Annotated in this window: 53 protein-coding genes and 2 pseudogenes (2 of these 55 cut by a window edge); 13 read left to right on the top strand and 42 right to left on the bottom strand. The window is 72.1% G+C overall.

Features of this window, described 5'->3' with window-relative positions; all coding sequences use genetic code 11:
* The 9 genes in view from nuoI to ADK41_RS02760 are tightly spaced (at most 13 nt apart) and all read right to left on the bottom strand, a layout consistent with a single transcriptional unit that may run on beyond the window.
* Positions 1 to 287 carry the start of an NADH-quinone oxidoreductase subunit NuoI gene (gene nuoI, locus ADK41_RS02720; protein WP_030823284.1) on the bottom strand. The gene continues 355 nt to the left of window position 1, outside the view, so only the first 287 of its 642 coding nucleotides appear in the window; the start codon lies at positions 285 to 287; the stop codon falls past the left edge of the window.
* The gene (gene nuoH / locus ADK41_RS02725) at positions 280 to 1,644 is read right to left on the bottom strand and encodes an NADH-quinone oxidoreductase subunit NuoH (RefSeq protein WP_030823281.1); all 1,365 of its coding nucleotides are present in this window, start codon (positions 1,642 to 1,644) and stop codon (positions 280 to 282) included. Before nuoH ends, nuoI begins: the two co-directional genes overlap by 8 nt.
* Positions 1,641 to 4,169: an NADH-quinone oxidoreductase subunit G gene (locus ADK41_RS02730; RefSeq protein WP_030823278.1), complete on the bottom strand. Its 2,529-nt coding sequence runs from the start codon at positions 4,167 to 4,169 to the stop codon at positions 1,641 to 1,643. Before ADK41_RS02730 ends, nuoH begins: the two co-directional genes overlap by 4 nt.
* Entirely contained in the window at positions 4,166 to 5,518 is a 1,353-nt protein-coding gene (gene nuoF, locus ADK41_RS02735; RefSeq protein WP_199821792.1) for an NADH-quinone oxidoreductase subunit NuoF, read from the bottom strand. Before nuoF ends, ADK41_RS02730 begins: the two co-directional genes overlap by 4 nt.
* On the bottom strand, positions 5,515 to 6,375 hold the full coding sequence (nuoE, locus tag ADK41_RS02740; RefSeq protein WP_030823273.1) for an NADH-quinone oxidoreductase subunit NuoE: 861 nt from the start codon (positions 6,373 to 6,375) through the stop codon (positions 5,515 to 5,517). The genes nuoF and nuoE overlap by 4 nt, the downstream gene beginning before the upstream one ends.
* Positions 6,372 to 7,703, bottom strand: coding sequence for an NADH-quinone oxidoreductase subunit D (locus ADK41_RS02745; RefSeq protein ID WP_030823269.1), 1,332 nt, complete (start codon positions 7,701 to 7,703; stop codon positions 6,372 to 6,374). The genes nuoE and ADK41_RS02745 overlap by 4 nt, the downstream gene beginning before the upstream one ends.
* Positions 7,700 to 8,452 carry an NADH-quinone oxidoreductase subunit C gene (locus ADK41_RS02750; RefSeq protein ID WP_030823266.1) on the bottom strand — a complete coding sequence of 251 codons (753 nt, stop codon included), beginning with the start codon at positions 8,450 to 8,452 and terminating at the stop codon, positions 7,700 to 7,702. Before ADK41_RS02750 ends, ADK41_RS02745 begins: the two co-directional genes overlap by 4 nt.
* Complete coding sequence (locus ADK41_RS02755; RefSeq protein WP_010041554.1) at positions 8,449 to 9,003, bottom strand: NuoB/complex I 20 kDa subunit family protein; 555 nt, start codon at positions 9,001 to 9,003, stop codon at positions 8,449 to 8,451. Before ADK41_RS02755 ends, ADK41_RS02750 begins: the two co-directional genes overlap by 4 nt.
* A gap of 13 nt (positions 9,004 to 9,016) precedes the next feature.
* The gene (locus tag ADK41_RS02760; RefSeq protein WP_003974383.1) at positions 9,017 to 9,376 is read right to left on the bottom strand and encodes an NADH-quinone oxidoreductase subunit A; all 360 of its coding nucleotides are present in this window, start codon (positions 9,374 to 9,376) and stop codon (positions 9,017 to 9,019) included.
* Between the two features lie 813 nt (positions 9,377 to 10,189).
* Here ADK41_RS02760 and ADK41_RS02765 point away from each other — a divergent pair.
* Positions 10,190 to 11,035, top strand: coding sequence for a C40 family peptidase (locus ADK41_RS02765; RefSeq protein ID WP_030823261.1), 846 nt, complete (start codon positions 10,190 to 10,192; stop codon positions 11,033 to 11,035).
* 270 nt (positions 11,036 to 11,305) lie between these two features.
* On the opposite strand, the gene ADK41_RS02770 is transcribed toward ADK41_RS02765, so the two are convergent.
* A complete protein-coding gene (locus ADK41_RS02770; RefSeq protein WP_030823258.1) occupies positions 11,306 to 12,589 on the bottom strand; it encodes a geranylgeranyl reductase family protein in 1,284 nt (427 codons plus the stop codon).
* A gap of 99 nt (positions 12,590 to 12,688) precedes the next feature.
* Here ADK41_RS02770 and ADK41_RS02775 point away from each other — a divergent pair, with 99 nt between their 5' ends.
* Together ADK41_RS02775 and ADK41_RS02780 are read left to right on the top strand one after the other, a co-directional pair.
* Positions 12,689 to 13,195 carry a GNAT family N-acetyltransferase gene (locus ADK41_RS02775; protein WP_030823255.1) on the top strand — a complete coding sequence of 169 codons (507 nt, stop codon included), beginning with the start codon at positions 12,689 to 12,691 and terminating at the stop codon, positions 13,193 to 13,195.
* Positions 13,196 to 13,349: 154 nt separating this feature from the next.
* Positions 13,350 to 13,664, top strand: coding sequence for a PASTA domain-containing protein (locus ADK41_RS02780; RefSeq protein ID WP_030823243.1), 315 nt, complete (start codon positions 13,350 to 13,352; stop codon positions 13,662 to 13,664).
* Here ADK41_RS02780 and ADK41_RS02785 read toward each other — a convergent pair.
* From ADK41_RS02785 to ADK41_RS02795, 3 genes are all read right to left on the bottom strand, one after another.
* Positions 13,651 to 14,346, bottom strand: a complete 696-nt coding sequence (locus ADK41_RS02785) for a demethylmenaquinone methyltransferase (protein ID WP_030823240.1) — start codon at positions 14,344 to 14,346, stop codon at positions 13,651 to 13,653. The two genes, ADK41_RS02780 and ADK41_RS02785, sit on opposite strands and share 14 nt — an antisense overlap.
* A gap of 64 nt (positions 14,347 to 14,410) precedes the next feature.
* On the bottom strand, positions 14,411 to 16,657 hold the full coding sequence (locus tag ADK41_RS02790) for a bifunctional polysaccharide deacetylase/glycosyltransferase family 2 protein (RefSeq protein ID WP_030823237.1): 2,247 nt from the start codon (positions 16,655 to 16,657) through the stop codon (positions 14,411 to 14,413).
* On the bottom strand, positions 16,654 to 17,025 hold the full coding sequence (locus tag ADK41_RS02795; RefSeq protein ID WP_030823235.1) for a hypothetical protein: 372 nt from the start codon (positions 17,023 to 17,025) through the stop codon (positions 16,654 to 16,656). Before ADK41_RS02795 ends, ADK41_RS02790 begins: the two co-directional genes overlap by 4 nt.
* A 186-nt stretch (positions 17,026 to 17,211) precedes the next feature.
* On the opposite strand from ADK41_RS02795, the gene ADK41_RS02800 reads away from it, so the two are divergent.
* On the top strand, positions 17,212 to 18,237 hold the full coding sequence (locus ADK41_RS02800) for a chitinase (RefSeq protein WP_030823231.1): 1,026 nt from the start codon (positions 17,212 to 17,214) through the stop codon (positions 18,235 to 18,237).
* Positions 18,238 to 18,262: 25 nt separating this feature from the next.
* Here ADK41_RS02800 and ADK41_RS02805 read toward each other — a convergent pair whose 3' ends face one another.
* The 4 genes and pseudogenes from ADK41_RS02805 to ADK41_RS02820 form a co-directional block, all read right to left on the bottom strand.
* Complete coding sequence (locus ADK41_RS02805; RefSeq protein ID WP_030823228.1) at positions 18,263 to 18,862, bottom strand: imidazolonepropionase-like domain-containing protein; 600 nt, start codon at positions 18,860 to 18,862, stop codon at positions 18,263 to 18,265.
* Positions 18,863 to 18,869: 7 nt separating this feature from the next.
* Positions 18,870 to 20,069, bottom strand: coding sequence for a cyclic dehypoxanthinyl futalosine synthase (mqnC, locus tag ADK41_RS02810; RefSeq protein ID WP_030823226.1), 1,200 nt, complete (start codon positions 20,067 to 20,069; stop codon positions 18,870 to 18,872).
* A 69-nt stretch (positions 20,070 to 20,138) separates the two neighbouring features.
* Positions 20,139 to 20,885 (bottom strand): prepilin peptidase, encoded by a 747-nt coding sequence (locus ADK41_RS02815; RefSeq protein ID WP_030823223.1) that lies wholly within the window; start codon positions 20,883 to 20,885, stop codon positions 20,139 to 20,141.
* Positions 20,886 to 21,259: 374 nt separating this feature from the next.
* A pseudogene (locus tag ADK41_RS02820) lies at positions 21,260 to 21,601 on the bottom strand (ATP-binding protein); the annotation flags it as partial.
* 4 nt (positions 21,602 to 21,605) lie between these two features.
* Here ADK41_RS02820 and ADK41_RS42725 point away from each other — a divergent pair.
* Positions 21,606 to 21,731, top strand: a pseudogene (locus tag ADK41_RS42725) (transcriptional regulator); the annotation flags it as partial.
* Between the two features lie 6 nt (positions 21,732 to 21,737).
* Positions 21,738 to 21,947, top strand: coding sequence for a DUF397 domain-containing protein (locus ADK41_RS38655; protein WP_078661865.1), 210 nt, complete (start codon positions 21,738 to 21,740; stop codon positions 21,945 to 21,947).
* Positions 21,948 to 22,001: 54 nt separating this feature from the next.
* Here the strand turns inward: ADK41_RS38655 and ADK41_RS02825 are convergent, their stop codons facing one another.
* The 4 genes from ADK41_RS02825 to ADK41_RS02840 all read right to left on the bottom strand — a co-directional run bounded on the left by ADK41_RS02825 (position 22,002) and on the right by ADK41_RS02840 (position 26,621).
* The gene (locus ADK41_RS02825) at positions 22,002 to 22,229 is read right to left on the bottom strand and encodes a hypothetical protein (protein ID WP_030823217.1); all 228 of its coding nucleotides are present in this window, start codon (positions 22,227 to 22,229) and stop codon (positions 22,002 to 22,004) included.
* 385 nt (positions 22,230 to 22,614) lie between these two features.
* A complete protein-coding gene (locus ADK41_RS02830; protein WP_030823214.1) occupies positions 22,615 to 24,951 on the bottom strand; it encodes a protein kinase domain-containing protein in 2,337 nt (778 codons plus the stop codon).
* A gap of 119 nt (positions 24,952 to 25,070) precedes the next feature.
* Entirely contained in the window at positions 25,071 to 25,631 is a 561-nt protein-coding gene (locus tag ADK41_RS02835; protein WP_030823211.1) for a hypothetical protein, read from the bottom strand.
* Positions 25,632 to 25,772: 141 nt separating this feature from the next.
* Positions 25,773 to 26,621, bottom strand: coding sequence for a menaquinone biosynthetic enzyme MqnA/MqnD family protein (locus ADK41_RS02840; protein ID WP_030823208.1), 849 nt, complete (start codon positions 26,619 to 26,621; stop codon positions 25,773 to 25,775).
* A gap of 309 nt (positions 26,622 to 26,930) precedes the next feature.
* Here ADK41_RS02840 and ADK41_RS02845 point away from each other — a divergent pair, with 309 nt between their 5' ends.
* Both ADK41_RS02845 and ADK41_RS02850 read left to right on the top strand, forming a co-directional pair.
* Positions 26,931 to 27,134, top strand: a complete 204-nt coding sequence (locus ADK41_RS02845) for a cold-shock protein (protein ID WP_003992177.1) — start codon at positions 26,931 to 26,933, stop codon at positions 27,132 to 27,134.
* Between the two features lie 423 nt (positions 27,135 to 27,557).
* The gene (locus ADK41_RS02850; RefSeq protein WP_030823205.1) at positions 27,558 to 28,211 is read left to right on the top strand and encodes a class I SAM-dependent methyltransferase; all 654 of its coding nucleotides are present in this window, start codon (positions 27,558 to 27,560) and stop codon (positions 28,209 to 28,211) included.
* A gap of 1 nt (position 28,212) precedes the next feature.
* Here ADK41_RS02850 and ADK41_RS02855 read toward each other — a convergent pair whose 3' ends face one another.
* Positions 28,213 to 30,132 carry an AMP-dependent synthetase/ligase gene (locus ADK41_RS02855; RefSeq protein ID WP_030823202.1) on the bottom strand — a complete coding sequence of 640 codons (1,920 nt, stop codon included), beginning with the start codon at positions 30,130 to 30,132 and terminating at the stop codon, positions 28,213 to 28,215.
* A 207-nt stretch (positions 30,133 to 30,339) separates the two neighbouring features.
* Positions 30,340 to 31,626 carry an acetyl-CoA C-acetyltransferase gene (locus ADK41_RS02860; RefSeq protein ID WP_030823199.1) on the bottom strand — a complete coding sequence of 429 codons (1,287 nt, stop codon included), beginning with the start codon at positions 31,624 to 31,626 and terminating at the stop codon, positions 30,340 to 30,342.
* Between the two features lie 100 nt (positions 31,627 to 31,726).
* Between ADK41_RS02860 and ADK41_RS02865 the strand changes: the two genes are divergently transcribed.
* Both ADK41_RS02865 and ADK41_RS02870 read left to right on the top strand, forming a co-directional pair.
* Positions 31,727 to 33,031, top strand: a complete 1,305-nt coding sequence (locus ADK41_RS02865) for a 3-oxoacyl-ACP reductase (protein WP_030823197.1) — start codon at positions 31,727 to 31,729, stop codon at positions 33,029 to 33,031.
* Positions 33,032 to 33,038: 7 nt separating this feature from the next.
* Complete coding sequence (locus ADK41_RS02870) at positions 33,039 to 33,893, top strand: MaoC family dehydratase (RefSeq protein ID WP_030823194.1); 855 nt, start codon at positions 33,039 to 33,041, stop codon at positions 33,891 to 33,893.
* Here the strand turns inward: ADK41_RS02870 and ADK41_RS02875 are convergent.
* The 12 genes from ADK41_RS02875 to ADK41_RS02925 form a co-directional block, all read right to left on the bottom strand.
* Positions 33,863 to 34,564, bottom strand: coding sequence for a TetR/AcrR family transcriptional regulator (locus ADK41_RS02875; protein ID WP_030823191.1), 702 nt, complete (start codon positions 34,562 to 34,564; stop codon positions 33,863 to 33,865). The genes ADK41_RS02870 and ADK41_RS02875 overlap by 31 nt on opposite strands.
* A 24-nt stretch (positions 34,565 to 34,588) precedes the next feature.
* A complete protein-coding gene (locus ADK41_RS02880; protein ID WP_037803773.1) occupies positions 34,589 to 35,914 on the bottom strand; it encodes an SPFH domain-containing protein in 1,326 nt (441 codons plus the stop codon).
* A complete protein-coding gene (locus ADK41_RS02885) occupies positions 35,911 to 37,596 on the bottom strand; it encodes an SPFH domain-containing protein (protein WP_051843060.1) in 1,686 nt (561 codons plus the stop codon). The genes ADK41_RS02880 and ADK41_RS02885 overlap by 4 nt, the downstream gene beginning before the upstream one ends.
* A 185-nt stretch (positions 37,597 to 37,781) precedes the next feature.
* The gene (locus tag ADK41_RS02890; RefSeq protein ID WP_030823182.1) at positions 37,782 to 39,116 is read right to left on the bottom strand and encodes a dicarboxylate/amino acid:cation symporter; all 1,335 of its coding nucleotides are present in this window, start codon (positions 39,114 to 39,116) and stop codon (positions 37,782 to 37,784) included.
* Between the two features lie 63 nt (positions 39,117 to 39,179).
* A complete protein-coding gene (locus ADK41_RS44020) occupies positions 39,180 to 39,281 on the bottom strand; it encodes a putative leader peptide (RefSeq protein WP_311709939.1) in 102 nt (33 codons plus the stop codon).
* A 151-nt stretch (positions 39,282 to 39,432) separates the two neighbouring features.
* A complete protein-coding gene (locus tag ADK41_RS02895) occupies positions 39,433 to 39,738 on the bottom strand; it encodes a DUF4229 domain-containing protein (protein WP_030823179.1) in 306 nt (101 codons plus the stop codon).
* 99 nt (positions 39,739 to 39,837) lie between these two features.
* A complete protein-coding gene (locus ADK41_RS02900; RefSeq protein WP_030823176.1) occupies positions 39,838 to 40,362 on the bottom strand; it encodes a GNAT family N-acetyltransferase in 525 nt (174 codons plus the stop codon).
* A 194-nt stretch (positions 40,363 to 40,556) separates the two neighbouring features.
* Positions 40,557 to 41,720: an aminofutalosine synthase MqnE gene (gene mqnE / locus ADK41_RS02905; protein ID WP_030823173.1), complete on the bottom strand. Its 1,164-nt coding sequence runs from the start codon at positions 41,718 to 41,720 to the stop codon at positions 40,557 to 40,559.
* A 51-nt stretch (positions 41,721 to 41,771) separates the two neighbouring features.
* On the bottom strand, positions 41,772 to 42,230 hold the full coding sequence (locus tag ADK41_RS02910) for an Lrp/AsnC family transcriptional regulator (RefSeq protein ID WP_030823171.1): 459 nt from the start codon (positions 42,228 to 42,230) through the stop codon (positions 41,772 to 41,774).
* A 69-nt stretch (positions 42,231 to 42,299) separates the two neighbouring features.
* Entirely contained in the window at positions 42,300 to 42,947 is a 648-nt protein-coding gene (locus ADK41_RS02915; protein ID WP_030823168.1) for a UbiX family flavin prenyltransferase, read from the bottom strand.
* Positions 42,948 to 43,068: 121 nt separating this feature from the next.
* Positions 43,069 to 43,974, bottom strand: coding sequence for a menaquinone biosynthesis prenyltransferase MqnP (mqnP, locus tag ADK41_RS02920; protein WP_030823165.1), 906 nt, complete (start codon positions 43,972 to 43,974; stop codon positions 43,069 to 43,071).
* On the bottom strand, positions 43,971 to 45,428 hold the full coding sequence (locus ADK41_RS02925; RefSeq protein ID WP_030823162.1) for a menaquinone biosynthesis decarboxylase: 1,458 nt from the start codon (positions 45,426 to 45,428) through the stop codon (positions 43,971 to 43,973). The genes mqnP and ADK41_RS02925 overlap by 4 nt, the downstream gene beginning before the upstream one ends.
* Positions 45,429 to 45,495: 67 nt before the next feature.
* Between ADK41_RS02925 and ADK41_RS02930 the strand changes: the two genes are divergently transcribed.
* Entirely contained in the window at positions 45,496 to 45,825 is a 330-nt protein-coding gene (locus tag ADK41_RS02930) for a PLD nuclease N-terminal domain-containing protein (RefSeq protein WP_030823159.1), read from the top strand.
* A 52-nt stretch (positions 45,826 to 45,877) separates the two neighbouring features.
* On the opposite strand, the gene ADK41_RS02935 is transcribed toward ADK41_RS02930, so the two are convergent.
* On the bottom strand, positions 45,878 to 46,831 hold the full coding sequence (locus ADK41_RS02935; protein WP_051843059.1) for a helix-turn-helix domain-containing protein: 954 nt from the start codon (positions 46,829 to 46,831) through the stop codon (positions 45,878 to 45,880).
* Positions 46,828 to 47,550 (bottom strand): helix-turn-helix domain-containing protein, encoded by a 723-nt coding sequence (locus ADK41_RS02940; protein WP_030823154.1) that lies wholly within the window; start codon positions 47,548 to 47,550, stop codon positions 46,828 to 46,830. The genes ADK41_RS02935 and ADK41_RS02940 overlap by 4 nt, the downstream gene beginning before the upstream one ends.
* 310 nt (positions 47,551 to 47,860) lie before the next feature.
* On the opposite strand from ADK41_RS02940, the gene ADK41_RS02945 reads away from it, so the two are divergent.
* On the top strand, positions 47,861 to 48,355 hold the full coding sequence (locus ADK41_RS02945) for a hypothetical protein (protein ID WP_030823151.1): 495 nt from the start codon (positions 47,861 to 47,863) through the stop codon (positions 48,353 to 48,355).
* 365 nt (positions 48,356 to 48,720) lie between these two features.
* Here ADK41_RS02945 and ADK41_RS02950 read toward each other — a convergent pair whose 3' ends face one another.
* The gene (locus ADK41_RS02950) at positions 48,721 to 50,574 is read right to left on the bottom strand and encodes a protein kinase domain-containing protein (RefSeq protein ID WP_030823149.1); all 1,854 of its coding nucleotides are present in this window, start codon (positions 50,572 to 50,574) and stop codon (positions 48,721 to 48,723) included.
* Positions 50,575 to 50,820: 246 nt separating this feature from the next.
* Positions 50,821 to 51,585, bottom strand: a complete 765-nt coding sequence (locus ADK41_RS02955; RefSeq protein ID WP_030823146.1) for a CDP-alcohol phosphatidyltransferase family protein — start codon at positions 51,583 to 51,585, stop codon at positions 50,821 to 50,823.
* 97 nt (positions 51,586 to 51,682) lie between these two features.
* On the opposite strand from ADK41_RS02955, the gene ADK41_RS02960 reads away from it, so the two are divergent.
* A complete protein-coding gene (locus ADK41_RS02960; RefSeq protein WP_030823144.1) occupies positions 51,683 to 52,141 on the top strand; it encodes a nucleoside deaminase in 459 nt (152 codons plus the stop codon).
* Between the two features lie 62 nt (positions 52,142 to 52,203).
* On the opposite strand, the gene ccsB is transcribed toward ADK41_RS02960, so the two are convergent.
* The 3 genes in view from ccsB to ADK41_RS02975 are tightly spaced (at most 4 nt apart) and all read right to left on the bottom strand, a layout consistent with a single transcriptional unit that may run on beyond the window.
* Positions 52,204 to 53,331, bottom strand: a complete 1,128-nt coding sequence (ccsB, locus tag ADK41_RS02965) for a c-type cytochrome biogenesis protein CcsB (RefSeq protein WP_030823141.1) — start codon at positions 53,329 to 53,331, stop codon at positions 52,204 to 52,206.
* Positions 53,328 to 55,064 carry a cytochrome c biogenesis protein ResB gene (resB, locus tag ADK41_RS02970; RefSeq protein WP_030823138.1) on the bottom strand — a complete coding sequence of 579 codons (1,737 nt, stop codon included), beginning with the start codon at positions 55,062 to 55,064 and terminating at the stop codon, positions 53,328 to 53,330. Before resB ends, ccsB begins: the two co-directional genes overlap by 4 nt.
* 4 nt (positions 55,065 to 55,068) lie before the next feature.
* A protein-coding gene (locus tag ADK41_RS02975; protein WP_030823134.1) for a cytochrome c biogenesis CcdA family protein crosses the window boundary here: on the bottom strand, positions 55,069 to 55,397 show its end. The gene runs 445 nt beyond the window's last position; 329 of the gene's 774 nt are visible here — the last part of the coding sequence; its start codon lies off the right edge, out of view; it ends in the stop codon at positions 55,069 to 55,071.

The following is a 55,397-nucleotide window of genomic DNA, read 5'->3' on the forward strand; positions in this document are numbered from 1 at the left end:
TACCGCTCGCCGGGCGAGTAGCGCTCCTCCTCGGTGTTGTCCGCGCCCTCGACGTAGATCGCGTCGGCGGGACAGGCCCAGGCGCACAGCTCGCAGCCGACGCACTTCTCCAGACCGTCCGGATGGCGGTTGAGCTGGTGCCGTCCGTGGAAACGCGGAGCGGTGGTCTTCTGCTGCTCCGGGTACTGCTCGGTCAGCCGCTTCTTGAACATGGCCTTGAAGGTCACGCCGAAGCCGGCCACGGGGTTCAGGAAACCGGGCTCGGTCCCCTTGGGCTCCTCAGCCATCGGACGCCTCCTTTCCATCCGTGGATCCGTCACTCTGAGTATCGGGGGCACCACTGACGATCAGCTCCCGCTCCCGGCGCGGACGGCGTCGCGGCACCGGCGGCACCTCCTGTCCCGGCAGCGGCGGTACGGGGAATCCGCCCGCCGTGGGGTCGAAGGCGGGCGGGCCCTCGGCGGGCCGGCCGGTCTCCTTCCCCTTGCCGCGGAACAGGTCCGCGACGAAGGACAGCAGCAGGAGGGCGAGGACGGCACCGCCGATGTAGAGGGCGATGTCGGTGAAGTCGTAGTTCTCGTTGCGCAGCGCCCGCACGGTGGCGACGAGCATCAGCCACACCAGGGAGACCGGGATGAGGACCTTCCAGCCGAGCTTCATCAGCTGGTCGTAGCGGACCCGCGGGAGCGTGCCGCGCAGCCACACGAAGCCGAACAGCAGCGAGAGGAGCTTGCCGGTGAACCAGAGCATCGGCCACCAGCCGTGGTTCGCGCCCTCCCAGAACGTGCTGATCGGCCACGGGGCCCGCCAGCCGCCCAGGAAGAGGGTCACGGCGACGGCCGAGACGGTCACCATGTTGATGTACTCGGCGAGCATGAACATCGCGAACTTGATCGACGAGTACTCGGTGTTGAAGCCGCCGACCAGGTCGCCCTCGGACTCCGGCATGTCGAAGGGGGCGCGGTTGGTCTCGCCGACCATCGTCACGATGTAGATGAGGAAGGAGACCGGCAGCAGCAGGATGTACCAGCGGTCGGTCTGCGCCTCGACGATCGTCGACGTCGACATCGACCCCGAGTACAGGAACACGGAGGCGAACGCCGCGCCCATGGCGATCTCGTACGAGATCATCTGCGCGCAGGAGCGCAGGCCGCCGAGGAGCGGGTAGGTGGAGCCGGAGCTCCAGCCCGCCAGGACGATGCCGTAGATGCCGACCGAGGCGACCGCGAGGATGTACAGCATCGCGATCGGCAGGTCGGTCAGCTGCATGGTGGTGCGCTGGCCGAAGATCGAGATCTCGTTGCCGGCCGGTCCGAAGGGGATCACCGCGAACGCCATGAAGGCGGGGATCGCCGCGACGATCGGCGCGAGGACGTAGACGGCCTTGTCCGCGCGTTTGACGACGACGTCTTCCTTGAGCATCAGCTTCACGCCGTCGGCGAGCGACTGGAGCATGCCCCAGGGGCCGTGCCGGTTGGGGCCGATGCGCAGCTGCATCCAGGCGACGACCTTGCGCTCCATGACGATGGAGAGCAGCACGGTCACCATCAGGAAGGCGAAGCAGAAGACCGCCTTGAGGGCGATCAGCCACCAGGGATCGCGGCCGAACATCGAGAGGTCTTCAGCGGCGAGGTACGGGCTCATGCCTCCACCTCCTCGGTGGCCTCGTCGGCGGGGGCCGCCGGGCCGATACGGACGAGTGAGCCGGGCAGTGCCCCGGTGCCGGAGGCGACGCCGCCGCCGACGGAGTTCAGCGGGAGCCACACCACGCGGTCGGGCATCTCGGTGACGGCCAGGGGCAGTGCGACCGTCCCCTCGGTGCCGGTCACCGCGAGCAGGTCGCCGTCCTTGACGCCGGCCTCGGCGGCCGTGGCGGCCGACAGGCGGGCGCGGGCGGCGTGCCGGGTGCCGGCGAGCGCCTCGTCGCCCCGTTGCAGGACGCCCTCGTCGAGCAGCAGCCGGTGCCCGGCGAGCACGGCCTCCCCGGCGGCCGGCCGGGGCAGCGCGCCCGCGGTCTCCAGCGGGTCGGTGGCCCGGGGTCCGTCCCAGGCGCCGAGCCGGTCGAGCTCCGCGCGGATCGTGCGCAGGTCCGGCAGCCCCAGGTGGACGTCCATGGCGTCGGCCAGCATCTGCAGCACGCGCGCGTCGGTGGGCGCGAGCCGCCGGGTCATCTGGTCGGGTTTGAGCGCCGCCTCGAACAGGCGGACCCTGCCCTCCCAGTCGAGGAAGGTGCCGGCCTTCTCGGCGACCGCGGCGACCGGCAGGACCACGTCGGCGAGCGCGGTGACCTCACTGGGCCGCAGCTCCAGCGACACCACGAACCCGGCCTCGGCGAGTGCGGCACGCGCGCGTGCCGGATCGGGCAGGTCGGCGACCTCCACGCCCGCGACCAGCAGCGCCTGGAGCTCACCGCGTGCCGCCGCCTCGACGATCTGTCCGGTGTCGCGGCCGTAGCGGTGGGGCAGCTCGGCCAGCCCCCAGAGGGCGGCGACCTCCGCGCGTGCGCGCGGGTCGGTCGACGGACGGCCGCCGGGCAGCAGCGCCGGCAGCGCGCCCGCCTCCACGGCGCCGCGCTCCCCGGCCCGGCGCGGGATCCACACCAGCCGGGCGCCGGTCGCGGCGGCGAACCGGACGGCCGCGGTCAGGCCGCCCCGTACGGCGGCCAGCCGCTCGCCGACGACGATGACCGCGCCCTCGCCCCGCAGCGCCTCGGCGGCCCTGGCCCCGTCGCCCTCCAGGCCGACGCCGCTCGACAGGGCGTCCAGCCACTCGGTCTCGGTCCCGGGGGCCGCCGGCAACAGTGTGCCGCCGGCCTTCTCGAGCCCGCGCGTGGCGTGCGTGGCCAGGGCGAAGGTCTTCTGCCCGTGCTTGCGCCAGGCCTTGCGCAGCCGCAGGAAGACGCTGGGCGCCTCCTCCTCGGACTCGAAGCCGACCAGCAGGACCGCGGGCGCCTTCTCCAGGGAGGAGTACGTGACGCCCTCCCCGTCGAGGTCACGGCCGCGTCCCGCGACCCGCGCGGCGAGGAAGTCGGCCTCCTCGGCGCTGTGCACGCGCGCGCGGAAGTCGATGTCGTTGGTGGCGAGCGCCACCCGCGCGAACTTGCTGTACGCGTAGGCGTCCTCGACGGTGAGCCGGCCGCCGGTCAGGACACCGGTGCGCCCGCGCGAGGCCAGCAGGCCCTGCGCCGCGATCCGCAGCGCGTCCGGCCAGGACGCCGGCTCCAGCTCGCCCTCCGGGTTGCGCACCAGCGGGGTTTCGAGGCGGCCCGGCAGCTGCGCGTACCGGAACGCGAAGCGTCCCTTGTCGCAGATCCACTCCTCGTTGACCTCGGGGTCGTGGGCGGCGAGCCGCCGCATGACCTTGCCGCGCCGGTGGTCGGTGCGGGTGGCGCAGCCGCCGGAGCAGTGCTCGCACACCGACGGCGACGAGATCAGGTCGAAGGGGCGGGAGCGGAACCGGTACGCCGCCGAGGTGAGCGCGCCGACCGGGCAGATCTGGATGGTGTTGCCGGAGAAGTACGACTCGAAGGGGTCGCCCTCGCCGGTGCCGACCTGCTGGAGCGCGCCCCGCTCGATCAGCTCGATCATCGGGTCGCCCGCGACCTGGTTGGAGAACCGGGTGCAGCGGGCGCACAGCACGCACCGCTCGCGGTCGAGCAGCACCTGGGTGGAGATCGGGACGGGCTTCTCGTAGGTGCGCTTCTTGCCCTCGAAGCGGGACTCGGCGTTGCCGTGCGACATCGCCTGGTTCTGCAGCGGGCACTCGCCGCCCTTGTCGCAGACCGGGCAGTCCAGCGGGTGGTTGATGAGCAGCAGCTCCATCACGCCCTTCTGGGCCTTCTCCGCGACCGGCGAGGAGAGCTGCGTCTTCACCACCATCCCGTCGGTGCAGGTGATGGTGCAGGACGCCATGGGCTTGCGCTGGCCCTCGACCTCGACGATGCACTGGCGGCAGGCGCCCACCGGGTCGAGGAGCGGGTGGTCGCAGAACCGGGGGATCTCGATGCCGAGCTGCTCGGCGGCCCGGATGACCAGGGTGCCCTTGGGCACGCTGATCCCGGCGCCGTCGATGGTCAGCGTCACGAGCTCCTCGGGCGGGACCGCCGCCTCTCCGCCTCCGGAGGAGCGCTCGCCCGCGGCGGAGCCGCTTGTGGACTGCTGAACCGTCATGCGTTCACCTCCGTACGGTGGTCGGCCCAGGCCGTGGACCTGGCCGGGTCGAAGGGGCAGCCCCGGCCCGTGATGTGCTGCTCGTACTCCTCGCGGAAGTACGTGAGCGAGGAGAAGATCGGCGAGGCGGCGCCGTCGCCGAGGGCGCAGAAGGACTTGCCGTTGATGTTGTCGGCGATGTCGTTCAGCTTGTCGAGGTCGGCCATCCGTCCCTTGCCGGCCTCGATGTCCCGCATCAGCTGGACCAGCCAGTACGTCCCCTCGCGGCAGGGCGTGCACTTGCCGCAGGACTCGTGGGCGTAGAACTCGGTCCAGCGGGTGACGGCGCGGACGACGCAGGTCGTCTCGTCGAAGCACTGCAGAGCCTTCGTGCCGAGCATGGAACCGGCGGCGCCCACTCCCTCGTAGTCGAGGGGGACGTCGAGGTGCTCGTCGGTGAACATCGGCGTGGAGGAGCCGCCCGGCGTCCAGAACTTCAGCCGGTGCCCCGGGCGCATCCCGCCGCTCATCTCCAGCAGCTGGCGCAGCGTGATGCCGAGGGGCGCCTCGTACTGTCCGGGGCTCGCGACGTGGCCGCTGAGGGAGTAGAGCGTGAAGCCGGGGGACTTCTCGCTGCCCATCGAGCGGAACCACTCCTTGCCCCGGTTCATGATGGCGGGAACCGACGCGATCGACTCGACGTTGTTCACCACGGTGGGGCAGGCGTACAGGCCCGCGACGGCGGGGAAGGGGGGACGGAGCCTCGGCTGGCCCCGGCGGCCTTCGAGCGAGTCGAGCAGTGCGGTCTCCTCACCGCAGATGTACGCGCCCGCGCCCGCGTGCACGGTGAGTTCGAGGTCGAGTCCGCTGCCCAGGATGTTCTCGCCGAGGAGGCCGGCCGCGTAGGCCTCGCGCACGGCCTCGTGCAGCCGCCGCAGCACGGGGACGACCTCGCCCCGCAGATAGATGAAGGCGTGGGACGACCTGATGGCGTAGCAGGCGATGACGATGCCCTCGATGAGGCTGTGCGGGTTCGCGAAGAGGAGCGGGATGTCCTTGCACGTCCCGGGCTCCGACTCGTCGGCGTTGACCACCAGGTAGTGGGGTTTTCCGTCCCCCTGGGGGATGAACTGCCACTTCATCCCCGTCGGGAAGCCGGCGCCGCCGCGCCCGCGCAGACCGGACTCCTTGACGTACGCGATGACGTCGTCCGGCGACATGGCGAGCGCCTTGCGCAGCCCCTCGTACCCCTCGTGCCTCCGGTAGACGTCCAGCGTCCAGGACGCGTCCTCGTCCCAGAAGGCCGACAGCACGGGTGCGAGCAGCTTCTGTGGGCTCATGTCCTTGAGTTCGGCTGCCAAGGTCATCACTCCCCCTCCTCGGCGACGGGTCCCGACGGGTGGGACCGGTCGGAGGCCGATGTGTCCTGCGGCGCGTCGTGCGAGCTGAGGTGCTCGGTGGGCGACGGCTCGTGCGGCGGGGCGCCCCGGGGCGCCTCGCCGCGCGGGTGCACCACGCGCGCGGGGGCGGCCTCCCCCTTGGCCAGCTTCAGCCCGATCAGCGAGGCGGGTCCCGCGCTGCCGGTGGCCTCGACGGCTCCCTCGCGCGTGTCGGGGAAGCCGGCCAGGATGCGGGCGGTCTCCTTGAAGGTGCACAGGGGCGCCCCGCGGGTGGGCGCGACCGGGCGGCCGGAGCGCAGGTCGTCGACCATGCGCTTGGCGCTCTCGGGGGTCTGGTTGTCGAAGAACTCCCAGTTCACCATCACCACGGGGGCGAAGTCGCAGGCCGCGTTGCACTCGATGTGCTCCAGGGTGACCTTGCCGTCGTCGGTGGTCTGGCCGTTGCCGACGCCCAGGTGTTCCTGGAGCTCCTCGAAGATCGCGTCCCCGCCCATGACGGCGCACAGGGTGTTGGTGCACACCCCGACCTGGTAGTCGCCGCTCGGCCGGCGCCGGTACATGGTGTAGAAGGTGGCGACCGCGGTCACCTCGGCCGTGGTCAGGTCCAGCATCTCCGCGCAGAACCGCATCCCGGTGCGCGTGACGTGGCCCTCCTCCGACTGCACGAGGTGCAGCAGCGGCAGGAGGGCGGACCGGGAGTCCGGGTAGCGGGCGATGACCTCGCGCGCGTCGGCCTCCAGCCGGGCCCGGACGTCGTCCGGGTAGGCGGGCGCGGGCAGTTCGGGCATGCCCAGGCTGACGCCCCGCTCGGAAGAAGAGGTGGTCACCGGTCGACGCCTCCCATCACGGGGTCGATGGACGCGACGGCGACGATGACGTCGGCGACCTGGCCGCCTTCGCACATCGCCGCCATGGCCTGCAGGTTGGTGAAGGACGGGTCGCGGAAGTGGACCCGGTGGGGGCGGGTGCCGCCGTCGGAGACGACGTGCGCCCCGAGCTCGCCCTTGGGCGACTCGACCGCCGCGTACGCCTGTCCCGGCGGGACCCGGAATCCCTCGGTGACCAGCTTGAAGTGGTGGATCAGGGCCTCCATGGAGGTGCCCATGATCTTCTTGATGTGGTCGAGGGAGTTGCCCAGTCCGTCCGGTCCCAGGGCGAGCTGGGCGGGCCAGGCGATCTTCTTGTCGGCGACCATGACCGGTCCCGGCTGGAGCCGGTCCAGGCACTGCTCGACGATGCGCAGCGACTGGCGCATCTCCTCCAGCCGGATCAGGAAGCGGCCGTAGGAGTCGCAGGTGTCGGCGGTCGGGACCTCGAAGTCGTAGGTCTCGTACCCGCAGTACGGCTGCGCCTTGCGCAGGTCGTGCGGCAGGCCCGTGGAGCGCAGGATCGGGCCGGTGGCGCCGAGGGCCATGCAGCCGGCCAGGTCCAGGTAGCCGACGTCCTGCATGCGGGCCTTGAAGATGGGGTTCCCGGTGGCGAGCTTGTCGTACTCCGGGAGGTTCTTCCTCATCGTCTTCACGAACTCGCGGATCCGGTCCACCGCGCCGGGCGGCAGGTCCTGGGCGAGTCCGCCGGGGCGGATGTACGCGTGGTTCATCCGGAGCCCGGTGATGAGCTCGTAGAGGTCGAGGATGAGTTCACGGTCACGGAATCCGTAGATCATGATCGTGGTGGCGCCGAGCTCCATGCCGCCGGTGGCGATGCACACCAGGTGGGAGGAGAGCCGGTTCAGCTCCATCAGGAGCACCCGGATGACGGTGGCCCGGTCCGGGATCTGGTCCTCGATGCCGAGGAGCTTCTCCACCGCGAGGCAGTACGCCGTCTCGTTGAAGAACGACGTCAGGTAGTCCATGCGCGTCACGAACGTGGTGCCCTGGGTCCACGTCCGGTACTCGAGGTTCTTCTCGATGCCGGTGTGGAGGTAGCCGATGCCGCAGCGGGCCTCGGTGACCGTCTCTCCGTCGATCTCCAGGATCAGCCGGAGCACCCCGTGGGTGGAGGGGTGCTGCGGACCCATGTTGACGACGATCCGCTCGTCGTCGGTGCGGGCCGCGGTCTCGACGACCTCGTCCCAGTCGCCGCCGGTGACGGTGTAGACGGTTCCTTCGGTGGTCTCGCGCGCCGAGGCGGCGGATGCGTGCGACGTGCTCATGAGTACGACCTCCGCTGGTCCGGAGCCGGGATCTGGGCGCCCTTGTACTCGACGGGGATGCCGCCGAGGGGATAGTCCTTGCGCTGCGGATGGCCCTGCCAGTCGTCCGGCATCATGATCCGCGTGAGGGCCGGGTGACCGTCGAAGACGATGCCGAAGAAGTCGTACGTCTCGCGCTCGTGCCAGTCGTTCGTCGGATAGACGGAGAACAGCGACGGGATGTGCGGGTCGCTGTCGGGGGCGCTGACCTCGAGGCGGATCAGCCGGTTGTGGGTGATCGAGCGCAGGTGGTAGACGGCGTGCAGCTCGCGGCCCTTGTCGTTCGGGTAGTGCACGCCGCTGACGCCGGTGCACAGCTCGAAGCGCAGGGCGGGGTCGTCGCGCAGGGTCCTCGCGACCCGGACCAGGTGCTCGCGCTCGATGTGGAAGGTGAGTTCGCCACGGTCGACGACCGTCTTCTCGATGGCGTTCTCCGGGAGCAGGTCCTGCTCCTCCAGGGCTCCCTCCAGCTCGTCGGCGACCTCGTCGAACCACCCGCCGTAGGGGCGGGCCGCCGGCCCCGGGAGCCGGACCGAGCGGACCAGTCCGCCGTAGCCGGAGGTGTCGCCGCCGTTGTTCGCGCCGAACATGCCGCGCTGGACCCGGACCTCCTCGCCGCCCTGTCCTCGCTGTCCGGGGAGGTTCTCGGCGGACAGGTCCTTCTCGGGGTTCACCCCGTCCGGCCCGCCCGCGCCGTTCGCGTCGCTCATCGCAGCAGCCCCTTCATCTCGATCGTGGGCAGGGCCTTGAGCGCCGCCTCCTCCGCCTCGCGGGCCGCCTCCTCGGCGTTCACGCCGAGCTTGGAGGTCTGGATCTTCTGGTGGAGCTTGAGGATGGCGTCCATCAGCATCTCGGGGCGGGGCGGGCAGCCGGGGAGGTAGATGTCGACCGGGACGATGTGGTCGACGCCCTGCACGATCGCGTAGTTGTTGAACATGCCGCCCGAGGAGGCGCAGACCCCCATGGAGATCACCCACTTGGGGTTCGGCATCTGGTCGTAGACCTGCCTCAGCACCGGCGCCATCTTCTGGCTGACCCGCCCGGCGACGATCATGAGGTCCGCCTGCCGCGGTGAGCCGCGGAAGACCTCCATGCCGAAGCGCGCCAGGTCGTAGCGGCCGGCGCCGGTGGTCATCATCTCGATGGCGCAGCAGGCGAGGCCGAACGTGGCGGGGAAGACGGACGACTTGCGCACCCAGCCCGCGGCCTGCTCGACGGTGGTCAGCAGGAATCCGCTCGGCAGTTTTTCTTCGAGTCCCATGACTAAAGGCCCCTCAGTCCCATTCCAGGCCGCCGCGCCGCCATACGTACGCGTACGCGACGAAGACGGTGAGCACGAAGAGCAACATCTCCACGAGCCCGAAGATCCCCAGGGCGTCGAAGGTGACGGCCCAGGGGTAGAGGAAGACGATCTCGATATCGAAAATGATGAAGAGCATCGCCGTCAGGTAGTACTTGATGGGGAAGCGCCCGCCGCCGGCCGGCGTGGGGGTCGGTTCGATACCGCACTCGTACGCCTCGAGCTTGGCGCGGTTGTACCGCTTCGGACCGATCAGCGTGGCCATGACCACGGAGAAGATCGCAAAGCCTGCCCCGAGGGCTCCCAGTACGAGGATGGGCGCATACGCGTTCACCGCTCCTCGCTCCTCTCAGTCGGCACTGACTGCTGGCGTTTGTGCAGCGGGCTCATCCCGCCTCGACAGCCCCACGAACCACGCCCGCCCCGGCGAAGATCGAGAACATGTGAAGCAGGTCACAAGCCCAACCGCTCCGCATCCTATGCCTGTGGGTCTGTGATCTGCGACACGGGGTATTGCACAAGCTTTGTGATCTCCACCACCTGACGAACGATCATGAAGTCGGATGAGCGGTGATCTTCATACGCCAAGCATCCACGCGATCACCAAAGGTGACATTTTCCCTCGTCAGCGCAGCTCACGAAGCTCGTCTCCATATCAAGATGCTTCCCGCGCATGCAAATTGGTGCTGGACCCGATCTCTTGATAGAGGGCGTTCACACCTCGGAGGGGATCGAGGGCGCGATGTGGACGTGTGCACGCGTTCACGAAGTCCCGTGCACGCGTTCACGAAGTCCCGGCGACGCGATCCGGCCGCCGTCCGGCCGTCGACGCCCGCGTGGACCCCGACGGCCGACCGGAGCGCGGCCGGAGCGCGACCGACGACCGACCGGCGGTCCCGACGCGACGGTGCGGTCGATCGTTCCGTGACCTCCGTCACATTCGCGCGAGGCGCGGGAGAGGAGGGATTGGCCAATCAGCCCAACCGGTGGTAAGTGCGGGGCAATTCGGACGTAACGATGAAAGTACGTGATCACGGGCCGATCACGGACGCCCGCAATGTCCGTGAGGGCGTCAATAAAAAGCGACACGCCCGGGATTCGGTCCCTCGATTGAACAACTGTGGCGCAGCACACGTTTCTTGAAGATATGAAGCAGCGCCTGGTACCGGTTGTTCCCATGTCCCACACCGCTCACATACGCAGCCACCGGAAGCCCCGCCGCACCGCCCAGACCACGATGGCGATGCGGGCCGGAGTTGCCGGTGGCGTCCTCAGCACTCTGGCAGTGGCCGGGGCGTCGGGTTCGGCGAACGCTGCCGAGCCGGTGACGCAGACCCTCGAACTGCCCACCCTGACGGCCGACCTGGCCGCTCAGGTCGCCCAGTCCGCGGAGGCCACCCAGCAGGCCGCCGCGAACTACCAGCTGCGGGCCGAGCGCGACGCGGCCGCGGAGGAGGCCGCGAAGGAGGCCAAGGCCGACCTCGCCGAGGCCAAGAAGAAGGCCGAGGCGAAGAAGAAGGCCGCCGAGGAGGCCCGCAAGGCGGCCGCCGAGCGCGCCACCCGCGACGCCGAGCGCACCACCCTCACCGCGACCGCCGCCACCGCCACGACCGCCACCACCGTCTCCGCGCCCGCCGGCGGCAGCGTCGCGACGGTCATCGGCTTCCTCAAGGCACAGGTGGGCGACGCCTACGTCATGGGCGCCTCGGGCCCCAACGCCTGGGACTGCTCCAGCCTGGTGCAGGCCGCGTTCAAGCAGGTCGGCGTCGACCTGCCGCGCGTCTCGCAGGACCAGTCGATGGCCGGCACCGACGTCTCGCTGTCCAACCTCCAGGTCGGCGACATCCTCTACTGGGGCGGCAAGGGTTCCGCGTACCACGTGGGCGTCTACATCGGCGGCGGCCAGTACCTGGACGCCGCCAACCCCTCCAAGGGCGTCGTCATCCAGGACCTCTCCGGCTACCCCGCGTCGGGCGCCGTGCGCGTGCTCTGAGCCGCGCCTCGTCATGAGGTGAAGGGCCGCTGCCGCTCGGGGGCAGCGGCCCTTCGCCGTCCCCGCACACTGGGACGAGATCGCCCGATTGCCCGAATCGTCCCACCGCTCGGGCGGGTTGACGGCGCCGGCGCGCACCGGCCGGACGCCGTACGGCGCCGTGACCGCCCCTCACGGCGCCCCGGCGCGAACGCCGACGGCCGGAGTCCGTCCCCCGGACCCCGGCCGCCCACAGCGCCGCTCACGGCCTCGCGCCGCGCGGACACCCGCTCACGCCTTCGGCGCCACCTTGCTCAGGCCGTTGATGATGCGGTCCATCGCGTCGCCGCCCGTCGGGTCCGTCAGGTTGGCGAGCAGCTTCAGGGTGAACCTCATCAGCATCGGGTGCGTCAGTCCGCGCTGGGCGGCGATCTGCATGACCTTCGGGTTGCCGATGAGCTTCACGAAGGCCCGGCCGAGCGTGTAGTAGCCGCCGTAGGTGTCCTTCAGCACCCGCGGGTAGCGCTGGAGCGCGATCTCCCGCTGGGCCGGGGTGGCCCGCGCGTGGGCCTGGACGATCACGTCGGCGGCGATCTGCCCGGACTCCATGGCGTAGGCGATGCCCTCGCCGTTGAAGGGGTTCACCAGACCGCCCGCGTCGCCGACCAGCAGCAGGCCGCGCGTGTAGTGCGGCTGGCGGTTGAAGGCCATGGGGAGCGCGGCGCCGCGGATCGGGCCGGTCATGTTGTCCGGGGTGTAGCCCCAGTCCTCCGGCATGGAGGCGCACCAGGCCTTGAGGACCTCGCGCCAGTCCAGCTCCTTGAAGGCGTCCGAGGTGTTGAGCACGCCGAGGCCGACGTTGCTCGTCCCGTCGCCCATGCCGAAGATCCAGCCGTAGCCGGGCAGCAGCCGGTCCTGCGGGCCGCGGCGGTCCCACAGCTCCAGCCAGGACTCCAGGTAGTCGTCGTCGTGGCGCGGCGAGGTGAAGTACGTGCGGACCGCGACGCCCATCGGGCGGTCCTCGCGGCGGTGCAGGCCCATCGCCAGGGACAGCCGGGTGGAGTTGCCGTCGGCGGCCACCACCAGCGGGGCGTGGAAGGTGACCTCCCGCTTCTCCTCGCCGAGCCTGGCCTTCACCCCGGTGATGCGCCCGGTGCGGTCGTCGACGATCGGCCCGCTCACGTTGCAGCGCTCGTACAGCCGGGCGCCCGCCTTCTGGGCCTGCCGGGCGAGCTGCTCGTCGAAGTCGTCGCGCTTGCGGACCAGTCCGTAGTCGGGGAAGGAGGCGAGTTCCGGCCAGTCGAGCTGGAGGCGGACCCCGCCGCCGATGATGCGCAGGCCCTTGTTGCGCAGCCAGCCGGCCTCCTCGGAGATGTCGATGCCCATGGCGACGAGCTGCTTCGTGGCGCGCGGGGTGAGACCGTCGCCGCAGACCTTCTCGCGCGGGAACTCGGTCTTCTCCAGCAGGAGCACGTCGAGTCCGGACCGGGCCAGGTGGTAGGCGGTGGTGGAGCCGGCTGGCCCCGCGCCCACGACGATCACATCGGCGGTGTTGTCGGAGAGGGGCTCGGTCACGGCGGGATCTCCCCAAGTTCGAAATCTTCGTGCCGACCGGCACTGGACACAGGCAGTCTATTCAGCGGACGTGATCACCCGGCTGAAGGGCTGCCCCCCGTGAACCGAGCTCTCCCCGCTGTACGGCTGCGAGTCCCCACCGACGAGGACGCCGTCACCTGGCACCGGATCTTCGACCACCCCGACGTCATGGAGTTCCACGGCGGCAGGGCCGCGGAGCTGTCGGTCTACGAGGAGCTCACCGCCCGCCAGCGGCGGCACGACGCCGAGCGCGGCTTCTGCCTGTGGAGCATGCTCGACGAGTCCGGACGGGTCATCGGCTTCACCGGCGCCCAGCCGTGGGAGCGCGACTGGGGCCCGACGGGCGAGATCGAGATCGGCTGGCGGCTCGCGCGGGAGCACTGGGGCAAGGGGTACGTCACCGCGGCGGCCCTGGAGACGCTGGAGCGGGTGCGCGCGGCGGGCCCGACGGGCGTGGTGGCGATGGTGGACGCCCGCAACGCCCGCTCGACGGCGGTCGCCAGGCGGCTGGGCATGCGGCTCGCCGAGACCTTCACGATCCCGTCCTCGCGACGGGAGGGCCACTGCTACCGGCTCGACCTCTGACCACACCGCCCCCACCGCGACGTCACTCCCGGTAGCCGATTGTCACGGAACGCCACAAGACGCTTCCGTCGGACGCACCCCCGGCCTACCCTGCCGGTACCGCTGGGGGGTGACGTCCGTGCGTGGGACACCCGAGGGGTCCAGGACATCCGACGTGCGCGTGCCGCGCCTGGTCGGACTGATGGCCGTGGACGCGCGCGAGTCGGCCCGGGCACGGGGCCTGTCCGTCGACGCCCCGGACCGGCCGGACTTCCGGCTCGCCGTCGTCGACTACGTCGTGCGCCAGTATCCGCAGCCCGGCACGGAGGTGCCGCGGGACTCCGTGGTCCACGTGTGGTTCGACTTCGGTGAGGGCGAGGGCGGCGGAGGGGTGCGCGAGCCGCGCGGGCCGGCGCCGCCCGCGGGCGGGCTCCGGCGGGAACGGGAGGAGCCCGCCGCGCCCCGCGCGGCGGTGCTCAGCTCTCCTTGAAGCCCCGGTGCAGCGCGACCACTCCGCCCGTGAGGTTGCGCCACGCCACCTTCGACCAGCCGGCGCCCTTCAGCCGTCCGGCCAGCGCGGGCTGGTCGGGCCAGTCGCGGATCGACTCGGCGAGGTAGACGTACGCGTCCGGGTTGGACGACACCGACCGGGCGACCGGCGGCAGCGCGCGCATCAGGTACTCGGTGTAGACGGTGCGGAACGGCGCCCACGTCGGGTGCGAGAACTCGCAGATGACGATCCGCCCGCCGGGCCGGGTCACCCGGTGCATCTCGCGCAGGGCCGCGTCCGTGTCCTGCACGTTGCGCAGCCCGAAGGAGATGGTGACGGCGTCGAACACGTCGTCCTTGAAGGGCAGCCGGGTCGCGTCGCCGGCCGTGTACGGGAGCCAGGCGTTGTTCCGCTTGCCGACCCGGAGCATGCCCTGGGAGAAGTCGCAGGGCACGACGTAGGCGCCGGCGCGGGCGAAGGGCATCGACGAGGTGCCCGTGCCGGCCGCCAGGTCCAGGACCTTCTGCGCGGGCCGGGCGTCGACGGCCCGCGCGACCTCCTTGCGCCACCGCCGGTCCTGGCCGAGGGAGAGCACATCGTTCGTCAGGTCGTATCGTTCCGCGACGTCGTCGAACATCGAGGCGACTTCGTGCGGCTGCTTGTCCAGGGATGCGCGGGTCACGCGCCCATTCTTGCAGCCCGCCCGGCCCGTACGGCCGGTACGGTCGCCTTGCGGTGCGCTCCCGTCAGCCGCCCGTCCCCGCCGGCATCCCGACCTCGCCCGTCCGCTTCAGCTTCTGCCAGCGCAGCCGGCCGCCGGTCAGGGCGGTGACGCAGGAGTGGATGAGGACGAGGTACATCATCTGCCGGTACGCGAACTGCTGCAGCGGCATCATCAGCAGGTACCGGTACTTCTCGCGGTCGAGCCGGAAGGCGTACGCGGCGCACACCAGCTGTACGCCCAGGACGGCGAACCAGGCCGACAGGGCCGCCCGGAAGTCGACGAAGAGCATCGAGTACACGGTGAACACGTCGATGAGCGGAGCGAACACCGGCGTGACGATCTGGAACAGCACCACCAGCGGCATGCCGACCCGTCCGAACCGTCCCGAGGGCCCCTTGTCCATGAGGGACCCGCGGTGCTTCCACAGCGCCTGCATGGTGCCGTACGACCAGCGGTGGCGCTGCGACCACAGCTGCCGCAGCGACCGGGGGGCCTCGGTCCACGCGCGTGCGTGCTCCTCGTAGACGACCCGCCATCCCGCGCGGTGCAGCGCGATGGTGATGTCGGTGTCCTCGGCGAGGGTGTCCTCGCTCATCCCGCCGACCTGGAGCACGGCCTCGCGGCGGAACGCGCCGATCGCGCCGGGGATGGTCGGCATGCAGCGCAGCAGGTCGTACATGCGCCGGTCGAGGTTGAAGCCCATCACGTACTCGATGTGCTGCCAGGCGCCGATGAGCGTGGAGCGGTTGCCGACCTTGGCGTTGCCCGCGACGGCGCCCACCGACGGGTCGGCGAAGGGCTGCACCAGGCGGCCCACGGTGTCCGGTTCGAAGACGGTGTCGCCGTCCATCATCACGACGATGTCGTGCCGCGCGCTGCGGATGCCGTTGTTCAGGGCGGCCGGCTTGCCCGCGTTCTCCTGCCGGATCACCCGGACGCCCGGCAGGCCGAGCCCTTCGGCGAGCTCCGCCGTGCCGTCCGTGGAACCGTCGTCGACGACGACGATCTCGATCGGATGGGTGCTCTCGGCCAGCGACCGCAGGGTGTTCTCGATGCACTCCTTCTCGTTGTACGCCGGGACGATCACGCTGACCGGCCGGGTGACGGGCGGCCCCCAGCCGAAGCGGCGTCCGTTGCGCTGCCGGTGGTGGCGCCGGGCGAGGACGAGCATCAGCCCGAACCGTCCCATGACGGCCACGCCCACGATCACCAGGCCGGCCGAGAGCGCGGGCACCGTCCACTCGGCGACGGCGACGGCCGCGAGGAGCGCCTTGCCCTCGTAGCGGAGCGTGCCGGTGGCGGGGCGGTGGGAGGCCTGGAGCGCGTCGCCGGTGCCGGACGGAGCACCGGGGCCGCCCGCCCCGGATCCGCCGGCGGACTGCTGCTGTTGCCGCCGCTCGGCCGTGGCGCCGCTGACGGTGGTGAAGCTGTAGCCCTTCGCCCGCATCTTCTCGATGTACTCCGACAGCGCCGCGAGGGTCTGCGTGCGGTCGCCGCCGGAGTCGTGGAAGAGCACCGAGGCGCCCTCCCCGTCCTCCGGGGTGGCCCCTTCGACGATCTTCGCGACGCCCGGTTCCTTCCAGTCCTCGCTGTCGGTGTCGACGAAGACGCTGGTGTACCCCTCCTGGCCGAGCTGCTGGTAGACCTGCCAGCTGTAGTTGTCGACGGCGTCCGCCCCGGAGGAGTACGGAGCCCGGAACAGCGTGGTGGTGATCCCGGCCGCGCCCGCGAGCGCGAGCTGGGTCTGCTCCATCTCGCGGGTGACGCGGGAGGCGCTCTGGTACGACAGGTCGACGTGCGTGAAGGTGTGGACGCCGATCTCGTGGCCCTGCTCGACCAGGTCCTCCACGATGTCGGGGTGGCGCGACACCATCGAGCCGACCACGAAGAACGTGCCGGGCACGTCGTACTTCTCCAGCACCTCCATGACCTTCGGCGTCCAGGTGGGGTCCGGTCCGTCGTCGAAGGTGAGCACGATCGTCCTGTCCGGGACGGAGACGGTCTCGGCCTGTCCGCCGGGGAAGCCGAGGATCGGGCCGCCGTCGAGGATCTCGTCGGGCACCTCGGAGGACGAGGCCCCGCTGCGGACCCGCTGGTCGTCGCCGACCTCGGCGCGCAGATAGCCGTCGAGGAGCATCACGCAGGTCAGGGCGAGCAGGAGGAGCAGCGCGAGGAGGACCCGCGGCCGGTGCAGCGCGGCGGCCCGTCCGGCGGCGCGTTCCATGCGGGTGGGGGCGCGCCGTCTGCCGCGGGCGGGGGCCGTGGTCATGAGGTCGCCGCGGGAGCGGGGACGGCGGTGGCGCCCGGGGCGCCGGCCGGCGGGGACGGCGGTGCGCCGGTCGGGGCCACCCCGTTCCCCGGACCCGCGCCGCCGCCGGGACCGGTCTGCCCCTGCCCGGCCCCGAACGGCAGCAGCGAGGCCGGCGTGACCGAGGTGCCGATGCCCATGAAGGCCATGCCCAGCACGACCGCGTACCCGGCGCACACGGTCCCCAGGAGGAGACCGATCCGGCGCAGCACCTTGGCCCGGCGTCCGGAGGAGTCGACGAAGACGGGTCCTTCGCCGGGCCCGTCGGGGCGTTCGCGGTGACGGCCGCGCGCGGCGGCGCGGCTTTCGATGGCAGGATCGGAATGCATGGCCCGGACGGTAAAGGCCCGTATCCGGGGAAAACCCGGCGTCTCCTGTGGGTCTCCCGTGGGAACGCCGCGAACCTCTCCGTCCCCTGAGAATCGTCCGGAACCGGACGTACATCCTCAGGAAGCGCACAGATCCGTGTGCCACGGTGGCCGTCCACCCGACGTCTCACGAACGGAACGAGCACGATGCGCGGTCCACTGAAGTCCGTCGCCGGGCTCGCCCTCCTCCCCGCCCTGGCCCTGGTCGCGGCCACCGCGGGCTGCTCCGCCGGGGACACCGCGACGGACGCGGCCCCGGCGGCCCCCACCCCCTCGGCCTCGTCGTCGTCCGCGCCGGTCACCGCGTACGCGCCGTACGTCAGTTCCTCCACGGTCTCCGACACCGACTCGGCGGGCTCCCCCACGACGTACAACCTGGCGTTCGTGATCTCCTCCGGCAGCGGCTGCGCCCCGTCCTGGAACGGCGCCCAGGACATCGACGACGCGACCGTGACGTCCCGGATCGCGGGACTCACCGGGTCCGGCGCCGGCGTCCGGGTCTCCTTCGGCGGCGCCTCCGGCGACGAGCTGGCGGCCGCCTGCGACACCGCGGCCGAGCTGGCCGAGGCGTACGGCACGGCGCTGGACGCGGCCGGCGCCACCCGCGCCGACTTCGACGTCGAGGGCGACGAACTCGCCGACTCCGCCTCCGTGGACCTGCGTTCGGAGGCGATCGCGCTGCTCCAGGAGGAACGCGCCGGCCTGGAGGTCTCCTTCACCCTCCCGGTCATGCCGTCCGGGCTCGACGAGGACGGTCTGGCCCTGCTGGCGTCCGCGAACGACCACGGCGTCCGGGTCGCCACCGTCAACCTCATGACGATGAACTACGGCGAGTCCTACGACGGTGACATGGGCGAGTACGCCCTCACCGCGGCCGGGGCCGCGAACGCCCAGCTCCAGGACGTCTTCGGGCTGTCCGAGGCCGCCGCCTGGCGGGGCATGGCGCTCACCTCGATGCTCGGCGTCAACGACGTGGAGGGGGAGACGTTCACGCTCGAGGACGCGGCGCAGGTGCGCGCGTTCGCGGAGGAGAAGGGCGTCGCGTGGGTGTCGATGTGGTCGGCGTTCCGGGACCGGCAGTGCGGCGAGGACGCCTCCGCGGACGACCCGTCGACCGATTGCAGCGGGGTGGAGCAGGAGGACGGGGCGTTCGGGGAGGCGTTCGCGGGGTGAGGGCCGGGGCCGGCGCCGCCACGGGTCAGCGCCGCCGGTACACCAGGCGGCCGGCCACGACGGTGGCCACGCACGTGGACGCGCCGTCCCGCACGAGGGCGTCCCGGTCGGGCACGTCGAACACCGCGAACCGCGCCGGTTTCCCGGGGCCGAGGCCCGGCAGCAGCACGAGAGGAACCGGGGAGAGCGCGGCCGGTCCGGGCAGTGCGGCCGGACGCCCCGCCAGGGCGAGCCCGGCCCTGCGCACCGCGTCCAGGGCCTCGCGGCCGCGCAGCTCACCGGCGACCGCGACCGTTCCGTGCGCCAGCATGCGCTGCACTCCGCGGCGTGCGCTGGCGCCCCGCGCGGACGGTCCGGCGGCCAGGAGTGCCCGCGCGCGCTCCCCGAACACCGGCTCGGTGCCGAGCCGGTCCGCCTCGCGCGGGTCGGGGTGGTACGCCTGCTCCAGCAGTTCCGGACCGTAGGGGTTGAGCAGACCGGGCGTCAGGATGCCGGGCCACCGCCGCAGCCGGGCGCCCGGATGAGCGGCGGCCAGCCGTTCGTACGGGCCGACGGCGGCGATGTGCGCGCCGTCGACCACGACGGCGGTCTCGGGCGAGGCGTCGGCGGTGTGGAGGGTCAGCACGGGGACGTCAGTTGGCGGACAGGAGCTTCAGCTCCGGGTGGGCCGTGCCGCCCTCGATGGCGGTGGAGGAGATGTGGGAGACCACGCGGTCGTCGGCGGGGTCGTTCGCCGGGTCGTCGTGGACGACGAGGTGCTCGTACGTCGTCGACCGCTGGGCCGGGACCCGTCCCGCCTTGCGGATCAGGTCGATGATCTCCAGCCGGTTGGAGCGGTGCCTGGCGCCGGCGGAGGAGACCACGTTCTCCTCCAGCATGATGGAGCCGAGGTCGTCCGCGCCGTAGTGCAGGGAGAGCTGGCCGACCTCCTTGCCGGTGGTCAGCCAGGAGCCCTGGATGTGGGCCACGTTGTCGAGGAACAGGCGGGCGATGGCGATCATCCGCAGGTACTCGAAGAGGGTGGCCTGGGTGCGGCCCTTCAGGTGGTTGTTCTCGGGCTGGTAGGTGTACGGGATGAAGGCGCGGAAGCCGCCCGTGCGGTCCTGCACGTCACGGATCATCCGCAGGTGCTCGATCCGCTCGGCGTTGGTCTCGCCGGTCCCCATGAGCATGGTGGACGTGGACTCGACGCCGAGGCGGTGCGCGATCTCCATGATCTCCAGCCACCGCTCGCCGGACTCCTTGAGCGGCGCGATGGCCTTGCGGGGCCGGGCGGGGAGCAGCTCGGCGCCCGCGCCGGCGAAGGAGTCGAGCCCGGCCGCGTGGATGCGGGTGATCGCCTCCTCGACGCTCACCCCGCTGATCCGCGCCATGTGCTCGACCTCGCTCGCCCCCAGGCTGTGGATGACGAGCTGCGGGAACTCCTTCTTGATGGCGGCGAAGTGCTTCTCGTAGTACTCGACGCCGTAGTCCGGGTGGTGACCGCCCTGGAACATGATCTGGGTACCGCCGAGCTCGACGGTCTCGGCGCAGCGCCGCAGGATGTCGTCGAGGTCGCGGGTCCAGCCCTTGGCGGTGTCCTTGGGGGCCGCGTAGAAGGCGCAGAACCTGCACGCCGTGACGCACACGTTCGTGTAGTTGATGTTCCGCTCGATGATGTACGTCGCGATGTGCTCCGTACCGGCGTACCGGCGCCTGCGCACGGCGTCGGCGGCGGCGCCCAGCGCGTGCAGCGGGGCGTCGCGGTAGAGGTCGAGGGCCTCTTCGGGGGTGATCCGCCCACCGGCGGCGGCACGGTCGAGGACGGTCTGAAGGTCGGCCTTCTCGGTCACCGGGCGTCCCTTTCATAAGGGTGTGGACGGACCGATCCAGCGTACGCCAGCGCTTTGGGGCGACCGGCGTCAGGCCGCGTACGCCCCGATCAGCAGCCCCGCGAAGGCCCCGCCGATCAGGAAGGGGCCGAACGGGATCGCCGTCCTGCGCCCCGCCTTCCGGGCGACGACCAGGACACCCCCGTACAGCGCCCCGAACAGGAACCCGGCGAGGGTGCCGAGCATCACGGTCGGCCAGCCGTACCAGCCGAGGACGGCGCCCGCGCCGAGCGCGAGCTTCACGTCGCCGAAGCCCATGCCGCCCGGGTTGACGAGGAACAGCACGAAGTAGCCGGCGCCCAGCGCGAGCGCGCCCAGCAGGGCGGTGGTCCACTCCCCCGCGTGCTCGGGGGCGAGGGCGGCCGGGCCGAGCAGGGCGAGGGCGGCCCCGGCGAAGGGGAGGGTGAGCGGGTCGGGCAGCCGCTGCACCCGGAAGTCGACCACCGCCAGCAGCACCCCGACGGGCGCGAGCAGCAGCCAGACGCCCAGCTCGGGCCGGGTCCCGGTGGCGGCGGCGAGGGCGGCGCAGACGAGGGCGGTGACGACGACGGAAGCGGTACCGGGACCGTACGGCGGTCCCGCGCACGGCCCGCACCGGGCCCGCCCGAGCCAGCCGCCGACCGGGTGCCCCGCCGGGCACGCCGTCCGCCACTCCTCCCCCGACGGGACGGAGAACCGGTAGGCCGCGCGGGGCAGCGCCGCACCGGCCGCCGCGCCCCACAGCGCGGCGGCGACGACCAGCCAGAGGTCCAGGTACGCGCTCAGGTGGTCGTTCATCCCGCCGCCACGCCCGCGTCGCGCCACGCCGTCAGCGGCGCCCCGCTCCTCGGAACCGTCGAGCGGGACGGGCTGGAACCACGGCGTCGCGGCATGACGGATCTCCTGGGTGTGGGGAGGGAGGGCCTGCTGAGCCTCCGGAGATCCTAGGGACCCGAACGCCCCCGGTCGAAGACCTCGTCCCGCCACAACTCCCGGACGGGACCGGCGGATCGGCCGGTCAACCGCCGAACAGGTCCTCGGCCCGGGTGGCGTGAACGGCCCGGCGGGCCCTCTTCCCGGCCTTCCTCGCGCACCTGCTCCGCCACCGGGTGCCGGAAGAAGTAGTGGATCGCCGCCATCAGCTCTCCCTCCTGGCCGGTGTGATCAAGGAGTCAGATCGCGACGAGGTCACACCACACGTACTTGCCCCGGCTGCCGTCCCTCGCGTGGGGCTGCCGGCCCCACAGATCCGCGCAGGCCCGCACCAGGGCCATCCCCCGACCCTCCTCCGCCTCGGTGAGCTGCTCCCAGCGCCCCGGCGGCTCGGGCGGTTCCGGGTCCGTGTCCCACGCGCCGATGCGCAGCACGCCGTCCGACCAGCGCACACGCAACGCTGCCGGCCCCTTCCTGTGCCGTACGGAATTGGCGACCAGCTCGGTGGCCAGCAACTCGGCCGTGTCCGTGAGCCTGATCAGCCCGTGCATCGTAAGGATCAATCGGAGAGTACGGCGGCAGAGTGCCGTCTTCCTCGACTCCGAAGCTCAACTCGGCGCACTTCGGACGCTGTTCCATATGGTGGAGTCCGCGTCTCCCGAACCTGCGCACTCACGTGATTTCATCCACCGTCTGACGAAGGAGCTGTAAGGCACCATGACCACAACCGAACGCCGGCAGAGGGCGTCCCACTCCGGAAGCGGCGACGGCAACAACTGCGTGGAAATATCCCGCTCCCCCACCCGCACAGCCATACGCGACTCCAAACGCCCCGCCCACGGCCCTCTCTCCTTCCCGGGCCCCGTTTTCGACGCCTTCGTCGAAAACCTCAAGTCAGGCAGTGGGGAAGAGACCGGAGGCAAATGAGCGGGGTCCCGGTCTGCGAACAGACCGGGGCCCCGCTCACGTCGGAGACGGCGCTCAGAGCATCGTGGTGCGCACGTCGCCCGCGTGGCCCACCGAGCCGCCGATGCCGGCGGAGACGCAGAGAGGGCCCGCCTCGGCGTACACGCCCACGCCGACGGAGCCGTGGCCCAGGACGACGGCCGCGCCGGCGTCGATACCGGCGGAGACCGCCTGGCCGCCGGACACGTGGTCCAGGTCCGCGTCGGAGATCTCGGCCGTTTCCACCTGCGGGGAGAAAGTCATGGCTGGCCTTTCCGTTCATGTCGGGAATCGCAGCGGCGGGGAATTCGTCGGAAGCCCGGAATCGGGGACCATCACCGGCGAGCCGCGCGCACCGATCAAAGCACGCCGGTGAACGGTCCACCACTGTCACACTGTTGACGGACGCTCTCCCTGCGTCACCGAGTTCACCGGTGTGGAAGTGCCGTCACGGAATGGGCCGACGCCTTCACTCCATCCGCCGGTTCGTACACCGAACGGCCGCCGTGAGCCGGAGGGCCGGGCGATTTCCCGCCCCCGGATCCCGGCTCCTCCGCATCCCCCGCGTTCCGCGCGGTCTCCCGGTGAACGGTGTGCGGGTCCGAGGGATGTTTCGCGACGGCGGGCGCCTCGTCCCGGTGCCCGGCGGTCAGACGGCCGGCAGTGCGTAGATCTCGGGTCCGTGGGTGACCAGCAGCCGGTTGCCGAAGACGGCCACCTGCCACGGTTCGCCGTTGTCCTCGTTGTCGTCGTAGACCCAGCGGACCTTGCCGGTCCGGGCCTCCAGCGCGACGACGCCGCCGCCGGACAGGCCGCCGGTCGCCCCGTACAGGGAGGAGCCGACGCGCAGGAACGTCTCCGGTCCGTTGGCCTCCAGGTCGTCGCAGAGCCAGGTCCGCTTCCCGGTCTTGACGTCCACCGCCCAGACGCCGTCGTCGTGGTCGCTGACGTACAGCACGCCGTCGATCACCGACGGGTTGTTGAAGGCCCCGCGGCCGTTGGAGGACAGGGTCCAGCGGGTCTCGCCCGTGTCGGCGTCGAGGGCCGTCAGCTCGTCGCCCGGCAGGAAGACGAGACCGCCGGCGACCGTGGGCTGCCAGGTCCAGTCCTCACCGATCTTCTCGGTCCACAGCTGCGCGCCCGTGGCGGTGTCCCGCACCGTGAGGTTGCGACGGGAGTCGGCGTACACCAGGTGCTTGCCGGAGACGCTGCCCTGGACGTCGTAGTCCTTGGTGCCCCAGTCCCGTCGCTGCAGCCACGTCTTCCTGCCGGTGGTGTGGCTGACGGCGGCCACGGCCGTGCGGTACTCCGTGGCGCTCCTGGACTCGCCGTAGTCGTTCGCCGTGACGTAGACGTTCTCGTCGTCGGCGGCGATGGCGGAGTCGACCTTCAGGGACGTGCCCAGCCTGCTCCGCCAGACCTCCTCACCGGTCTTCACGTCGAGGGCGACGAGCACTCCGTCGTAGCCTCCGTCGGCCAGGAACACCTTGCCGTCGTGGAAGAGGAGGGGCTCCCCCGGCCGGCACGCCTCCTTCTTCGACCAGCGGGCCTTCCCCGTCGTCACGTCGTAGGCGACGAGCGGGTCGCCGCTGATCAGCAGGAGGCCGTCGTGGGTGAGCAGCGGTACGAGGGAGGTGGTGCTGTCCTCCGCCGCCGACTCGTGCCACAGGGGCTGGGGCGCCACACCGGGCGGCGGCGTGGTGAACCGCTCCCCGGCTGGTTCGGCCGAGCCGCCCCGGCCCGCAGCGTCCGTCGTGGAAGGGGAGTCCTCCCCGTCCTGGGCGATCCACCAGGCGGCTCCGCCGCCCACCGCGGCGACACCGGCGGCGCCCAGTGCCAGGCCGAGCACCCGGCGACGGGGCCGGACGGCGCCGGTGCCCGGTCCGCCGAGCCGCACCGTGCCGGGCGGGGGCGTGCCCGGACCACCTCCGTGGGCGGCGGGGCCGTGACCCGGCGTCGGTGCGCTCCCGTACCCCGGGGCCGGCGCACCGCCGGGGTGATCGCCGTACGCCCGGGCCGGGTCATCCGCGCCGGATCCCGCCGTCATGGTCGGCGCCGGGCCGAAGGACGCCACGGCCGGAGCCGGTTCCGGGGCGTCCAGGTCGAGGATCCCCGCCGCGTGCGTCGCGATCGTCGACGCCACCGCCGACGGCAGCCAGTCGGTCAGGACGGGCTCGACGCCTCGCGGAGCGAGGGACGTCACGATCTGCTCCGGTGTGGGGCGCTGGGCGGGGTCCTTCATCAGACACGCGCGGACCAGGCCCAGCAGCGACTGCGGCACGCCGGTGAGGTCGGGCTCGCCGTGCACGACCTGGTACAGCAGCGCGGCGTGCGAGGAGGCCCCGTCTCCGAAGGCCCCCCGGCCGGTCGCCGCGAACGCGAGCACCGCGCCCAGGGAGAAGACGTCGCCCGCCGTGCCGACGTCCTTGCCCTGGGCCTGCTCCGGGGACATGTAGCCGGGCGAGCCGACCACGACTCCTGTCTGGGTCATACGGCTTCCGTCGACCGCCCGCGCGATGCCGAAGTCGATGACGCGGGGGCCGTCGGCGGCCAGCAGCACGTTGGACGGCTTGAGGTCGCGGTGGATCAGGCCCGCCGCGTGCACCTCCTGCAGCGCCGCGGCGAGACCCGCGGCCAGGGCGTGGACGGTGCGCTCCGGCAGCGCGCCGTGCGCGGCGACCACGTCCGTGAGGTCGGGGCCGAGCACGTACGACGTCGCGAGCCACGGCAGGGACGCCTCCGGGTCGGCGTCCACGACCGGCGCGGTGTAGCGGCCGGACACCGCCTTGGCTATCTGCGCCTCATGCCGGAAACGGGCCCGGAAGTCGGCGTCCGACGCGAGGTCCTGACGGACCACCTTCACGGCGACGGTGCGGCCGCCGGGCGAACGCGCCAGGTAGACGCGTCCCATGCCGCCGGCGCCGAGTCGTCGCAGCAGGCGGTAACCGCCCAACTCGCGCGGGTCGTCCGGCTGCAGAGTCTCCATGGTGGCCTTCCCCGTCGTGATGCCCGTGCGGCACGTGCCGCGCCCGGTGGCGTTCGTCGAGCAGACACCCTAAAGGAGCGTCAGGAGACGGACGGTGGCCGGGAGCAGGCGGAAGGCGGTCACCCGATCTTGGACAACCGGGCCTTCGGCGCCCCCGATTCCCTGCTGTCCGACTCGTGGACGAGGTCGTCGCCGGCCGGGGTGAGGCGGACCGTGTGCGCGGCCCGGCTGCAGACGTCGCGGTTGGTCTCCGCGCCGACGGAGGTCGCGACGAGCTGCTTCTCCGTGACCTGCTTCAGGGTGAGGACGTCGTCGCAGACGCCGCCGAGGATGTCCGTGTGCCGGAGGGTACCCATCCGTTCGCCCACCTCGGCCTGCTCGAGCGTCACCCGGAACGTGCCGAGGTAGGTGGTGGGGACGGTGAGGGGGGCGGCCGGCGCTTCGGACGAGCTCCCGCCGTCGGACCGGGCGGCGCCGTCGGAGTCGCCCGGCAGCCGGTCGCGCACGAACACGGAGCCGACGGTCACCGCGGCCGGCGCGCCCGCCACCGCGAGGGCGACCGTGCAGCTGACGCGGCGGCCCCGGCCGCCGCGGCCGGGGGAGGAGGCGGCCGCGAAGGAGACGGACAGCTTCCCGGGGGCGCCCCGGTCCACCGGCTCGGTGGGCGGGTGCGGGGTCACGGGGGCGGGGGCGGCGCGTCACGGGGCCCGGGGACGGCGGCCGTGCCCGGCCCCCGTGTTCCCGGCTGTGTCCCCGGCATCGCGGGCGGCGGGCCGAAGACCCCGGACGCCGCGCCGGCCGGCGCGGGGCCGCCCGCGGCCTCAGGGCCGGAGCAGATCGACCTTCACGTCCGCCGGGAAGCCCGTCGTCGGCCCGACCCTGCGGGCGAACTCGGCGACCGCCTCCAGCTGCGGGGCGCCGAAGCTGAAGTCGAGGGTGGTGAAGTACTGCGCCAGGGTCGCCTCGTCGAAGGCCTCCCAGCGGGCCGCCTGCTCGGCGACCTTGTCGACCTCCTCCAGGGAGAGGTTGCGGGAGGCGAGGAAGGCCTCGTGCACCTTGCGGGTGATGACCGGCTCGCGCTCCAGGTAGTCGCGGCGCACCGCCCACACCGCGAAGACGAACGGCAGGCCCGTCCACTCCTTCCACAGCGCGCCCAGGTCGTGCACGTCGAGCCCGTAGCGGGGCCCGTCGAGCATGTTCGCGCGCAGGGCCGCGTCCCCGATGAGGACGGCCGCCTCGGCCTCCCGCATCATCAGGCCCAGATCGGGCGGGCAGGTGTAGTAGTCGGGCCGTACGCCGTACCGCTCGGCGAGGAGGAGCTGGGCGAGGCGTACGGAGGTGCGGGAGGTCGACCCGAGGGCGACCCGCGCTCCGTCCAGCCGGTCCAGCGGGACCTGCGAGGCGATCACGCACGACATCACGTCGCCGTCGCAGCCGACGGCGATGTCGGGGAAGGCGACGAGCCGGTCCGCGTGCTTGAGGAACTCGACGAGGGTGACGGGCCCGATGTCGAGGTCGCCCTGCACCAGCTTCTCACTGAGCTTTTCCGGGGTGTCCTTCGTCAGCTCGAAGTCGAGGAGCGTGCCCGTTCTCGCGAGCCCCCAGTACAGGGGCAGGCAGTTCAGGAACTGGATGTGGCCGACGCGCGGCCGGGTGCGAGGATTGTCCACATCGTGAGGCTAGCCCTCGCCCCCGGCGGCCCGGCCCTCACCCCCCGCTCGCCCACGTGTTCGATCGGATGCCCGTGACGGACGAGGTGTTCAAACATTCGGGTGACGTGATCTTTACCTCTCTTGCATTCGGGTACCCGCGTGCTAGGCTCTTCCGCAAGTTGCAGTTTGGTTTCCCTTGCAGTACAGAGCCTGCGGAGCATGTGACCGCGGGCTCTCGTCGTTCTCAGACGGATGCACTTGTGCGGAATTGGTCTTCACACTTGCTGGTTCTGGAGCAGGGCAACCCTTTGGGCCCAAGGAGGGCTTATGGCTACCGGAACCGTGAAGTGGTTCAACGCCGAAAAGGGCTTTGGTTTCATCGCCCAGGAAGGCGGCGGCCCCGACGTCTTCGTCCACTACTCCGCGATCAACGCGAGCGGCTTCCGCTCCCTTGAGGAGAACCAGCAGGTGTCCTTCGACGTCACGCAGGGTCCGAAGGGCCCGCAGGCGGAGAACGTCACCCCGGTCTGATCCTCGCCGATCCGGGAACGACCAGCAGTACCCAAGGAGCCCCGCGCCGTCAGGCGACGGGGCTCCTGCCCTTCCGGGACCTCGTTGAATTCCCGGCGAATTCTTCCCATACGTACTACATGATCAGCATGAATTGCATATCGTGCTCCAGCGCCTCGCACGAATGCCGCACCTCACCGCGATACGGCGTGTGGTCCTCCGGTCCGAGTCCGGCGCCTTCCTCTCCGGCGGCCTGCCTTCACCCGGCGCGTTCGACCGGCTCGGAGCGGCGCGGCGCGGGCCCGGGCGAGTGAACCGCTGTCCGCCGGTGCGGTGGTCCCGTGGGTGGCGCCGCCGGCGACGGGCGCCCGCCGAGGGCAGAGGCTCCGCGGGCCGGGCACGTACGGGCCGGGCTGTCAGTGGAGACGCGTAGGGTCACCGCCCATGACCGCCACCGAAGCCGATCACGTAGTCGCGACCCGCACCTTCTACGACGCCGTCGCCGAGGACTACGCCGCCCGGTTCCGCGACCAGCTCGTGGTGAGACCGCTGGACCGGGCGCTGCTGGCCGGTTTCGCCGAGCTGGTCGGGGAGGGCGGCCGAGTGGCCGACCTGGGGTGCGGCCCCGGAGCGGTGACCGCGCACCTCGCCTCCCTCGGCCTCTCCGTCCTCGGCCTCGACCTGTCGGAGGGGATGCTCGCGATCGCCCGCCGCGAGCACCCCGGTCTGCGCTTCGAGCAGGGCTCGATGCGGAACCTGGACCTGCCCGACGGCGCCCTCGCCGGCGTGGTCTCCTGGTACTCCACCATCCACACCCCGCAGGACGAACTGCCCTCCTTCTACGCCGAGTTCCGCCGGGTCCTGGCGCCCGGGGGCCATCTGCTGCTCGCGTTCCAGTGCGGCGACGAGCCCCGCCGCCACGAGCACCCCTGGGGTCACCCGGTCACCCTCGACTTCCGGCGCATGCGGCCCGGACGCATCGCCCCGCTCCTGGAGGCGGCCGGTTTCACCCTCGTCCAGCAGACGGTGCGCGCGGCCGACACCGACCAGGGCGAGTCGACCCCCCAGGCGCTCCTGATCGCCCGCGCCACGCGGTGACCTACCCGCCGTACAGCCCCTCCACCTCCGCCGCGAAGTCCCGCAGGATCTCCTCCCTGCGCAGCTTCATCGACGGGGTCAGATGGCCCGCCTCCTCGGTGAAGTCCACCGGGAGGACGGTGAAGCGGCGGATCGACTCCGGGCGGGAGAGCATCTTGTTGGCCTCGTCGATCGCGCGCCGCAGGATCGCGTACAGCTCCTCGTCGTCGAGGACGAGCTCCGGTGGAACCGGGTGCCTGCCGTTCATCCGGCGCCAGTGGGTGAGGCCGGCGGGGTCGAGGGTGATCAGGGCACAGACGTAGGGGCGGTTGTCGCCGACCACCATGACCTGGGAGATCAACGGGTGCGCGCGGAGCCAGTTCTCCAGCGGGGCCGGGGCGACGCTCTTGCCGCCGGAGGTGATGATCAGCTCCTTCTTGCGGCCCGTGATGGTCAGGTAGCCCTCGTCGTCCAGCTCGCCGAGGTCGCCGGTGCGCAGCCAGCCGTCGCGGGCGGCGGACACGACTCCGCCCGCCCGGGTGTCCCAGTAGCCGCGCAGCACGTGGCCGCCGCCGACCAGGATCTCGCCGTCCGCCGCGATACGGATCCGGGTCCCCGGCAGCGGCCAGCCCACCGTGCCCAGGCGGGGTTTCAGCGGGGGTGTCACCGTCGACGCGCCGGTGGTCTCCGTCAGGCCGTAGCCCTCGAAGATCTCGATGCCGGCGCCGGCGTAGAACGCGGCGAGGCGGGGGCCGAGCGGGGAGCCGCCGCAGATGGCGTACCGCACCTTGCCGCCCATGGCGTTGCGGATCCTGCGGTAGACCAGCGGGTCGTAGAAGGCGCGGGCCGTCCTCAGGGAGCGGGACGGGCCGGGGCCCGTTCCCGCCCGGCGGGCCTCGACGGCCTCGCCGTAGCGGCCGGCCACCGAGGCCGCGCGGTCGAAGGCCGAGAGCCGTCCGCCCGACTCGGCCTGGGCGCGGGCGGTGTTGAAGACCTTCTCCAGCATGTACGGGATGGCCAGCAGGCAGGTGGGCCGGAAGCTCGCCAGGTCGGGCAGCAGGTCCTCGGCGGCCAGGCTCGGCGCGTGGCCGAGGCGCACCCGGGCGCGTACGCAGGCGACGGCGACCATCCGGCCGAAGACGTGGGACATCGGCAGGAAGAGGAGGACGGAGGCCTCTTCGCCGGTCCGGGCCCTGAAGACGGGGTAGAGCAGCTCGATGGCGTTGTCCACCTCGGCGAAGAAGTTGCCGTGGGTGAGGGCGCAGCCCTTGGGGCGGCCGGTGGTGCCCGAGGTGTAGACGAGGGTGGCGAGGGTGTCGGGGTCCAGCACGCCGCGGCGCACGTCCACCTCGGCGTCCGGCAGGTGCGCCCCGGCTTCCGCCAGGGCGTCGACGTGGCCCTTCTCCATGACCCACACCCGCCGCAGGTCGGGAAGGTGCGGGAGCTCGGGGCCGAGGGCGGCGGCCTGCCCCGCGGTCTCCGTGACCAGGGCGACCGCGCCGGAGTCGTGCAGGATCCAGCGGGCCTGGAAGACGGAGGAGGTGGGGTAGACCGGGACGGTGACCAGTCCGGCGGCCCACGCGGCGAAGTCGAGGACGGTCCACTCGTAGACCGTGCGGGCCATGACGGCGATCCGGTCGCCCGGCACCAGTCCCTCGGCGATCAGGCCCTTGGCGACGGCCAGGACCTCGGCGGCGAATCGTTTCGCCGTGATGTCCCGCCAGCCGCCGTCCGCCGTCTTCCGGCTGAGCACCACCGCGTCCGGCGCCGCGTTCGCGTTCTCGAACGGCAGGTCGGCGAGCGATCCGTGCCGCACCTGCCGGGCGAGCGGCGGTACGGACGCTTCCCGTACGACGCCGTCCAGCCGCCGGATCTCCGGCTCGACCAGGACGGGTGCTCCGTGGACGTCGTCGTCGAGAGCGGAGGAAGAGGCGGTGGACACGGGGCGGCTCCTGGGGCGTGCAGGGGGGACTGCGTGATGCCACGACGTACGTGCCCCGCACGCCGAGGCGCTCACCGGCGGCTCCCGGGAGGCGGAGTCGTCACCGGTCGTGCCGGGATCGTACGGCTCCGGCGTGGAAGGCCTGTGCGGGTACGGGGAGGGTCCCGGGCCGGGCGTGTGCAATGTCGGAGGTTGCGTGAGGGTCGCTCACGTACGCTCCAGGATCGCCGTCACGCCCTGTCCGCCCGCCGCGCAGATCGAGATCAGCCCGCGTGCGGGGGCGTCCCGTTCGGCGAGGAGTTTCGCCAGGGTCGCCACGATGCGGGCGCCGGTGGCGGCGAAGGGGTGGCCGGTGGCCAGGGACGAGCCCGCCACGTTCAGCCGCGAGCGGTCGACGGGCGCGAGGCCGCGCTTCTCCCAGGCGGCCAGCGTGGCCAGCACCTGGGAGGCGAACGCCTCGTGGACCTCGACCAGGTCGAAGTCCGCCATGCCGAGCCCGGCGCGCTCCAGCATGCGCGGGACCGCGTACGCGGGCGCCATCAGCAGGCCGTCCTCGCCGCCGGCGACGTCGCCGTGCACGAAGTCCACGGCGGCCGTCTCGTACGCGGTCAGGTGGGCCAGGGGTTCCAGGCCCCGCTCCGCCGCCCACTCCTCGCTCGCGAGCAGTACCAGCGCCGCGCCGTCGGTGAGCGGAGTCGAATTGCCCGCCGTCATGGTGGGTCCGGGCGCGTCGAGGCCGAACACCGGCTTCAGCGCGGCGAGTCTCTCCACCGTCGAGTCCGGCCGCAGGTTCTGGTCGCGGTCCAGGCCCCGGAAGGGCACCACCAGGTCCGTCAGCAGGCCGCGTTCGTACGCCGCCGCCAGTCGCCGGTGGCTGGTCGCCGCCAGTTCGTCCTGGGCCTCGCGGGTGATGCCCCAGGCGCGTGCGGTGACCGCGGCGTGCTCGCCCATGGACAGGTGCGTGCGCGGTTCGGCGTTGCGCGGGATGTCGGGGACGAGGTGGCCGGGGCGCACCTTGGCCAGCGCCTTGAGGCGGGCGACGGGCGACTTCGCGCGCCGTGCCCGGAGCAGCAGCTTGCGCAGGTCGTCGTTGACGCCGAGGGGCGCGTCGCTCGCGGTGTCGGCGCCGCCGGCGATCGCGGCGTCCGTCTGGCCGAGGGCGATCTTGTTGGCGGCGGCGACGACCGCCTGGAGTCCGGTGCCGCAGGCCTGCTGGATGTCGTAGGCGGGGGTGCGGGGGTCGAGCGCCGAGCCGAGGACGGTCTCGCGGGCGAGGTTGAAGTCGCGGCTGTGCTTGAGGACCGCCCCCGCGACGAACTCCCCCACCGCGCCCGGCGCCCGCAGCCCGTACCGCTCGACGAGGCCGTCCAGCGCGGCGGTGAGCATCTCCCGGTTGGAGGCGGTGGCGTAGGGGCCGTCGGAGCGGGCGAAGGGGACGCGGCTGCCGCCGATGACCGCGACGCGCCGGACGGCGGCCGGCTTCAGGGTGCTCATCTCGACCTGCTCCTCACCGGTGACATAGGATTACCTCCGGTAACCTTACTCCAGAGTAAGCACGTTCGGAGCAGGCACGGCGAGCACGGAGGAACCCCCCATGGCCGACCGCTATCTCAGCTTCACCGGCACCGCGCCCGGCCGCTTCCTCACGCGCCGCCTGGGCCTTCCCCGGCCGGCGCCGTTGCGGCGCTGGTCACCGGAGCGGCCGGACCTGGACGGCGGCCTGCTCCACCTCACGGCCGGGACGTCCGGCCTCGGCCTCGCCCCCGTCCTCGCCCGCACGGGCCCCGGCGCGGACGACACCGGCCGGCCCGCCGCCGTCGTCCTGGACGCGAGCGGGATACGGGACGTCGAAGGGCTCGCCGAGGTGCACGCGGCCCTGCACCCCGTTGTGCGGTCGGTCGCCGCGAGCGGCCGGATCGTGGTGCTCGGCGCCCCGCTCGACCCCGCCGACCACCACCGGGCCGCCGCCCAGCAGGCGCTGGAGGGCTTCACCCGCTCCCTCGGCAAGGAGACCGGCCGGGGCATCACCGTGAACCTGGTCCGCCTCACCGACGCCCCCGCCGCCGAGTCCACCCTCCGCTTCCTGCTCTCCCCCAAGTCCGCCTACGTCAGCGGCCAGGTGATCGAGGTCGCCGGGCACGCGGCCCCCGTCCCCCACGACGCGGAGCGCCCCCTGTCCGGCCGCACCGCCCTGGTGACCGGCGCCGCGCGCGGCATCGGCGAGGCGGTCGCCGAGACCCTGGCCCGGGACGGCGCCAGGGTGGTCGTCCTGGACGTCCCGCAGGCCGAGGCGGACACCCGGCGCGTCGCCGAACGGCTCGGCGGGAGGGCGCTCCCCCTCGACATCACCGCCGCCGACGCGGGCGCCCGCATCGCCGACGCCCTCCCCGACGGCCTCGACGTCCTCGTCCACAACGCGGGCGTCACCCGGGACCGCCGCCTGGTCAACATGGACGCCGAGCGCTGGAGTTCCGTCCTGGAGGTGAACCTGGCGAGCGTGCTGCGCACCACCGACGCGCTGCTCGCCGCCGGGGCCCTGAAGCGGGGCGGGCGGATCGTCGCCACGGCGTCCATCGCGGGCATCGCCGGGAACGCCGGCCAGACCAACTACGGGGCGAGCAAGGCGGGCGTCACCGGCCTGGTCCGCGCCCTCGCACCGCACGCCCTCGCCGAACACGGGGTGACCGTGAACGCCGTGGCGCCCGGCTTCATCGAGACGAGGATGACGGCCGCCGTCCCGCTGTTCATCCGCGAGGCGGGCCGCCGGATGAACTCCCTCGCCCAGGGCGGCCTGCCCGCCGACGTCGCCGAGACCACCGCCTGGCTCGCCCACCCGGCCTCCGGCGCGGTGAACGGCCAGGTCGTACGGGTCTGCGGCCAGAGCCTGCTGGGAGCGTGAACGCCCCATGACGTCCGCCCCCGCGCCCACCGTGGAACTCTCCGCGCCCCCCGCCCTCGCGCCGCTCCTCGCCCGCGGCGCCCTGCTGTCGCCCTTCAAGCGCCCGCGCCCCGACGCCGCCCACCCCCGCACCCGGCTGGTGCTGCCCGCGCTGCGCGTCGACGCCGCCCGGCTCGCCGCCTACGAGCGGGTGTGCGGCTTCCCGACCGGCGAGGACGCGCTGCCGGTGACGTACCCGCACGTGCTGGGCTTCCCGCTCGCCATGCGGCTGATGAGCGGGCCGGGCTTCCCGCTCCCGCTGCTCGGCCTCGTCCACACGTCGCTGCGGATCACCCGGCGCCGGACGACGGCGGCCACGGGCGCGTACGGGCTGACGGTGCGCGTCGACGGGCTGGCCCCGCACCGGCGCGGCACCCAGGCCGCCGTGGTCACCGAGATGAGGGACGGCGGGGACGTCGTGTGGGAGTCGCGGAGCACGTACCTGGCCCGGCACCGGACCGCCTCCGCGCACCCGGCCGACGCGAGGGAGGACCCCGCCGCCCTGCCCGCCGTCGAGGAGTGGCGCCTGGCCGGGGACGTCGGACGGCGCTACGGCGCCGTCTCCGGCGACCGCAACCCGATCCACCTGCACCCGCTCACCGCCCGGCTCTTCGGCTTCCCCCACGCCATCGCGCACGGCATGTGGACCGTGGCCCGCTGCCTCGCCGCCCACGGCACCCCGGACGCGGTCGAGGTCCGCGCGGACTTCCGGGCGCCGGTGCCGCTGCCGGGGACGGTGACGTACGCCGCGGAGGGCGGGCGCTTCGCGCTGCGCGGCGACCGCGGCCGGACTCACGTGACCGGGGAGGTCCGCCCCGTCTGAGCCCCGGTGGCGCCGGTGTCGGGCCCGGAGTCGTCGGGCGGAATCCAGCGGCGGCCGGCCATCAGGTCGCCGAGACCCGCCCAGGCGAAGTTCATCAGGGTCGCCGCCGACTGCCGGGCCGTGACGCCCGGCGTGGCGTTGGCCCAGTCCGCGAGGGACTCGGCGGCTCCGACCAGGGCCTCCGCGAGCCCCGAGACCTCACGCTCGGGCAGGTCAGGGTCCCGGTGGGCGTCGCGGGCGGCGGCGAGGATGAGCTGCGTCACGAACGCCACGATCTCCGCGCGCATCACGGCCACCTCGGCGGCGAAGACCTCGCCGTGGGTGCGGGCCTGGAGGTGCAGCACCGCCCAGCCGTCCGGGTGCCGGGCGGTGTGCGTGAAGAACGCCGTCAGCCCCGACCAGAGCTGGCGGTCGGCCGGCAGACCGGGGCGGGCGCCCGCGCGCACCGCCTCGGTGAGGGCCGTCGCCTCCCGCCGGATGCACGCGGTGAACAGGTCCTCCTTGGAGTTCAGGTACAGGTACACCAACGGCTTCGAGACCCCCGCCAGTTCGGCGATCTCGTCCATCGACGCGGCCGTGTACCCCCGTTGCCCGAAGGTCCGCACGGCGGCGTCCAGCATCTGCTGTTCACGGACCGCACGCGGCATCCGCTTCGTCTTCACGGCACCCATGGGACACAGCGTACGGTCCGTCCCTCACCGCGGGTCCCGGCCGCCGCCGTCCCCCGGCCCCGTCCGGTCGCCGAGGACGGGCCGGTCGCCCGCCGTCAGCCGGGGCAGCAGCTGCGCGGTGAACAGCGTGGACAGCGCCGAGGTGTCGGTGCCGCCGTCGGTGCGCACCACCACCGGCTGCGGGGCCTTCCCGGCCAGCCCCGCGCCCACCTCGAGGCGCCTGCGGGCCAGTTCGTACTGGAGCACCGCCCGGTTGTCCCGGTAGGCCTTGGCCAGGGCGCGCTGGGCGCGGGCCTCGTTCTCGGCCGCGATGAGCCCGCTGCGACCGCGCGTCTCGATCTCGAACCGCACCCGCTGGGCCTCGGTCTCCTGCCGCTCCAGCAGCTGGGCGACCTCCTCGCGGGCCCGGTTCAGCGCCGCCTTCACCTCGACGATCCGGGCGTCGCGCACCTTCTTGGCCCGCTCGATGTCCATGCCCAGGCTGTCGATGCGCCGCTTGCGGGTCAGCCCCCACTCCTGCTCGTAGGCGGTGCGCTCCTTGGCGATCCGCTCCCGGGTGGCCAGGTGGTGCTGGTACTGCGTCGGCAGCTGCACGTCGGGGATGTTGCAGCCGGTGATGCGCACGCCGTAGCCGGACAGCTGCCGGTTGAGCAGTTCCTGCATGTCGGCCACGTCCGAGCCGCGCAGGTCGTAGGCGCGCTCGGTGCGCATCTGGCGGGCCCGCTGCCGGATCGCGTCCTGCACGGCGCTGGACAGCACCAGGTCGAAGTTGCCGGCGCCGATGGTGCGGACGAACAGCACGGCGTCGGTGATGCGGAACTTCAGGAAGAACTCGATCGCGCGCAGCGGCACGTTCTCCTGCGTGGGGCAGGCCATGACCGGCGCCGAGTAGGGGATCTCGGTGGCCGTGTCGACGACGAAGTCGACCCGCGACCAGGGGTGCCACAGGTAGTGCCGGCCGGCGTCCAGGGTGCGCACGACGGCGCCGTAGCGGGTCAGCACGCCGTTGGTGCCCTGCTCGATCTCGACGATCGAGGAGCGCCACCACCACAGCGTACCGATCAGCAGCAGCACCACGCCGGCGACGTAGGAGACGGTGGCCGGCGCGCCGTGGGCGAGGTCGGCCACGCCGTCGGAGTCGGCCTCCCGCAGCGTCAGCATCACGCCCGTCAGCAGGGCGTAGGCGCCGAGCCAGAGCGGCAGCATCCACCACAGCCGGCGGCGGTGGCGGGGGATGATCACCGGAATGAGGGTGTCGGCCTCACCGCCGCGCAGCAGCCGGGCGATGTCGCTCCAGGGGGCGACGGCCTCGGAGATGACCGAACGGCGGCGGGTACGGGCGGAGCTCACTGCTGGGCCTCCTCGGCGGACTCGGACACATCACTCGACCCGGCGCTCTCCGCGGACACGGGCGCCTCGCCCGCCCCGGCACCCTCGGGCACCTGCGGCACCGTCGGCCGCTCGGCCGCCAGCAGCGCGCCGATCTCCTCCTCGCGGGCGGCGATCCGCTCGGACACCTCCGCCAGCCGGTCCCGTACGGCGGCCATGTCCGCGTCGGTGAACAGCTCGGCCCCGCGCTCGCCGATCAGCTCCCGGGCCAGTTCGAGGAAGTCGATCCCGGCCGCGCCGGTGCCGTCCACGCCGCCGACGCGCACCAGCCGGGGCAGGTGGTCGGCGACCTGCTCCAGGGTGTCGAGCACCTGCTGCTGATAGCGGTACTCGAGGATCTCCGGCGCCTGCGCTGCGGTCACCGCGCGGATGTCGAGGGCCTGCGCCTCCAGCAGCGCCGCGTTGGCCTTGGCCTCCGACTCGGCCTGCACGTAGCGCTGGCGGGCCAGCGCCTCGGCGCGGTTGGTCTCGCGCTCCACGGCGGTGTCCATCTGCGCCTGGTACTGGGCGATGTCGGCCTGGATCGCGGAGAGCGTCTCCTGGCTGGAGGCGAGCTCCCGGGTCAGGTCGCCCTCGTCCTGCTCCTTGCGCAGCTGGAGCGCGTACTCGTGGGTGTACGCCTCCTTGGCCACGCGCACCATCTCGGGGGCGGCCAGGTCCATCCGGTAGCGCCGGTCCGAGGGCTCGGCGTGCGTGATGTTGGCGTTGGTCAGCTCCACCGCGGGCCGGAACTGCTGGTTGAGCTGCTCCAGCAGACGGCCGCTGTCCTCACCGACCATGTCGTAGATGCCGGACGCCTCCTGCTCGTAGATCAGGCTGCGGATGGTCTCGCTGACGGCGTTGCCGAGCTTCTCCTCGAACCCGCGCACGGCGCCGAGGGTGTAGACGAACTCGACCGGGTCGCTGATCCGGAACTGGATGAACAGGTCGATGGACGCCTTCACCCCGCCCTTGGTCGGGGCCTCGCGCACCGGCGCGTTGAACGGGTACTCACGGGTCGTGTTGACGATGTACGACACCCGCTTCCACGGGCTGAGCAGGGTGACCCGGCCGGGGCCGACGACCTTCTCCAGCTTGCCGAACCGGGTGATCATCGCCTGGCAGCCGTCCGGCACCATGACCAGGCCCTGCCGCCACCACACGAACGCGACGGCGAGCAGCACGACGACCCAGTAGTGCACTCCGAACAGCGGGTTCGTGAGCCCGCCGCCACCGGTCGCCGACACGACGGAGGCGCCCACGGCGCCGACCACCAGCAGCGACAGCACCGGCAGCATGGACAGCAGGGAGCGGCCCTTGGGCATCACCATCGGGCAGATGGCGTGCGCCACCTTCCCGTCCTCGCGCAGCTGCTCGCTGCGGCCCAGCGCCTCCCCCGCCTCGTCCAGCGGCACCGTCTTCTGCCGCATGACGGTGTCGACGGAGCTCCCGTCCTGTTCCCGGGCCGCCGGGAAGTCGGCCGGGTCCATCCCCTCGCCCTCGGCCTCCTGACGCCCGTCGCGATCCTCCCCGGTGTTCCGGGACGGCGCGCCGCCCCCTCCGGTGCGGCGGCGCAGTTCGTCCTGGGCCGCCGTGCGCGGATCGGTGCCGGACGCGACCGCCTCGGCGACGTTGCGCAGACTCTGCGCCCGCGTGCGTGCCACGGTCTCCCCCTTCGCATGTGGTGCTGATCCCTGCCGGATCATCGACGTGGTCCACGCGCGTCATGCGACGCACGTGGTCCAGGTGATCCCACACCACCGGGCGGACAGGGATAAGGGGCGCTCCCAGCAACGGTCACCTGTCGGTGGTTGCCGGAAAGCGCCCCCTGTCCGGGGTCTGACGGCGGTCAGGCCACCGCGGGCACCCGCCGGGGCTCGTCGGCCGGGGTCTCGTCGGACGGGTCCTCGTCGACCGGGGAGGAGTGGACCGAGTCGTACGCCTTCCGGTCGAGCAGCCCCTCACGCGCCGAGACGATGACCGGGATCAGTGCCTGGCCGGCGACGTTCGTCGCGGTGCGGATCATGTCCAGGATCGGGTCGATGGCCAGCAGCAGGCCCACGCCCTCCATGGGCAGGCCCAGGGTGGAGAGGGTGAGGGTGAGCATGACCGTCGCGCCGGTGAGGCCGGCCGTGGCGGCGGAGCCCACCACCGAGACGAACGCGATCAGCAGGTAGTCGCCGACACCGAGCGGGATGTCGAAGATCTGGGCGACGAAGATCGCGGCGATGGCCGGGTAGATCGCGGCGCAGCCGTCCATCTTCGTGGTCGCGCCGAACGGGACGGCGAAGCTCGCGTACTCCTTGGGCACGCCGAGGCGCTCGGTGACCTTCTGGGTCAGCGGCATGGTGCCGACGGAGGAGCGGGAGACGAAGGCCAGCTGGATCGCGGGCCAGGCGCCCTTGAAGAACTGCACCGGGCCGACCTTGCCGACGGTCGCCAGCAGCGCCGGGTAGACGCCGAAGAGGACGATGAGGCAGCCGACGTAGATGTCGGCGGTGAAGGTGGCGTACTTGCCGATCAGGTCCCAGCCGTAGGTGGCGATGGCGTTGCCGATGAGGCCGACGGTGCCGAGCGGGGCGAGGCGGATGACCCACCACAGGGCCTTCTGGAGGAGTTCGAGGACGGACTCGCTCAGGGTGAGGATCGGCTGGGCCTTCTCGCCGAGCTGGAGGGCGGCGATGCCGGCGACGGCGGCCATGAAGACGATCTGGAGCACGTTCAGCTCGGTGAACGGCGTGATGACGTCGGTCGGCACGATGCCGGTGAGGAAGTCGATCCAGGAGCCGGTCTTCTCCGGCGCGGCGCCGTCCGCCGGGGTGAGACCGGTGCCCGCGCCCGGGTTGGTGACCAGGCCGATGGCCAGGCCGATCGCCACCGCGATCAGCGAGGTGATCATGAACCAGAGGAGGGTGCGCGAGGCCAGCCGGGCCGCGTTGTTGACCTTCCGCAGGTTGGTGATGGAGACCAGGATCGCGAAGAAGACGAGCGGGGCGACGGCCAGCTTCAGCAGGCCGATGAAGGTGCCGCCGACCTTCTCCAGGGTGGTGACGAGCCAGGAGACGTCCTGGCTGCGGGCGAGCCAGCCGAGCAGGACGCCCAGGAAGAGGCCGGCGAGTATCTGGACCCAGAAGGGCGCGCGTACGGACAGTACGGGCCGCCTGAACTGCGTGTTCGTGGACACGAAAAAGCTCCGGTGAGGGGACGCGTGAGGAAAGGTGACGTGGGACTCGGATGGCGCGGAACGTCAGGGACGACAGTTCGCGGCGGTGACCCGGCAGAGGTCCACGTGCAGGCGCGCCACGAGCGGAACACTCCGGGGCGTGGGGAACACGGCTGCTGACTTCACCCGAAGACCGTAACACCTGAACTTTGGGATCCTCAAAGCCTTGCTTTGAGAGGCGGAAGGCCGGGGGTGTCCGTGCAACGCAAAGCGCCCCGGTTTCCGGGTCAGTTCGGAAACCGGGGCGCCCGAGTGCGGTGCGCGGATGTGACGGACGTTACGAGGTCTGCTCCTGCGCCCGCGTGCGGGCGGTCTCGTCGGCCGCGTCCTCCTGGGCGCGGTTGGCCTCCAGGCCGGCCTTGGCCCGGTTCACCCGCTGCACGATCCGCTCGGAGGCCTGGTCCCGCTGCTTGCGGAGCACGACGAGGCTGATCGGGGCCGAGATCACCAGGGCGAGGAGGACGATCCACAGCCCGTTGGAGTCACCGAGGCCGCGCGGGGCGAGGCCGGAGTGAACGAGGCCCCAGACGACCACGAGGCAGCCCACGAAGATCCCGAGGCGCATCAGCGTGTAGCGGAGCATCTCATCCACTCTTCCCTGCGTACGGTCAGATACGTCCCCAAGGGACGACGTCCAGTGAAGCACGACCGGGCGGGGATCCTTCAGCGGGGTACGGAGGCCTCAGGTCAGCGGCAGCAGCATGACGACGTCGTCGCGGTCGTCGCCGGGGGCCACGCGGATGGCGTCCGGGACCCGGCCGACCTCCTTGTAGCCGCAGGAGGCGTAGAAGTGTTCCAGGCCGAGACCGCCGCGGCAGGTGAGCCGGATCGCCTCGACGCCGTCGAGGGTGCGGGCGGCCCGCTCGGCGGCGGCCAGCAGGTCGCGGCCGTAACCGCGGCCCTGGTGGCGGGGGTGGACCATCACCGTGTAGAGCCAGATCCAGTGGGTCATCAGGTGATGGGTGTTGAAGGTGAGGAACGCCGTCGCGGCCACCCTGCCCTCCTCGTCGTGCCCGACGAGGAGGCGGGAGCGCTCCTCCGCCATCGACACGAACTGCCGTACCAGCTGGGGGCGGATGTCCTCCCGCGTCACGGGCGGCACGAACCCGACCGCTCCGCCGGCGTTGGTGACGTCGGCCCACAGGTCGAGGACGCCGTCGCGGAGTTCGGGGGTGACGGCCGGGTCGAAGGTGAAGGTAAGGGGCATGTATGGATACTAGCCATTACCTCGGCGCTTGCCCGGCTGCTTCCGGGCCGTACCCCGGCCCGCGGCGCGCCGTGTTCCTGCCGTCCGCCCGCGGCACCGCCGGGGACCGAGCCGGGTGGTGGGCGGGCGGAGGCCGGAGGTCCAGGGGGCTCCCGGCCCCTGGCGGGGTCCGAAGGGGCGGAGCCCCCTTCACCTCACACGCGCATCGGCTGGGGGGACTCCCGCCGCGCCGGGTCGGGACCCTCGTACTCCCGGATGATCTCGTAGCGCGTGTTCCGTTCCACCGGCCGGAACCCGGCGTCGCGGATCAGGTCCAGCAGGTCCTCACGGGTCAGCTTGTTCGGCGTGCCGTAGTTGTCCGCGTCGTGCGTGATCTTGTACTCGACCACCGACCCGTCCATGTCGTCCGCCCCGTGCTGCAGCGCCAGCTGCGCCGTCTGCACGCCGTGCATCACCCAGAACACCTTGACGTGCGGCACGTTGTCGAACAGCAGCCGCGACACCGCGAACGTCTTCAGCGCCTCCGCGCCGGTCGCCATCTGCGTTTGCGCCTGGAGCCGGTTGCGTACCTTGCCGTCCTTCATGTCCACGAAGTCGTGCTGGTAGCGCAGCGGGATGAAGACCTGGAACCCTCCGGTCTCGTCCTGGAGTTCACGCAGCCGCAGCACGTGGTCCACGCGGTGGCGGGGCTCCTCGATGTGCCCGTACAGCATGGTGCACGGGGTCTTGAGCCCCTTCTCGTGCGCCAGCCGGTGGATCCTCGACCAGTCCTCCCAGTGCGTCCGGTGGTCGACGATGTGCTGCCGCACCTCCCAGTCGAAGATCTCGGCGCCGCCGCCGGTCAGCGACTCGAGGCCCGCGTCGATCAGCTCGTCGAGGATCTCGGAGGCGGACATCCCGGAGATGGTCTCGAAGTGGTGGATCTCGGTGGCCGTGAACGCCTTCAGCGAGACGTCGGGCAGCGCCGCCTTCAGCTCCCGCAGCGAGCGCGGGTAGTAGCGCCACGGCAGATTGGGGTGCAGTCCGTTGACGATGTGCAGTTCGGTCAGGTTCTCCGACTCCATCGCCTTGGCGAGCTTCACCGCCTCCTCGATGCGCATCGTGTACGCGTCCTTCTCCCCCGGCTTGCGCTGGAAGGAGCAGTAGGCGCAGGAGGCGGTGCACACGTTCGTCATGTTGAGGTGGCGGTTGACGTTGAAGTGCACGACGTCGCCGTTCAGCTTCGTGCGCATCTCGTGCGCCAGCCCGCCCAGCCAGGCCAGGTCGTCCGACTCGTACAGCGCGATGCCGTCCTCACGGGTCAGGCGTTCGCCCGCCCGGACCTTCTCCTCCAGCTCGCGCTTGAGCCCGACGTCCATGCCGATCCCTCTTTCCCTCTGCAGACAGACCCGGTCAACCGTACGCCCCGATCACTCCGTCTCTTCGGGCAGCTCACCGACGCGGTTCTCCCACTTGGTGGAGAGCACGATGGTGGTACGGGTCCGGGAGACGCCCTTGGTGCCGGACAGCCGGCGGATGATCTTCTCCAGGCCGTCCACGTCGGTCGCCCGGACCTTGAGCATGAAGGAGTCGTCGCCGGCGATGAACCAGCAGTCCTCGATCTCCTGCAGGTCCTTCAGCCGCTGCGCCACGTCCTCGTGGTCGGCGGCGTCGGAGAGCGAGACGCCGATCAGGGCGGCGACGCCGAGGCCCAGCGAGGCGGCGTCCACGGTGGCCCGGTAGCCGGTGATGACGCCGGCCGCCTCCAGCCGGTTGATGCGGTCGGTGACGCTGGGTCCCGACAGGCCGACGAGGCGCCCCAGCTCCGCGTAGGAGGCCCGGCCGTTCTCCCTGAGGGCCTGGATGAGCTGCCTGTCCACCGCGTCCATCGAATCGAAGCCTTCCACTGAAGAGGTCTGAGGGTTCTGCACGTGCCGAGGTGTTGCGGAGGTGCTCGGTCAGGGGCGGGATCCGCCGCCGAGTTCGCCCTTCCAGCGGCGGTAGAGGCGGTGCTCGACGCCCGCCGCGTCGAGTACGCGTCCGGCGACGAAGTCCACCAGGTCCTGGATGTGCGTCGCGCCCGCGTAGAAGGCCGGCGAGGCGGGCACCACGGCCGCGCCCGCGTCGTCCAGCGTCACCAGGTGCCGCAGCGTCTGGCCGTTCAGCGGGGTCTCCCGTACGGCCACGACCAGGGGGCGTCCCTCCTTCAGGGTGACGCTCGCCGAACGCTGCAACAGGTCCTTGGACAGTCCGAGCGCCACCCCGGCCACACAGGCCGTGGAGGCGGGCACGATCAGCATGCCCTTGCTCGGGTACGACCCCGAGGACGGCCCGGCCGCGAGGTCACCGGCGGCCCAGTGCCGTACGCCGTCGAGGTCGAGGTCGAGGTCGACGGTGAACGTGTCCGGCTTGCCGTCCGCACCCCGGGACAGCCATTCCCGCAGGTCGTCCCGCCAGTGCGCGTCCCGGAAGGCGATACCGGTCTCGTCCAGCAGGGTGAGCCGCGAGGCCCGGCTCACGACGAGGTCGACGCTCTCCCCCGCCGTCAGCAGCGCACGCAGCACAGCGGCTGCGTAGGGCGTCCCGGACGCCCCCGAGACCCCCACGATCCAAGGCTTGCGCCGCGTTTCTCCTGCGTTCACATCTTGAGCCTACCGGGGGCGGGTGCGGACCACGGACGGGCCGTCACCTGTCCGGCCCGTCCGTGGCCCGCGCCGCGCCGTCCCCTCAGACGGTCAGGCCCCGCACCAGCAGGTCCAGCAGCGCGCACACGAACAGGGCGATGCCGATGAAGCCGTTGACGGAGAAGAACGCCCGGTTCAGACGGGTCAGGTCGTGGGGGCGGACGATGGTGTGCTCGTAGACGAAGGCCCCCGCCACGATCAGCAGGCCGAACCAGAAGAACGCGCCGGCGTCGGTGAGGAGCGCGTACCAGACGAAGAGGGCCGTGGTGACGGTGTGGCAGGCCCGGGCGCCCCGGATCGCGGCCGGGATGCCGAAGCGGGCCGGGACCGACTTCACGCCGATCTCCCGGTCGGTGTCGACGTCCTGGCAGGCGTAGATCAGGTCGAAGCCGCCGATCCAGACGCCGACCGCGAGGCCGAGGACGACGGCGTCCCAGGACCACGCCCCGGTGATCGCCAGCCAGCCGCCGACCGGGCCCATGGCCTGCGCGAGCCCGAGGATGGCCTGCGGGAAGTTCGTGAACCGCTTGCCGTACGGATACACCACCATCGGGATCACGGCGACGGGTGCGAGGGCCAGGCAGAGCGGGTTGAGCAGGGCCGCCGCGCCCAGGAAGACCACGAGGGCGACGAGCGCGCCCGTCCAGGCGTGCCTGACCGACATCGCGCCGGTGACCAGCTCGCGGTGCGCGGTGCGCGGGTTACGGGCGTCGATCTCGCGGTCGATGATCCGATTGGCGGCCATGGCGAAGGTGCGCAGGCCGACCATGGCGAGGGTGACGAGGAACAGCCGGCCCCAGTGGATGTTCCCGTCCCACTCGTACATCGCGGTGAGGGCGGCGATGTAGGCGAAGGGCAGGGCGAAGACCGAGTGCTCGATCATCACCAGGCGAAGGAAGGCTTTCGTGCGTCCCGGCTGCTGCGGAAGCGCGGCGGAGGCCGAGGTCACAGTCCGTACTCCTTCCAGCGGCGGTCGACCAGCGCGGCCGTGTCCGGGTCGGACTCGACCATGTCGGGCCAGCCGCCGTCGCGCGTGTACCCCTCCTCGGGCCACTTCCGCGTCGCGTCGATGCCCGCCTTGCCGCCCCAGAACTGCTGGTACGAGGCGTGGTCGAGGTGGTCGACGGGGCCTTCGACGACGGTGAGGTCGCGGGCGTAGTCGGTGTTGCCGAGGGCCCGCCAGGACACCTCGTGCAGGTCGTGGACGTCGCAGTCGGAGTCGACGACCACGATCAGCTTGGTCAGCGACATCATGTGGGCGCCCCAGATGGCGTGCATGACCTTCTGCGCGTGCTTGGGGTACTTCTTGTCGATCGAGACGATCGCGCAGTTGTGGAAGCCGCCGGACTCGGGGAGGTGGTAGTCCACGATGTCCGGGACGATGATCTTCAGCAGCGGCAGGAAGAAGCGCTCCGTCGCCCGGCCCAGCGGCCCGTCCTCGGTCGGCGGCCGGCCGACGACGATCGACTGGAGCAGCGGGCGCCTGCGCATGGTCACGCAGTCGATCCTCAGTGCGGGGAAGGGCTCCTGCGGGGTGTAGAAGCCGGTGTGGTCGCCGAACGGCCCCTCGGGCAGCGTCTCGCCGGGCTCCAGCCAGCCCTCGACGACGACCTCCGCCTGCGCCGGCACCTGGAGCGGAACGGTCTTGCAGTCGACCATCTCGATCCGCTTGCCCTGCACGAACCCGGCGAACAGGTACTCGTCGATGTCGCCGGGGAGGGGGGCGGTGGAGGCGTACGTCACGGCCGGCGGGCAGCCGAAGGCGATGGCGACGGGCAGCCTCTCGCCGCGCCGGGCGGCGACCTGGTAGTGGTTGCGGCTGTCCTTGTGGATCTGCCAGTGCATGCCGATGGTGCGCTTGTCGTGGCGCTGGAGGCGGTACAGGCCGAGGTTGCGGACGCCCGACTCGGGGTCCTTGGTGTGGGTGAGGCCCAGGTTGAAGAAGGAGCCGCCGTCCTTGGGCCAGGTGAAGAGCGCCGGGAGCCTGTCGAGGTCCACGTCGTCGCCGGTGAGCACGGTCTCGTGCACGGGGGCGTCCTGGGACTTCACCTTCTTCGGCGGTACGTGCGTCATCGCGCCGAGCTTCCCGAACGCCTCGCGCACCCCGACGAACCCGTGCGGCAGCTCGGGCTTCAGCAGTCCGCCGATCTTCTCGGAGATGTCCGCGTACGACGTCAGGCCGAGCGCCTTCAGCAGGCGGCGGTCGGTGCCGTACACGTTCATCGCGAGGGGCATGCTCGAGCCGCGCACGTTCTCGAAGAGCAGCGCGGGACCGCCGGCCTTGTTCACCCGGTCGACGATCTCACCGACCTCCAGATACGGGTCGACCTCGGCCTTGATGCGCTTGAGGTCGCCCTCGCGCTCCAGCGCCCTGAGCAGGGAGCGAAGATCGTCGTAAGCCATGGGGTCAAGTATCCCCGAGCGGTTACGCTGGCCCTGTACCGCCCACCGCTTTCGCTGGAGAGGCCCCATGCTGCGGGTGCTGATGTTCCTCGTGCCACTGGCCCTGAGCGTGTACGCGTTCATCGACTGCATCAGCACGAAGGACGACGACATCCGGCACATGCCGAAGCCGCTGTGGGCGATCCTGGTGCTGCTGTTCCCGCTGGTCGGCTCGGTCTCGTGGATCATCGCCGGCAAGAAGCGGCACCCCGCGGGCGGCGCCGCCGGTTCCGCCGGGGGCGGCGGCCGGCGGCAGTGGGTCGCGCCGGACGACAACCCCGAGTTCCTGAAGTCGCTGGACGAGGACCGGCCCAAGGACCAGGACGGGGACAAGGACCAGCGGGACCGGGGCGAGTGACCCCGCGGTCACCGCACCGGCGGCGTCACCGGCCGCCGGCCCGCGCCCCGCGTCACTCGACGCCCCCGGCGTCGCCCGCGGGCATGAGGGAGGCGGCGGATCGGCCACCGATGCACACCCGCGTTCCCCGCTCCGGGAGGTAGCAGGCGGTGACCTCGCGGGGCGTGTCCGTCGTCAGCATGGGGGTGGAGTGATACCGGTCGGCCCCCTCCGGGGCGGTGTCGGTCACGTCGGTCCGCTCGCCGGGCAGCGTGAGGACGAGCCGGTCTCCCGGCCGGGAGAACCACATACGGCCCCACGCGGCACGGCACGCCTCGCGGTAACGGATCTCGAACGAGACCCCGTCGCCGAGGCGCTTCCTGACGACCGACTCCGATCCGCCCGCGCACCACGTCGTCCTCGGATCCTCGCCCCGGCAGTCGCTGCCGGTGCACAGGGGCTGCGCGGTGACGGCCACCGCGGGACGCAACAGGGCCGGTCCTCCCGCGGCGTCGGTCAGCCACCAGGTGAGCGGGAGGGTGGCGGCGGCGACCAGTGCGGCGGTGACCGCGACCGCCCGCCGGGAGTGGTGCCGCCGGGCCTCCCCCGCCCGCCGCGGAGGCGTCGGGCGGGCCGGTCCGGGCTTCTCCGTGCACTGCGTCCGTGCGGGGACCGCCCGATCCGGATCCGTCCGTTCCGCCTCTTCGGCCGCGGGCGTTCCCCCCGCCGGTGTCCCGCTGCCGGGCGGGCGGCCGCCCCGGGTGAGTTCCGCCAGCTCCCACAGGGCGAGCAGCGGCCCGGCGGGCTGCCCGGCCAGGCGGCACAGGCCCTCCACCGCCTGCCGCGGCGGCAGCGCCCTGCCGTTCAGACAGCGGTCCCACGACGACCTGCTGTAGGCCGTCCGTTCGGCGAGGACCGTCAGGCTCACACCGGCGTCGTCCTTCAGCTCGCGCATCCTGGTGACGAACCGCAGGCACTCCGGGCCGAGCGTGTCCGGCAACGGCTTCCACGGCATCGTCGCGCTCACCCTTCCTGACGCAGGACGGGCCAGGTGTGCCGCCCGATCATCCCGTCGGACACCAGTCCGGCGTCCCGCTGCGCCCGTCTGGCCGCGTCGCGGGTGGCGATGTCGTACAGGCCGTCCACCCGGCCGGTGTCGTAGCCGTGATGGCTGAGCAGGCACTCCGCCTCCGCCACCTCCTCCTCGGCGTAGCCGAGCGCGATCGTGGTCTTCCACGTCCGGCTGTGGCCCGCGTAGAGGGCGCCCTCCTCCGAGCGCACGTCACATCGCACCGGTACGGGCGCCGTCGTCGCCCCCGCCTTCCGCCACGGCTCCAGGCCGAGGAGCACACCGGCCACCGCGGCACCGGCGAACGCCGCCGTCACGGCCAGCGCGAAGACCGCGCGCCGGACACCCCGGTACGTGGCGCCCTCCCGGCCGTCCGCCGGGTCCGTGCCGTCCTCGCCGGTCGTGACGGACGCGTCCCACACGGTCTCCGCGACCTCACGCAGCGCCAGCAGCCGGACCGGGTCGGCGCCGTTCAGCCTGCAGAGGTCCTCGACCGCACGCCGCGACGGCAGCGCGCGCCCGCCCAGGTACCGCTCCCAGGACGATCTGCTGCAGGTGGTCCTGGCCTCGAGCGCGGCCATGCTCAGCCCACTGCGGTCCTTGAGCCTGCGCAACTGCCCGACCAGTTGCCGGACACTGGGGTCCGCCCCCTCGGGCAGCGGTTTCCAACGCGGCATCCTCACCCCCGGTGCAACAGCCTTCACTCGGTCCGCGACCCCTACTACTACCGACAGCGACACCTTCGTGACAAATCGTCACCGTGGCGCGGTCGCCGCGGCCCGGATGGCGGACGGCCGTCCCACGCGTCCCGGCACACCTTCCCCGGATCACGCGTTTCCCGAGGTCACAGGGCGGGACGTCCCGCTTCCACCGCATCGCCCGGCCGGCGCTGGCCGGGACGGCGGTGGCACCGGAACGATCAGGACGACCAGCGGTGCGGAACTCTCCCGCACCGCCTCCGGTTCCACCGCGACAGAAGGGTTCCCTGTGAACGCGAAGCGTCTCGCACACCGTGGTTACGCCGCCTTCGTGGCCGTCACCGCGGCGACCGCCGTCCTCCTGCCCGCCGCCACCGCGGAGGCCGGCGGCACGAAGCTCACGCACGGTCAGGCCACGGCCAAACTGCGGTCGGCCGGCCTCACCTGGTCCTCCAGCGGCAACTGCTCCGACCGCAACCGGAAGACCTGCACCTCCTTCTCCCGGATCAACTCCGGCACCGTCGACGGCATCATCACCTTCAAGCGCGCCAGCGGATGCAAGGTCAACATCACCGGAGGCACGGAAACCGGGCACTCCCGGGGGACGTACAGCCACTGGAACGGTTACAAGGTCGACATCACGCCCACGACCTGCGTCAGCCGCTACATCAAGCGCGAGTTCACGTACGCCGGCAAGCGGGGCGACGGGGCGGCCATGTACCGGTCCTCGGCCGGCAACGTCTACGCCAACGAGGGCAACCACTGGGACATCACGTACAAGTGACCGGCGTGCGGGGCTCCCCGCCCCGACCGGCGGGCCGCTCCCGCACCGGCTCACCACCACCCGACCCGTCCAGGTCCGCCAGGGGCGTCCGGGAGGAGGGACACCTCCCCCGGGCGCCCCCGCGGCGTGCCGCGGGAACCCGCTCCGGCCGACGGTGTTCATCCGGACGGGTGAGCCGGCGTCATGGGCGGGAAGGGTGGGAAGGACGGGACCTGGCGGGGGTGGTCCCACCCCCGTGGTCCTTCGGGCGACACCCCCGAGTCCCCGAAGCCACTCGGCGAGGAGGCGTCCGGCGAGGCCGCGACGAGGCCTCCGGCGCGGCTGGGCCCGGACCGCGTGCGGCGCCGCCGGGGGGGCGGCCGTGATCACACGAGGGTCTTGATCCGGGCGGCGGTGAGGGCCCGGTCGAAGATCCGTACGTCCCGGACGGCGCCGGGGAAGAAGTCGACGGCCCGACCGCCGTACGACGCCCGGCCGATGATGAAGGGGCCGGTGCCGGACATCGGGTTGGTGTCCTCGGCCTCGGCCTCCTGTACGCCGTCGACGTACAGCCGCAGGGTGCGCGCCGAGCCGTCGCAGACGCCGGCGAGGTGGGTCCAGACGTTCACGGCGGGCTCGCTGCGGCCGGCGGCGCGCAGGCCGGGGCGGGAGAAGGCCCAGCGGTTCTCGTCGACGGCGTACTGGAGGTAGAAGGCGCTGGCGTCCTGGGCGTCCTGGCTGACGGCGGTGGCCCAGTTCTCCGGTGCGGTGGAGAGCCGGACCCAGGCGGCGACCGTGAAACTCCGGCCCTCCCCGGTCTCCAGCGCCGGACCCCCGGTCATGATCTGGCCGCCCTGCCCGTCGAAGACGGCTCCGCCTCCGCCGGGCCCCCAGGTGACGCCGGTCGCGGTGCCGTCGTGGCCGCCCGCGGTGTCCCGCGCGACCGTGCCCGAGGTCTCGTCGAGGGGCCAGTGCCCGACGGGCCGGACGGGCCGGGGGGCGGCGGCGGGCGATGACGAGGGCGAGGGCGAGGAGGGGGGTGCGGCCCGGTCCCGGTCCGCGGCGGCCGACCGGTTGAACCAGAACCCCGCCCCGACGCCGGCCGCGGCGACCGCGCCTCCCCCGATGCCGAGGAGCAGGAAGGCCCGCCGGCTGCCGCCGCGTTCCCGGCCGCCCGGTCCGGCGGGTTCCGGCGTGCCGGGTGCGGGTGGCGGGGCGGCGCCCACCTGGGTCGCCCGGTCGTTGAAGCCCGGCGCCACCGCGGTCGCCTGCTGCGGGAAGGCGCCGGGTCCGCCGTCGCGCGCAAGGACGTTCGTGAGGGCCCTCGGGTCCGTGGGGCGGACGCCCGGGAGGGGCGTCCCGGCCCGGGTCGGGGAGGCGGGAGCGCTCCCCGCCGACCGGGGGTCGGAGCGGTGCGGGGCCGTCGTGCTCTCGCCGCTCAGCGCGCCGACCCGGGTGAGGATCTCGCGCGGGGTGGGGCGGCGGGCGGGGTCCTTGGCGAGGCAGTCGCCGATGAGGGCGTGCAGGGCCGGGTCGGCGACGGCGCCGATGTCGGGGGTGTTGTGCACCACGCGGTAGAGCAGTGCGGGGGTCGGTCCGTCGCCGAAGGGGTTGGCGCCGGTCGCCGCGAAGGCCAGCACCGCGCCCAGGCAGAAGACGTCGCTGGCCGGGGTGATCGTGTCGCCGTTGACCTGCTCGGGCGACATGAATCCGGGCGAGCCGGCCACGAGGCCGGTACCGGTGATCGAGTCGGCCTCGACGCTGCGGACGATCCCGAAGTCGATCACGCGGGGCCCGTCCTCGGCGAGCAGCACGTTGGAGGGCTTGAGGTCGCGGTGGACGAGGTTCGCGGCGTGGATCGACACCAGCGCCTCGGCCAGCCCGGCCGCCAGCGCGAGGACCGCGCCCGCTTCGAACGGCCCCCGCTCGACCACCGCCTGCTCCAGCGAAGGACCGGCGATGTAGCTGGTGACCAGCCATGGCAGGGGCGCGTCCGGGTCGGCGTCGACGACCGGGGCGGTGAAGGCGCCGCTGACCGCCCGGGCCGCCTGGACCTCGCGCCGGAACCGGTCACGGAACTCGGGCCTGCGCACCAGCTCGGCGTGCACCACCTTGACCGCGACGAGCCGCCCGCCCGGGGAGCGGCCGAGGAAGACCTGGCCCATACCGCCCGCGCCCAGCCGGCTCAGCAACCGGTACGCCCCGACGGAGTGCGGGTCGTCCGGCTCCAACGCTGACACAAATGCCTCCTGGCGTGCGGTCTCGGCCCGTGCGGGCAGGCCAAGCATAGAGCCATTCGCACCTGTGTTCGCCGAAGTGCCGTACGCTGTACGGCACTTCGACCGTCGCGCTCCTCTTGGGCGGCGTGCGCCAGGAGCTGCGGGACGCCCACGGGACCGGCGGCCCGCCCGGCCGCTCCCCTTCGGGGATCTCCTCGGCCTTCCGGCCGGCTCCGCGGCGGGGCGGCGCACCGCTCCCGGGCGGTGTCAGCGCAGGCGGGACGAGGACAGGATCGACAGCAGGTGGGCCGGGACCATCACCCAGGTGATGACGGCGAGCGCGCCCAGGGCCCAGCGGGTCGGTTCGACGCCTCCGGTGACCGTGTCGGCCACCGCCGCGACGAGGAGGACGAGGGAGGCCTCGATGCCGTTGGTGACCCGGTGGATCCTGAACGCGGCGGCGATACGGCGCACCGTGGCGACGCCCTCCGAGCGCGGGCGGGTGGACTCGTCGTCGGCGACGGTCAGGCCGCGGCGGGCGCGGGCCACGTCCACCAGGTCGGTGGAGGCCTTGAGCAGGACGACGCCAAGGGCGGTGGCGATGCCGGCCGACAGCCAGCCGCCGGCGCCCGACTCGGCGGCGCGGTAGCCGGCGCCCGCCATCAGCGCCGCGTCCGCGAGGTAGGCGCCGAGCCGGTCGACGTAGATGCCGGCCGCGCTGTTCTGCCCCTTCCATCGGGCGACCTCGCCGTCCACGCAGTCGAAGAGCAGGAACAGCTGCATGAGGACCACGGCGAGAACCGCGCCGGTCAATCCGGGGATCATCAGCGCGGCGCCGGAGGCCACTCCGCACACCACCATGGTCCAGGTGAGCTGGTCGGGGGTGACCGGGGTGCGCACCAGGTGGCGGGTGGTGCGCAGGGAGATCCTCCGCATGTAGAGCCGGCCGGCCCAGTGCTCGCCGTTGCGGCTCTCCATCTTGGCCCGCGGCTGGCAGACCTCCCGCAGCTCCTCCAGCACCGGCGCACCCATGCCGTTCCTCCCCACCCCGACCGCCGCCCGCGCGGCGATGATCGGGCCAGGGTACAGAGCGCGTACGGGCGGGCCGTCGACCGGGGACACTGACCTCATGGAGCCGATCGATCAGGTCACCGCCCGCGCCTGGCTCGCCACCGCCCTCGCGGAGGCCCGCGCGGGGCTGGAGGAGGGCGGCGTCCCCGTCGGCGCCGCGCTGTACGGGGCCGACGGGACCCTGCTCGGCCGCGGCCACAACCGCCGCGTCCAGGACGGCGACCCGTCGGCGCACGCGGAGACCGCCGCCTTCCGCGCGGCGGGACGGCGGCGGTCGTACCGCGGTACGACGATGGTGACGACGCTCTCCCCGTGCTGGTACTGCTCGGGGCTCGTCCGGCAGTTCGGCATCTCCCGGGTGGTGATCGGCGAGGCGGTCACCTTCCACGGCGGCCACGACTGGCTGGCCGGCCACGGCGTGGAGATCGTGCTGCTCGACGATCCCGAGTGCGCCGCGATGATGCGGGAGTTCGTCGCCCGCCGTCCACGGCTGTGGAACGAGGACATCGGCGACTGAACGGCGAAGGCCGGTTCCCCGTGACCTGGGTCACGCGGAACCGGCCTCCGTGGCCCGTGGGTTCAGAAACCGACGGACCGCAGCGCGCCCAGGCCGACGTCCGCGTAGGAGTGCTTGCCGGAGACGAAGATGTTGACGCCGTAGTAGTTGAACAGCCAGCAGCCGAAGGCGAGCAGGGCCAGGTAGGCGGCCTTGCGGCCCTTCCAGCCGGCGGTGGCGCGGGCGTGCAGGTAGGAGGCGTAGGCGACCCAGGTGATGAAGGACCAGACCTCCTTGGGGTCCCAGCCCCAGTAGCGGCCCCAGGCGTCGCCGGCCCAGATGGCGCCCGCGATGATCGTGAACGTCCACAGCGGGAAGACGGCCGCGTTGACCCGGTAGGCGAACTTGTCGAGGGACGCGGCGGCGGGCAGCCGCTCCAGGACGGAGGTGGCGAAGCCGCCGGGCTTGCCGCCGCCGGCGAGCTTGTTCTCGTACGCGTCCTTGAACAGGTAGAGGATCACGCCGACCGCGCCGACGTAGAAGACCGCGCCGCACAGGATGGCCGTGGAGACGTGGATGTACAGCCAGTACGAGTGGAGCGCGGGGACCAGCTGGTCGCTCTCGGTGTAGAGGACGGTGACGGCCAGACCGAGGTCGAGGAGGACCGAGGTGGTCAGGAACAGGCCGAGCCAGCGCACGTTCTTCTTCAGCGCCAGCAGCAGGAGGTACACGCCGACCGCGGTGGTGGAGAAGGTGATGTTGAACTCGTACATGTTGCCCCACGGCGCCCGCTCCACGGACAGCGCGCGGGTGAGCACGCCGCCGAAGGAGAGGCAGAAGGCGAGCACGGTGAGGGAGATGGCGATGCGTCCGTAGAGGTCGCCCTTCTCGTCGCCGCCGTGCGCCCCGGGTCCGTCGGGCACGTCGCGGGAGCCGGTGGCGGCGCGTACGACGACCTTCGGCCGCTCCAGCACGGCGGTGCCGCCGGCCTGCTTCACGGTGACGGCCGGCGCCTTCCTCGTCTCCGCCTTCGGGGTGAGGGCGGCGGCGGTGCGGGCGACCTTGCTGCGGCTGCCGAAGATCCACTCCGCGATGTACGCGAAGAAGGCGAGGGTGTAGACGGCCATCGCGGAGTAGATCAGCACGTTGCTGATCTCCGCGAGGTTCTCGTTGGTCGCGGCGGCCAGATCTGTTGCGGCGGCGAGAGTCATTTCTCAGCCCCTTCGGCAGGTACGGCTTCGGGATCGGTGTCGGGGGGACCGGACGGATCGGACGGGTCCGGGACGGGGTCGGGGGCGCCCGGCGCCCGGTCGTAGAGGATTCCGGCGAGGTCGCCGAGTTCCTCGGGCACCTTCGCGGACTCGCTGCGGCCGAGGCCGGCCATCTCGACGACGGTCACGCCGTCGTCGCCGCGCACCGCGCGCACCCACACGCGGCGGCGCTGGATGAACAGGGAGCCGGCGAGACCGGCGATCGCGGCGACGGAGCCGCCGAGCGCCCAGCCGCCGCCCGGCTCCTGGACGACCTGGAAGCCGGCCCACTCCTTGATGTCCTTCTCGAAGGTGACCGAACCGGCGCCGTCCGGGAGCGTCATGGTCTCGCCGGGCGTGAGCAGCTGCTTGAACAGCTCGCCCTCGGAGTCCTTGAACTCCTTCATCTTGGTCTTGTCCATCTGGTACACGCTCTGCGGAATGCCGGAGTCGGCCTTCAGGTCGCCGTGGTAGGCGGAGAGCGCGAGCACCGGATAGTCCAGCGCGGGGAACTGGGAGAGCATCGTGCCGGCCGCGGAGCCGCCGAAGGTCGGCACGAAGAAGGCGTTGAAGCCGAGCTGCTCCTTCTCGCCCTCGGGGTTGCGGTAGCCGTCGAGGACCTTGACCACGCCGGAGGAGGTGACGTTGGCGTCGAGCGGCAGCAGCGGCACGGCGTCCTGGTAGACGATCTTCCCCTTGCCGTCGCGGACGGTGACGACGGGCGCGTAGCCGTGGCTGACGAGGTAGACCTTGGCGTCGCCGATCTCCAAGGGCTCGTTCACCTTGACGAGGGTCTTCTTCTCCTCGCCGTCGGCTCCCTCGGTGTAGGTGAGCTCCGTCTCGTACGTGCGCGGGGTGCCCTTGTTGGGCCCGGTGCGCTCGTAGGTGCCGGTGAACTCCTTCACGTCGAAGCTGAACGGCACCAGGTCGTCGTTGGTGAAGAGGCTGCCGGACTTGAAGTCGTCGTACTGGGTGAGCGTGTTGGCGAAGCCGTCGCCCTCGACGATCAGCTTGTTGCCCTCGGACTTGAACAGCTGGCCCCAGCCGAAGGCGATCAGCATCACGATCAGCGCGATGTGGAAGAGCAGGTTGCCGACCTCGCGCAGGTAGCCCTTCTCGGCGGCGACGGCGTCGCCGACGAGGTGGGCGCGGAAGCGGCGCTTCCTCAGCAGGGCGAGCGCGGCCTCGCGGACCTGCTCGGGTTCGGCCTCGGTGCGCCAGGTGGTGTGGGCGGGCAGCCGGGTCAGCCGGCGGGGGGCGCCCGGCGGGCGGCCGCGCAGCTGGCCCGTGAACTGCCAGGTGCGGGGCACGATGCAGCCGACGAGGGAGACGAACAGCAGGATGTAGATCGCCGAGAACCACACCGAGCTGTAGACGTCGAACAGGCCGAGCTTGTCGTAGACGGGCGCGAGGACGTCGTGGCGCTCGCGGAAGTCGGCGACCGCCGTCTCGTCGATCCCGGTCTGCGGGATGAGCGAGCCGGGGATCGCGCCGAGCGACAGCAGCAGGAGCAGCAGCAGCGCGACCCGCATGGAGGTGAGCTGCCGCCAGAACCAGCGGGCCCAGCCGATGACGCCCAGGGAGGGCAGGTTCGGCGCGTCCTCTCCGGGCGCGGTGGACAGCTGGGATCCGGCGGCGCCGAGGTCCTGGTCGTCGGCGGACTGAGGGGTGTCGTCGGTCGTTGTCTTGCTCATCGGGTCAGATCCCCACAGTGAAGCCGTTGGACCAGGTCTGCATCTCCGCCACGAGGCTGTTCCACACGCCGGTCAGCAGCAGCAGCCCGGTCGCGATCATCATGATGCCGCCGATGCGCATCACCCAGACGTAGTGGCGCTTGACCCAGGCGAACGCGCCGAGCGCCTTGCGGAAGGCGACGGCGGTGAGGACGAAGGGGGCCCCGAGTCCGAGACAGTACGCGACCGTGAGGAGCGCCCCGCGGCCGGCGGTGGCCTCGTTGAACGACAGGGCCGTGACGGAGGCGAGCGTCGGGCCGATGCAGGGCGTCCAGCCGATGCCGAACAGGGCGC

Origin of the sequence: Streptomyces caelestis (assembly GCF_001279005.1) — a bacterium.
GTDB lineage: Bacteria > Actinomycetota > Actinomycetes > Streptomycetales > Streptomycetaceae > Streptomyces > Streptomyces heliomycini.

What these genes read in the sequence shown, in the direction of transcription:
- resB (WP_030823138.1), bottom strand. Translation starts at nt 55,064, where the DNA reads ATGAGCAAGACAACGACCGACGACACCCCTCAGTCCGCCGACGACCAG.
- ADK41_RS02930 (WP_030823159.1), top strand. Translation starts at nt 45,496, where the DNA reads ATGCTGCGGGTGCTGATGTTCCTCGTGCCACTGGCCCTGAGCGTGTAC.
- ccsB (WP_030823141.1), bottom strand. Translation starts at nt 53,331, where the DNA reads ATGACTCTCGCCGCCGCAACAGATCTGGCCGCCGCGACCAACGAGAAC.
- ADK41_RS38655 (WP_078661865.1), top strand. Translation starts at nt 21,738, where the DNA reads ATGACCACAACCGAACGCCGGCAGAGGGCGTCCCACTCCGGAAGCGGC.
- ADK41_RS02815 (WP_030823223.1), bottom strand. Translation starts at nt 20,885, where the DNA reads ATGAACGACCACCTGAGCGCGTACCTGGACCTCTGGCTGGTCGTCGCC.
- ADK41_RS02755 (WP_010041554.1), bottom strand. Translation starts at nt 9,003, where the DNA reads ATGGGACTCGAAGAAAAACTGCCGAGCGGATTCCTGCTGACCACCGTC.
- ADK41_RS02795 (WP_030823235.1), bottom strand. Translation starts at nt 17,025, where the DNA reads ATGCATTCCGATCCTGCCATCGAAAGCCGCGCCGCCGCGCGCGGCCGT.
- ADK41_RS02870 (WP_030823194.1), top strand. Translation starts at nt 33,039, where the DNA reads ATGACGTCCGCCCCCGCGCCCACCGTGGAACTCTCCGCGCCCCCCGCC.
- ADK41_RS02830 (WP_030823214.1), bottom strand. Translation starts at nt 24,951, where the DNA reads ATGGAGACTCTGCAGCCGGACGACCCGCGCGAGTTGGGCGGTTACCGC.
- nuoH (WP_030823281.1), bottom strand. Translation starts at nt 1,644, where the DNA reads ATGAGCCCGTACCTCGCCGCTGAAGACCTCTCGATGTTCGGCCGCGAT.
- ADK41_RS02875 (WP_030823191.1), bottom strand. Translation starts at nt 34,564, where the DNA reads ATGGGTGCCGTGAAGACGAAGCGGATGCCGCGTGCGGTCCGTGAACAG.
- ADK41_RS02790 (WP_030823237.1), bottom strand. Translation starts at nt 16,657, where the DNA reads ATGACCACGGCCCCCGCCCGCGGCAGACGGCGCGCCCCCACCCGCATG.
- ADK41_RS02845 (WP_003992177.1), top strand. Translation starts at nt 26,931, where the DNA reads ATGGCTACCGGAACCGTGAAGTGGTTCAACGCCGAAAAGGGCTTTGGT.
- ADK41_RS02745 (WP_030823269.1), bottom strand. Translation starts at nt 7,703, where the DNA reads ATGAGCACGTCGCACGCATCCGCCGCCTCGGCGCGCGAGACCACCGAA.
- ADK41_RS02800 (WP_030823231.1), top strand. Translation starts at nt 17,212, where the DNA reads ATGCGCGGTCCACTGAAGTCCGTCGCCGGGCTCGCCCTCCTCCCCGCC.
- ADK41_RS02765 (WP_030823261.1), top strand. Translation starts at nt 10,190, where the DNA reads ATGAAGCAGCGCCTGGTACCGGTTGTTCCCATGTCCCACACCGCTCAC.
- ADK41_RS02750 (WP_030823266.1), bottom strand. Translation starts at nt 8,452, where the DNA reads ATGAGCGACGCGAACGGCGCGGGCGGGCCGGACGGGGTGAACCCCGAG.
- ADK41_RS02860 (WP_030823199.1), bottom strand. Translation starts at nt 31,626, where the DNA reads ATGAGCACCCTGAAGCCGGCCGCCGTCCGGCGCGTCGCGGTCATCGGC.
- ADK41_RS02895 (WP_030823179.1), bottom strand. Translation starts at nt 39,738, where the DNA reads ATGCTCCGCTACACGCTGATGCGCCTCGGGATCTTCGTGGGCTGCCTC.
- mqnE (WP_030823173.1), bottom strand. Translation starts at nt 41,720, where the DNA reads ATGGACGTCGGGCTCAAGCGCGAGCTGGAGGAGAAGGTCCGGGCGGGC.
- ADK41_RS02955 (WP_030823146.1), bottom strand. Translation starts at nt 51,585, where the DNA reads ATGGGTGCGCCGGTGCTGGAGGAGCTGCGGGAGGTCTGCCAGCCGCGG.
- ADK41_RS02925 (WP_030823162.1), bottom strand. Translation starts at nt 45,428, where the DNA reads ATGGCTTACGACGATCTTCGCTCCCTGCTCAGGGCGCTGGAGCGCGAG.
- ADK41_RS02900 (WP_030823176.1), bottom strand. Translation starts at nt 40,362, where the DNA reads ATGCCCCTTACCTTCACCTTCGACCCGGCCGTCACCCCCGAACTCCGC.
- ADK41_RS02910 (WP_030823171.1), bottom strand. Translation starts at nt 42,230, where the DNA reads ATGGACGCGGTGGACAGGCAGCTCATCCAGGCCCTCAGGGAGAACGGC.
- ADK41_RS02940 (WP_030823154.1), bottom strand. Translation starts at nt 47,550, where the DNA reads ATGCCGCGTTGGAAACCGCTGCCCGAGGGGGCGGACCCCAGTGTCCGG.
- ADK41_RS02730 (WP_030823278.1), bottom strand. Translation starts at nt 4,169, where the DNA reads ATGACGGTTCAGCAGTCCACAAGCGGCTCCGCCGCGGGCGAGCGCTCC.
- ADK41_RS02865 (WP_030823197.1), top strand. Translation starts at nt 31,727, where the DNA reads ATGGCCGACCGCTATCTCAGCTTCACCGGCACCGCGCCCGGCCGCTTC.
- ADK41_RS02825 (WP_030823217.1), bottom strand. Translation starts at nt 22,229, where the DNA reads ATGACTTTCTCCCCGCAGGTGGAAACGGCCGAGATCTCCGACGCGGAC.
- ADK41_RS02960 (WP_030823144.1), top strand. Translation starts at nt 51,683, where the DNA reads ATGGAGCCGATCGATCAGGTCACCGCCCGCGCCTGGCTCGCCACCGCC.
- ADK41_RS02850 (WP_030823205.1), top strand. Translation starts at nt 27,558, where the DNA reads ATGACCGCCACCGAAGCCGATCACGTAGTCGCGACCCGCACCTTCTAC.